Here is a 56,604-nt window from a genome sequence, read left to right as displayed (position 1 = left end):
ACCTGCAGTGGGTGCTGCACGATCATCGCCAACGATCGACTGGAAAGCGGGCAGCATGACCGAGCCGACATCACGTGGTTCGACTCCGATGTCGTTGCTCTGACGTCGACAAGCCGCGCCGCCGACGCGGGATTCCTGACACTGGCGGACCTGTCATCAATCGCCGTGCACCTGGAGTTGGACTACCGAATCGTCGGTGGCCACATGGTCACCCTGCTCACCGCAGCGCACGGCGTCGTCGGCCAGGTACCGATGCGGGAGACCCTCGATGCCGACTTCGCCGCACTGCCCGCTGTCATCGCTGATCCCCGGCTCCCGCAGGCCCTGGCCGAATGGGGCTACCGGCCCGTGGATGCGGCCAACCGGTTTGTCCGCCACCATCACGACAACCACGGTCCGCTGAAGCTCCTCGCCAGCTCCTCTCCGCCCGTATGGCGTACCAGGCAGACGACGGGGTGCCAGTTCTATAGCATCTTCGAGGCCGGTGGCACCGTGCCGACGCTCGTCGTTCTTGAGCGGCTGGCGCGTGCGCTGGACATGCGGCTCGACGTGCGCTTCTCGCCGCTCGCCGAGGCGGCCTGACGTGATGCGCCAGCGAACCGCTGGCGCGGGTGTCGCACCATGGCGTCGTGTTCAATCTCAAGCGGAAGCGGCACCACAAGAAGAAGCAAAAGGATTGGTGCGACTGCGACGGCTGTGACTGCGACGGCCCGGACTGCTGCGACTTCGGCCTCTTCTCGTTCCTGCTCACCCTCGGCTCGCTGGCCGCCGGCGCGGTGCGCGCACCCGGCCTGGACCGGGCCGGTCGGGCCGCCATCGTCGGCTACCGCCGCTGGCTGTCGCACCGCTGGCCCGGCCAGTGCCGCTACACCCCCACCTGCAGCGCGTACGGCCTGGCGGCCGTCGAGAAGTACGGCCTCGCCGTGGGCGGGCGGCTGGCCGCCGACCGGGTCCGCCGCTGCAAGCCCCACGTGCCGCGCGGCACCCATGACCCGCTCCGCTGAGCCGCCGGACGGGCGCAGCAAACCCGGCGGTCGGATTGTGACGACCATCACAGTGACCCCATGCGTGGCACCTCGTTGGGCCGGTAAGCGATCGGGCGATGGACGGCCCGGCGCGACGGGGGAGGCGAGTGCCGTGACTGAGCACACCGGATGTGGGGACCCGTGCGAGCGCCGTTCGGCGGAGCCGGACGCGGACGCGGTGTACGAGGCCGCGCGAATCGAGTTCGAGCTCAGGCAGACCATCCGGGAGTTGCGGCGGCGCTCCGGCCCGCTCGCGCGTCGCCGGCCAGCCCGCCGCTGACAGCGAGTCAACGTAGGGGGACCGGGGTGCCGAACACGACCGGGACGCCGGGGGAGTAGAGCACGCTCACCGGTGGCCCGGGCATCGGCGGCAGCCCGGCGGCGGTGACCAGTTCGTCGTCCAGGTGCAGCAGCTCGGCCCGGTGCAGGGGCCACTGTGGATGCCAGTTCGGCAGGTGCAGGGTGCGCCCGTACGCCCGGGTGTGCAGCCCCCAGCGGGCGGTGAGGAAGTGGTCCAGCGAGGTGGGGGCGCCGATTGGTTCGCCGACCCGCACCTCGATCCGGCTGGTCGCACCGGCCGGGCCGGGCCAGCGGCGCCGGCAGCGGTAGGTGAGGCGGTCGCCGTCCCGGTCCAGCCGCATCGCCGACCACTTGTACGGCAGCCGCAGGCTCAACTGCGCCACCAGCACCGGCACCAGCCGCGACGCGTCGAGCGAGCGGAACACGACCGCGCGCCGGCCGGTGTCGTCGATCGAGTAGAGCCGGACGTTGGTCTCCCAGAAGGTGCCGAAGTACGGCACCCCCGGCCCCCGCCTGAGGCCCAGCCCGACCATCCGGAACCCGATCAGGCCGACGTAGGTGACTCCATCGAGGGTGTCCGGGCGGGTGCCGGCGGGCAGCAGCGGTGCGACGAGTTCCGGGGTGACCGCCCAGTGCAGGAAGGTCAGGTCCTGCCAGCGTTGTCGCAGCGACGCCCACGAGAACGCCTGCGCGGGCGCGGCGTCGACCGGCTCGATGTCCACTCCTCCATCCTGCCCGGGACAGGCGGTGCTGACCCGAGCGGAAGCCGGCCTACTGCCACCAGTGCAGGCCGGCCGCCTGCGGTCACTCCGGCTTGTGGCAGACCGCCTCGACGTTGTTGCCGTCGGGGTCGCGGACGAACGCGCCATAGTAGGTCGGGTGGTATTCCGGCCAGACCCGGGGCTCGTGCAGCACCTCCGCCCCGACGGCGACCGCGGCGTCGCGGAACGCCCGCACCGCGGCCCGGTCGGGGGCGGTGAATACCGGCGCCGCCCGTGTCGGGTCGCTCGTCCGGTTCAACGACCGGAACGCCGCCTCGCCGCCACCGACCTGCTTGAGTACGTCCCACCCGGCTGCTCTGATGGGCGCATGGAGACCGAGGCGCGGCGCACCGTCGAGGCGGTGTGGCGGATGGAGGCCGGGCGGGTCGTCGCCGGCATCGCGGGGATCGTCCGCGACGTCGGCCAGGCCGAGGAACTTGCCCAGGACGCCCTCGTCGCCGCCCTCGAACAGTGGCCGCGCGACGGCGTACCGGCCAACCCCGGGGCGTGGTTGATGACCGTCGGCAAGCGCCGGGCCGTCGACCTGCTGCGCCGCAAGCAGACCCAGCAGCGTACGCTCGCCGAACTCGGCCGGGACCTCGACGAACAGCACACCCCCGACTTCGACGCCGCTGTCGAGGACCACATCGAGGACGACCTGCTGCGGCTGATCTTCACCGCCTGCCACCCGATCCTGTCGCCGATCTCCCGGGCCGCGCTCACCCTGCGGCTGCTCGGCGGTCTCACCACCGGCGAGATCGCCCGCGCGTTCCTCACCTCCGAGCCGACCGTCGGGCAGCGGATCACCCGCGCGAAACAGACCCTCGCCACCGCCAAGATCCCGTTCGAGGTGCCCGGCCCGGCCGAACGCGCCGAACGGCTCGACTCGGTCCTCGAAGTCGTCTACCTGATTTTCAACGAGGGCTACTCCGCCACCGCCGGCGACGACTGGATGCGCCCGGCCCTCAGCCAGGAGGCGCTGCGCCTGGCCCGGCTGCTGCAGGGGCTGATGCCCGACGAACCCGAGGTGCACGGCCTGGCCGGCCTGCTGGAGATCCAGGCGTCCCGCACCCGCGCCCGCACCGGCCCCGACGGCGAGCCCATCCTCCTCAACGACCAGGACCGCAGCCGCTGGGATCAGCTGCTCATCCGCCGCGGTCTGGCCGCGCTCGACCGGGCCCGCACCGACCACCCCGGCCCCTACACGCTCCAGGCCGAGATCGCCGCCTGCCACGCGCGGGCGCGTACCCCGGAGGAGACCGACTGGGCGCGGATCGCGACCCTCTACGCGGAGCTCGCGCGGCTCGTGCCCTCACCGGTGGTCGAGCTGAACCGGGCCGTCGCCGTCGCCCAGGCGCACGGGCCCGCCGCCGGCCTCGAACTCGCCAAGCAGTTGGAGTACGAGCCGGCGTTGGAGCACTACCACCTGCTGCCCAGCGTGCTCGGGGACCTGCTGTTCAAGCTCGGCCGGTACGACGAGGCGCGCGCCGAGTTCGAGCGGGCGGCGTCGCTCACCGGCAACGCCCGGGAGCGTGCTCTGCTGCTGGCCCGGGCTGCCGAATGCGGCGCTAAAAAATCTTGAGAACTCATGTCGGATCCGGGTCGGCCCGATCGACGCGTCAGCGAGAACAACGATGACGAGGAGATCGGGATGACCAGTACGACGCTCACCAGGGCCGGGACGACCCGGGGTGTCTCGACGTCCGCCCTGCTCACCGCGGGTGCGGCCGCCGGGCCGCTGTTTCTCGGGCTGGGCCTGGCCCAGGCGTTCACCCGGGACGGCTTCGACCTCAGCCGGCAGCCGCTCAGCCTGCTCACCCTCGGCGAGTACGGCTGGCTCCAGATCGGCAACTTCGTCCTCTCCGGGCTGCTGGCCCTCGCCGGCGCCGCCGGCCTGCGGCGGGCGCTGCGGGGCAGCCCGGCCGGGACGTGGGGGCCGGCGCTGGTGGCCGTCCTCGGCGTCGGCCTGATCATCGCCGGGGTGCTGCGCCCCGATCCGAGCATGGGTTGGCCGGCCGGTGCCCCGGAAGGCAACCCGGCCACGATGAGCTGGCACTCCTACGGGCACGGAGTCGGGGCGATGCTGTCCTTCGGGTCGCTCACCATCGCCTGCCTGGTGTTCGCCCGCCGCCAGCTACGCCTCGGCGCCCGCGGCTGGGCACTGTTCTCGGTGCTCAGCGCGCTGGCGATGGTCGTCGTCATGGCCTGGCCCGACCAGGACAGCATCAGCGTCCGGCTGGTCGTCGGCTCACTGTTCGTCTTCGCCTGGCTCACCGCTGTTTCCCTGTACACCATCAATGAGAGGAACCACTGAAATGCGCTACATGCTGATGCACAAGCTGGACGAGGCCGTGCCCGGCACCTTCGAGCCGTCGCCGGAGTTCATGAAGCGGATGGGCGCCTACTTCGAGGAGGTCGCCAAGGCCGGCATCCTGCTCGCCGCCGAAGGGCTGTGCAAGAGCAGCGAGGAGTCGGCCCGGATCACCGCCACCACGGGCAAGACCACCATCACCGACGGGCCGTTCACCGAGACCAAGGAGCTGATCGCCGGGTTCGGGCTGATCGAGGTGCGGTCGAAGGAGGAGGCGGTCGAATGGGCCAAGCGCTTCGTCGACGTCTTCACCCAGAGCGGCATCGACGTCGAGGTCGACGTGCGCCGGGTCAGTGAGGGCCCGCACGAGGGCTGAGCAGCCCGAAGCGACGGCGCCGGAAGGCGGAGCGGGTGGTACCGGTGGCCCACCGGGACCACCCGTCGTCGCGTCGCGTCGGTACGAGCACGCCCGGTCACCGCGCTCGCCGCTGGTCACATCGCCGGCCGCCGGCCCGTCCCACCAGCATGAGAGGACTCGTACGCGGCGCGGCCGCCCTGCTCGGCGTGGCGGCGCTGGTGGCCGGGGTGTGGGCGCTGACCCGGCCGGATTCGTTCAGTTCGATGGTGGCGTTCCCGCCGCATGAGCACTTCGTGCACGACGTGGGGGCGTTCCAGCTCGGCATCGGGGCGACCCTGCTGCTGGCGCTGATCTGGGCGGACGGCATGGCGGTCGCGCTGGCCGGATATTTCGTCGGCGGGGTCGCGCACACCGTCTCGCACCTGGTCGACGCCGACCTGGGCGGCAGCGCGGCCCAGACCTGGGTGGTCGGGGTGTCGGCCGGGCTGGCCCTGGTCGCGCTGGTGGCGCGGTTGCGGCAGCTCGGTTGGGTGGTCGGGTACGTCGATCCCGCCCCGGCGCCGGCATGGGCACCGCTGGTCCGGCAGAAGACGGTGGTGCTGACCACGTTCAGGCGGGACGGGACGGCCGTGCCGACGGCGGTGAGCGTCGCGGTGGCGGGGGAGCGGGCGTACGTGCGCAGCTTCGAGAAGGCCTGGAAGACCCGGCGGATCCGCAACAACTCGCAGGTGACCCTGGCCCCCTCGACGGGTCTCGGGAAGCCGACCGGGGCGGCGATCGAGGCGGTGGCCCGGCCGTTGAGCGGTGCCGAGTACCGGGCGGCCAGCCGCGCGCTGGTTCGTAAGCACCCGCTGCTGCACGGGGTGCTGGTGCCGTTGACGCACCGCCTCGGGCGCGCCAGGACCGGCCGTACCGTCCATTTCGAGCTGGCCCCGGCGGCGGCGACCGACCAGCGGACCGCCGCAGAAGGCGTCCGGAGCGGCAGCATGAGCTGACCTACGCGCGGGGTATATACGCGGAGTATACGCGCGGGGTATGGTGCCTCCATGAGTGTTCCCATGACCCTGCTTGGTCTGCTCGAACGCGAGCCCAGCCACGGCTACGACCTGAAGCGCGACTACGACTCCTTCTTCAGCCGGGGCAAGCCGCTGCCGTTCGGCCAGGTCTACGCGACCCTGGGCCGGCTCGTCCGCGACGGCAAGATCGTGATCGGCGAGGTCGCGCCGGGCGAGGGCCCCGAACGCAAGCGCTACGTCATCACCGACCGGGGCGCGACCGAGTTCGAGTCGTGGCTGACCGAGCCGGTGGAGGCCGAGCCCAACCTGCAGACGGTGCTGTTCACCAAGGTCGTGCTGGCGCTCATGCTCGACCGCCCCGCCGAGGAATACCTCGACACGCAGCGCGCCAAGCACCTGCGGCGGATGAAGGAACTCACCGACATCCGGCGCGGCGACAACCTGGTCGACACCATGCTGGCCGACCACGGCCTGTTCCACCTGGAAGCCGACCTGCACTGGATCGACACCACGATCGCCCGGCTGGACGCCCTGCGCAAGGTGGTGAAGGGATGAAGGCGATCGAGGCCCGCGAGGTCGTGCTGTCCTTCGGCGAGACCCCGGCGCTGCGCGGCGCCAGCGTCGCGGTGGCCCCGGGCGAGATCGTCGCCATCATGGGCCCGAGCGGCTCCGGGAAGTCCACCCTGCTGCACTGCCTGGCCGGGATCCTGGTGCCCGACGCCGGCGAGATCCACTTCGACGGCCGCCGCATCGACACCCTGAGCGAGACCGAGCGCAGCATCCTGCGCCGCGACCAGTTCGGGTTCGTGTTCCAGTTCGGGCAACTGGTGCCGGAGCTGACCGCCGAGGAGAACGTCGCCCTGCCGCTGCTGCTGAGCGGCGTGAAGCGGGCCGCCGCGCTCAAGCAGGCGCGGCCCTGGTTCGAGCGGCTCGGCCTGGCCGGGCTGGAACACCGACGATCCGGTGAGCTGTCCGGCGGGCAAGCGCAACGGGTCGCGCTGGCCCGCGGCCTGGTCGCCCGGCCCGGGGCACTGTTCGCCGACGAGCCCACCGGGGCGCTGGACACGCTGACCGGCGAGCAGGTCATGGACCTGCTGGTCTCCTCGGCCCGCGAGCAGGGCACCACGGTCGTGCTGGTCACCCACGAGGCCCGCGTCGCCGCGTACGCCGACCGGCAGGTCATCGTGCGCGACGGCAAGGTGAACGCGCTGGTGTCCGCATGATCCGGTTCGCGGCACGGCTGACCCTGGCCGGCGGCCGGGAAGCCGCCACCCGGCTCGTCATCATCGCCGCCGCCGTGGCGCTCGGCGTCGGCATGCTGCTGACCACACTCGCCGGCATGAACGCGGTGAACGCGCAGAACCAGCGGTACGCCTGGCTGAACACCACGGTCGCCCCGGCCGCCGCCGACCCGTCAGTCGACCCGCTGTGGTGGCTGATCCGGCAGGACTACTACCACGGCGAGTCGATCGGCCGGATCGAGGTCGCGGCGACCGGCCCGGACGCGCCCGTCCCACCGGGCATCCCGCGCCTGCCCGGCCCCGGCGAGTACTACGTCTCGCCCGCCCTCGGCGAACTGCTGCGGACCACCCCGCCCGCGCAACTCGCCGACCGGTTCCCCGGCCATCAGGTCGGCACCATCGGCCGGGCGGCGCTGCCGTCCCCCGACTCGCTGCTGATCGTCATCGGCCGGACCCCGACCGACCTGGAACCCCTCGGCGCCCGGCAGGTCACCCAGATCATGGCCACCTCCCCGAGCGACTGCAGCCGCGGCTGCTACGTCGGGATCAGGCACGACGGCATGACCCTCGTGCTGTCCGTCGTCGCGACCGCGCTGCTCTTCCCGGTGCTCATCTTCATCGGTACGGCCACCCGGCTGGCCGCGACCCGCAGGGAGCAACGCTTCGCCGCGATGCGGCTGGTCGGGGCCACGCCACGGCAGATCTCCGTCATCTCCGCCGTGGAGTCGGTCGTCGCGGCCGTCGCCGGCACCGTCGTCGGGTTCGGGCTGTTCCTCGCGTTCCGCCCCGGAGTCGCCGCCATCCCGTTCACCGGCGAGCCGTTCTTCACCGCCGACCTGTCGCTCACCCTCGTCGACGTCCTGGCGGTCGCGCTCGGCATCCCGCTCGGCGCCGTCGTGGCCTCCTGGCTGGCGCTGCGCCGGGTGCAGATCTCCCCGCTGGGCGTGACCCGGCGGGTCACTCCGAAACCGCCGCGCGCCTGGCGGCTCATCCCGCTGGTCGCCGGGCTCGCCGAGTTGACGTACTTCGTCGGCCGGCGTCCGCCCACCACCAACGGTCAGCTCACCGCGTACCTCTCGGGGTTCCTCCTGATCCTGGCCGGGCTGCTGCTGGCCGGGCCGTGGCTGACCATGCTCGGCGCCCGACTGCTGGCCGGGCGGGCCAGCCGGCCCGCCACCCTCATCGCCGGGCGACGCCTCGCGGACAACCCCAAGGCGGCCTTCCGGTCGGTCAGCGGCCTGATCGTGGCGCTCTTCGTGACCAGCGTCGCCACCGGCACCATCACCACCTACGTGGCCAACCGGGGCGAGCCGCGCACCGACTCGGTGGCCGCCACGTCACTGTCGAAGTGGTTCCCGCCCCAGGAGGGCCCCGCGCCGACCGCGGACCAGATTCCGGCCGGGCTCGCGGCGATCCCCGGGGTACGCAGCGTGGCCCTGGTCCGCGCCAATCCGGTCGACCAACCACCCCCGCTCGAGGTTCGGCAGAGTCCGACGGATTCCGCCCCCGATCGGTGGTGGTGGCCCGGCATCGTCACGTGCGCCGAGCTGGACCGCCTGGCGGTGTTCGGCACCTGCCCCGCCGGCGCGCAGGTCGCGGCCGTGGCCGACGACCTGATCGGCGAGCGTGCGTGGGACCTGACCCGTGACAGCTACGTCTGGCCCGCCGCCGACGCCTCCCCTGCGGAGGTCGACCGGCAGCCGATCCGGTCGGTGGTCGTCAACACCACCAGCCGCGCCGCCTTCGAGCAGGCCCGGACCATGCTGATCAACGCGTTCCCGACGGGGCGGTTCCCGAACAGCACCGCCGAGTGGGAGGCGGACTCCGCGCGGCTGCTGCGGCAGTTCCAGCAGTTGGCCAACGTGGTCATGCTGGCCAGCCTGCCGATCGCCGGCTGCAGCCTGGCGGTGAGCGTGGCCGGCGGGCTGAGCGACCGCAAGCGGCCGTTCAGCATGCTGCGGCTCACCGGCGTGCAACTGCGTACCCTGCGCCGGGTGGTGGCGCTGGAAACCGTCGTGCCGCTGCTGGTCGTCGCGGCGGTCGCGATCGGGATGGGATTCCTGGCCGCGCACCTGTTCCTGCGGTCGCAGCTGGACTACACCCTGCTCCCGCCGCACGGGTCGTTCTACCTCATGGTCGCCGGCGGGCTGGCGGTGTCGCTGGGCATCGTCGCCTCGACGCTGCCGTTGTTGCGACGGATCACCGGCCCGGAGACCGCCCGGAACGAGTGAGCAGGGGGAGGGCCGGGCGATGTCGCCCGGCCCTCCCGCCTGGTCAGCCGAGGGGGACCTGGACCGCGACGTCGTGCTTCGGGTAGTGCGCCGCGAACTGGTCGGCGCCGTACTTGGCCTTGAACATCTCCACGACGTGGTTGACCCGGTCGGCCTCGGTGATCGGGGTGGCGCTCGAACTCAGCGCCGTGCCGTTCGCCGACAGCTCGACCATCGGGGTCTGCCGGACGTTCTTGTACCACTGGCTGTCCGAGCCGGTCACCGGAACCAGGAACACGCTGTCGTCCTCCAGCACGAACCACACCGGGTGCGAGATCTGCCGCCCGGTCTTCCGGCCGGTCACGGTGAGTTCGACCTCGCCGACGCCATCCAGCGCCTCCCAGACCGCGTTCGCCACGATGCCCTCCGTTCCCGATGTGTCCCCACCCGCCAGGCTAAGCACCCGGTTGCCCGCTCGCCGTCCGTTCCGGCACACGTCACCGGCACAGGACCAAGGCCCCGGCACCGCGTGCGATCCTCCCCCTGCCCGCCGGCGGCCCGGCCGGAGCAGTCTGAAGACGAGCGGCGGCAGGACTTCGGGTCGGTGGTGGCGGCGACCGGTGATCGCCAGGGCGCCGAGGACCTGGTGGCGGAGGCCTTCACCAGGGCCTGGATGTCCTGGCGGAAGGTCAGCCGGCACCCGGCCCCGCAGGGATCCCCCCGGGCACCCGGCCGCGTTCTCGTTGGTCAGCAACCCCAACGGCACCCTGGCCCTGACGCTGTCGAGGAAGCAACTCGCCGACCCGGACGCGCTGCGCAAGGCGCTCGCCGACGCCGGGGTGCGGGCGAAGATCACGACCGATGGCACGATGTGCAATTCGATCCCGGCCCCAGGCAACATGGAAGCGGTCTTCCCCTCGACGAAGCACCAGCCCGACGGCACCGTCGTTGTGATCAACCCGGCGGCGATGAAGCCCGGATCGATGGTGGTCATCGAATTGGTCGAGTCCGATGGCGGGGTGGTCGTCTTCGGCCTCGCCTGGGAGGACAAGTTGATCTGCTCGAAGCCGCGACGGTGACGGGCGTCGCCGTCGTCCCGGGCCTGTCGCGAGCCGTCGGGCGCTGAGTTCCGTCGAGCGGGAGCCGACCCGACGGTTTGACCGTCGCTGCGTCCGGGTGCGTTTGTTGTCAGCCAAGTGGCAGCAAACGCACCCGAGCCGGCGCCGGGCCTCGATGTCGACGCGCGGCATCGCCGCTCGGCTGTGTTGCCTGCTCGTGCTCCTGGACAGGCGCAATTGCCAGCAAAAGGTCCCTGGCCCCCGCCTCCAGCGTGGTCGGAAACCAGATCAAAGCGGCTACCTGCCAAGACTTTGACGCTGTTAAGGTTGGCGGGCGGAACATGGTCCGACCTCGCCCGGGGGATGGCACAACATGGATCAGCAGGCCAGGGAGCAGATAAAGCTGCTGCGCAGACTCGAGAAAGTAATTTCGGAAACCGAGTTCTCCTGGTCGCTGTGCCTGGTGGGTGAAGACCAGTCCCGGAAGCTCAACGAACTGGCCGCCGAGTTGCAGCGTCCCTTCTCGTCAACCGGTGACGAGAAGCGGATCGTGTCCGGCTACTCGTACTGGGGAATCGAACCGGCGGTCAACTGGCAGCGAGCCTGCACCGATCCTAATTATCCGGTCATGAGGGACGGGATCGAGACCTTCAGCCGGCGCTGGCGGAATCTGCATTCCCGGCACAATGGCCAGGCCTATCACTACATCAGCCTGGGCCCCGGCACGGGCGAGAAGGACGCGGTGGTCCTGGCCGACCTGCAGCGGTCGAACCCCGAGATGTACTACGTGCCGGTCGACATGAGCGCGGAGATGCTGCGCCTCGGCCTGAAGCCGATCAAGTCCCTGCCGTTCTTCCGGCACTTCCGCAACCAACTGCTGCCGGTGCAACTCGACTTCTCCGTCGAAGAGAACGTAGCCGAGTTGAACGAGCTGCGTGACCGGCTCATCGGCGACGAGCCGGTGCTGTTCTCGCTGCTCGGCAACACGATGGCCAATTTCGACGAGGACGTCTACCTGGTCGAGCGGCTGAGCAAGCAACTGCTACGCCCACAGGACCGGCTGCTGGTGGAGGTCGCCACCGCGTCCCATCTCGACGAGCGGATGGCACAGCAGGCGGCCCGGGAATACGAGACCAGCTGGGTGTTCCGCGAATTCGTCATCAGCGCCCTGCGCCAGAACACCGACCTTTCGGTGAACATGAACTACGTCCGGTTTGAAGGGGTCGTCGAAGAGGGCCGGTCACTGGTCATCAAGATGATCTACTGCAACCAGTCGGCGGAAGACCTGAAGATCGTCCTGCCGAACCGCAGCGAGGTGCATTTCCCGGTCGGAGACACCATCCGTCTCTACATCTCCCGCAAATACCAGCTGAAGGCCCTGGCGGCGGCATTGGCCAAGGCGGGTCTCTTCGTGGAGAGTGAGGCCTTCACCCAGTTCCAGGCCTACGAGAGAGTCCGCCGGTTCGGCATGGACCTCATGCTCCTGTCGAACAGCGAGGCCGGCAACGGCTCCGACACCGCCGCCCGAGACGTGTTCCGCCGCGTCGGGAAATGATGACCAGGCCGGTGCGGCAGGCGCGACCGCGCCAGGTGCCTCTGCCGTCCTGGGTGACGGCGCCCCGTACCTGGATCATGGTGGTCACCGGCGGAAGCCTGGCGGTCTCGTTCGTCGTCAGCGCCGTCTGGTGGAGCCGGTCATCCGGCATGTCCAGCTTCGAACCGGCGGTGCAGGTCCTGGGCCTGCTCGCGGGCATCACCGGCATCGTCGCGGAGCGATGGGCGGCCAGCCGCGAGCGGCGCGCGGAGGCGCTGCAGGCCATCGGCGAGGAGTTGCAGGACAACCGCAGGATCCTGACCTCCCCGCCCTTTGCCGTCGGCACCACGCAGCCCACTCGCCGGCAGGTCTACCCCCGGATGAGCCTGTCCGCGGTGAACGCCGCGCTGTCGTCGGCCGTGCTGGCCCCAGGGCGCGACGAGACGCTCGCCGGCATGCTCCACGACTGGCGCAACGAGGCGGAGATCTTCAACCACCAACTCTCCCTCGCCGAGATCCTCGCCTTCACCAACGGATCCGACGACGTGCTCCGGGACCTCTACCAGGGGCTGCACAGCGCCGACGGGCCACTGGAACGCATGCAGGAGCAACTCGAAGCTCTGCTCGCCATGCCTGCGCTCGCCCCGGCCGGCGTCACCCGGCGTTAATGCCGCCGAAGGCGACAAGTATCTGCCGCCGCTCCGTACCACGTCCGAAAAGGATTGCCGGCGGCCGGTAGCATGCACAGCGGGTAGCGACGTCTGCCGCCACAGTGATCGGCGGATGTTCGAGGGCGCTTCCGGCCCCAGACGTCAACAAGGCCGAACACACGGGGGAAACCATGTTCGAGCGGCTGGGCAGATTCGTCGTCGGTAAAGCGTGGTGGGTGATCGGCGGCTGGGTGCTCGCGGCGATCGCCATCGTCGTCACCACACCATCGCTCGCCGACATCACCTCTGCCGACCAGGAGAGCTTCCTGCCCCACTCCTACGAGTCGGTGCAGGCCACCGAACTCGGCAAAAAGGCGTTCCCGCAGCAAGCCACCGCGACCGCGACCATCGTGGTCAAGCGCGCCGACGGGCAGAAGCTGACGCCGGCGGACGAGGCGAAGGTCGGCCAGCTCGCCCAGTCGCTCAAGGCCAGGAACATCGCGCACACCTCCGGCTACCTCACCGGCCCGCCGGCCGTGGCGCCGGACAAGTCGGTCCAGGTGGTCAACGTCGGGCTCGACGCGCCGGCCCCGGACGACCCGGCGCTGCTCGACGCCGTACGCGATCTGCGGGCGGCCATCGGCCCGGAACTGTCCGGCAGCGGGCTGAGCGCCGGCGTGGCCGGCGACGTGGCCAGCTTCGTCGACAACGAGGACACCTTCAACAAGGCCTTCTCCGTGGTCGGCATCGCGACGATCATCCTGATCATCGGGCTGATCCTGATCATCTTCCGCAGCCCCATCGCCGCGCTGCTGCCCGTCGTCGTCATCGGCGTCGTCATGACCGTCACCAGCGGGCTCGTCGCCGCCGCGGGCAAGGCGTTCGACCTCAACGTCAGCCAGGACCTGCAGACGGTGCTGCTGATCGTGCTGTTCGGCATCGGCACCGACTACATCCTGTTCCTGCTCTTCCGCTACCGCGAACGGCTGCGCGCCGGCGACGACAAGCGCACCGCCATGATCACCTCCGTCGAGCGGGTCGGCGAGGTCATCACCTCGGCCGCCGGGGCGGTCATCGTCGCGTTCCTCGTCCTGCTGCTGGCCTCCCTCGGATTCTTCGGCTCGCTCGGCCCGGCGCTCGCCATCGCCGTCGGCGTCATGCTGGTCACCTCGCTCACCCTCATCCCGGCGGTCGTCTCGCTGCTCGGCCGGTACGTCTTCTGGCCGTCCAAGGCCTGGCAGCGCGCCCCGAAGGCCACCATGTCCCACCGGCTCGGCACCGCCGTCGGCCGCCGCCCGGCGCTCGTCGCCGCGGCATCCGGCGCCCTGCTGGTCGCCCTCGCCGCCGGCGTGCTCGGCTACCAGGCCGACTACGACTTCAGCGCCGGCTTCCCCCAGGACACCGAATCGGCGAAGGCCGCCAAGGACCTGCAACGCGGATTCGCCGCCGGCGCGCTGGCCCCCACCGAGGTCTACCTGACCACCGGCAACGGGTCGCCGCTGACCGAGCAACAGGTCAGCGACTTCGCGGCGGCCGCGACGAAGGCCCCCGGAGTGGGCCGGGCGCAGCCCCCGGAGCGCAGCACCGACCCCAGCGTGGCCCGGGTCAACCTGCTGCTCAACGAGAACCCGGTCTCCAACGAGGCCATCACCCTCGTCCGCGAGGTCCTGCGCGACGCGCTGCACAAGGCCGCCCCGGCCGGCACCCGGGCACTGGTCGGCGGACCCACCGCGATCTTCGCCGACATCAACTCGGCGAACAACCGCGACCTGTCGGTGATCCTCCCGGTCGCGGCCGGCCTCATCGCGCTGATCCTCGCGCTGCTGCTGCGCAGCCTGGTCGCGCCGATCTACCTGGTGATCGCGGTGCTGCTCAACTTCGCCGCCACCCTGGGCGCCACCGTCTATCTCTTCCAGGGGCTGCAGGACAAGCCCGGCGTCACCTTCCAGCTGCCGATCATCCTCTACCTCTTCGTCGTGGCGATCGGCACCGACTACAACATCCTGATGATCGCCCGACTACGTGAGGAGGCACGCGAGGGCAACGAGCCGCACCAGGCCGCCGCCATCGGCGTCGAACACGCCGGCCCGACGGTCGCGGCGGCCGGGCTGATCCTGGCCGGCACGTTCGGGGTGCTGATGCTCGCGCCGATCTCGTTCCTGCAGCAGATGGGCTTCGCGGTGGCGATCGGCATCGTGCTGTCGGCGTTCGTCATGTCCATGTTCTTCGTACCGGCGCTGACCGCCCTGATCGGACACACAGCGTGGTGGCCGGGGCACGGCGACGTGCGGCCGGTCAGCGGGCCGCACGCGCCGCCGGAGCCGGCCACCGTGGCCCAGGGGTAGCGGGCGGCGCAGCCACCCGGGAATGACGAACCGCCTCCGTGGGTACGCGAACAGTGACCGATCCGATCCACTGAGGAGGTGACGGCATGCCCCGGCCGGGACCGGTCCGGGCTGGCGGGCCCGGTGGGCGAGACGACTCGTCCATGAGCCGGCCCCCGGCGTGTGCGGCTACTTCACCTGTGTGGACGGCTTCTGGGGCGGCAAGGGCTACCTGATCGTGTGCGACGACGGCCGGATCGGCATGGTGGGCGGCCCCACCGGCAGGTGCCCCGAGCGCGCCGGCCGGAAGAACCCGGTGTACGCGGACCAGCCGGCCCCTTGATCAACCGGTCACGTGCTCCGTTCCGCGCCCATCGATCTTGACTGACTGATGAGACGGCGATCACACTTTGCCCAGCTGCGGCAGCCGAGGTCCGTCCGCCTCGACTGCGCGGCCGTCAGGATCGCCTCGCGGAAGGACTCTCATGAGGAGTACAAGAAGATCCAGCGGACCGCGCCGGTTCTTGGCCCTGCTCGCGCTACCGCTGGCGCTCGCCGTCAGCGCACCCGGCCTTGCCAGCCCGGACAGCGCGGCGGTCCCCGACCGGTCGTCGACCGGACAACAGAACGGCGTCGGCCTGATGCGCATCGTCGTCGCCGACAAGTCGGGCATCGACCGCCTCAACGAACTCGGCGTCGACCTCGCCGAGTACGTCAAGCCGGTCGATAACGGCATCGAGGTGCACGCGATCCTCAGCCCCGAGGAGAGCCAGGCGCTGCGGGACAAGGGCTTCGACGTGCAGGACGCCATCTCCGACCAGAGCGACTACGCCGAGACCATGGCCGAACGGTCCGCCTCGATCCGGGCCGCGGCAGCCGCGACGGCCAGCACCGACACCCTGACCGTGCTGCGCGCCGAATGGTTCTCCAGCCTCGACAACCAGCTCTTTCTCAACATCGAGGTGAAGTCGAGCGCCGGCACCGACGCGACGACGGTGCTGACGACGAGCTGGGACAGCGGGCCCGGCACGGAGATCGGCTCCGGCGGCACCGCCACCATGTCCCGGTTCACCGACGCCGGCCAGTACATGTATCACCGGTTCAGCAACCCGGTCCCCATCACCGCCGCACCGGCCAGGGCCACCATCACCAGCAACAAGGGCGGCTCGGTCACCGTCGACGTCGCCAAGTGGCTGGGCAGCCCGCGCAAGGCCACCGGCGACCACCCGTACGTGTCGGACTTCGTCGACCACTACATGGATCCGACCGAGGTCACCGCGCGGTTCACCGGCCTGGCCGCGGAGTTCCCGAAGCTGACCCAGCTGATCGACCTGCCCTACAAGACGAACGGCTACCGGCGCAACGCGCAGGCGCAGTTCGGCACCGCCGCGGCGAGCACCATCTACGTCACCTCGAAGGCGTACGGCTCCGAGGGCGGCAACGACGTCACCATGTCGCTGGTCAACCCGGGGGCGGCGAACGCCCCGCTGACGGTGAGCGTGTCCGGCAAGGCCGTCACGGTGAACCTGGCCACCAACGGCTCCGGCGCGATCACCAGCACGGCGGCGCAGGTCGTCGCCGCGGTCAACGGCAACGCCGACGCGGCGAAGCTGCTCACGGCCAGCACCTACCGGGGTGACGCCGGCGCGGGCGTGGTGGCCGCCGCTCCGGTGACCCAGCTGACCGACAACCTGAAGGCACCGGCGAGCGTGTCCCGCGAGCCGTTCCAGATGAAGGTGCTGCGGATCGGCAAGCACCGCGACGGCTCGAAGGTCGGCGTCTTCCTCTACTGCCAGGAGCACGCCCGGGAGTGGGTGACCCCGCTGGTCTGCGTGGAGTCGGCCGAGCGGCTGCTGCGCAACTACGCGCAGGACCCGAACACCCGCAAGATCGTCGACGACCTGGACATCTTCATCCTGCCGGTCGTCAACCCGGACGGCGCGCACTACAGCATGTACGACTTCAACATGCAGCGGCGGAACATGACCAACTACTGCCCGGCGTCCAACGCGGACCCGGGCCGCCGCAACTCCTGGGGTGTGGACGTCAACCGGAACTTCTCGGTCGGTTCCGTCTTCGACGGCTACGTCGGCGCGTCGGCGACCAGCTGCACCAGCGACACGTTCGCCGGGCCGAGCGAGCTGTCCGAGCCGGAGGCGCGCAACGAGGTCTGGCTGGTCGACAACTTCCCGAACATCAAGCTCTCCATGAACACCCACTCCTACGGCGGGTACTTCATGTGGCCGCCGGGGGCGTACAAGTCCGCCGGGCGGGAGGTGCTGCCGCGGGTCGACCAGGGCACCGAGGCGTACTTCTGGACCTCCTCGGACTACATCCTCTCCCGGGTGCAGGAATACCGTGGCACGGCGATCTGGCCGGGCCGCACCGGACCGGTGACCGACGTGCTGTACTCGGCGGCCGGCAACAGCGCCGACGAACACTGGTACAACCGGGGCATCATCGGCTGGGACTTCGAGGTCGGCGCGGACGTCTACAACCCGACCACCAAGCGGTTCACCGCAGTCGGCTTCCAGCCGCCGTTCGCCGAGGGGCACGAGGAGGCGATGGAGTTCGCCAACGGCAACATCGCCATCCTCGAGGTGGCCCGGGCGTACGCGACGGACAAGATCCAGCCTCGGACGTCGCTGAAGGTCGTCGAGCAGGAGGCGGGGGCTACGGCGTTTACCTTCAGTACGAGTGAGCCGGCGAACGTGTACTACACGCTCGATGGCAGCCGGCCGACGTTCAACTCGCCCAAGCTGGCCCTGGCCGGCATGCGCGAGGGGGTCCAGAACATCACGGTGAACAGCAGCACCACCGTCAACTGGTTCTCGATCGACATCGCCGGCAACGTCGAGAGCAACTACAAGCCGGACGGCGAAGGCAGCAACTACAACAAGCAGCGGGTGGGCGTTCAGTAGCCGATTGACCGCTTGAACACTGGTGGCCGTCGACCACGGGTCGGCGGCCACCAGCCTGTGGAACGCCGGCCCTTAGGGCAGTGAGCGGCACCCCGCCGGGCCGGCGAGCCTGGCAGCGGCGTAGCCGGTTACCGCTCTACTGGCAGCAACCGAGCTTGCGCCCGCTGCGCGGCGCGCAGTGCGGAGAGCTGGCTGTGGAAGGAGGAATGGCGGTTCTGGTCGAGGTTGAGCGGCAGAACGCACGTCCGAATCAGTTCTTCCTCAAGCTTCCAGGGGTGATCCGCTGGGGTCCAGACGACCTGGGCGTGTTCGGCCATCCAGTCCGTGAGCCGCTTCTCGCCCTCTCGGCCGAATGTCAGTCGCATGCTGCTGCCGACGCGTCGTAGCCCAATCGCGAGCTCGTTGGCGAGGAGCGAGCCAAGGGTCAGACGGAGGGTCGACACGGAGGCGTTGCCTCGGTAGTGACTACGGATTCGGCTGCGGATCGTCTGTCGGCTCGGAGGTCGCCCGTTGCTCGGTGGTGCCTTCGGTGAGATGCCCACGTAGAGCAGCACTGCCCCGTGCTGCTTGTGGCATCCACTGACTGGCACGAGGGGCGGCGGCGAGGTGAAGTACCACGCGTAGACACCAGGAGCTGCAGGTATTGGGCAGTCCCGCCCGCGTATCTCCTCAGCCCGGTACAGCCGTGCGGGACTCAGCAACGCGTCCTCGGGGGCCACGAGTGCTCCTCCTCGCCTACCTGAAATGTCGTCCGTGGTGACCTTATGCGGCAATCGCTCGGGCAGCCGTATACATGTCGGCTGGTAGCGGATGCGCCAGCTCCCAGATGATCCGCATGGGCCGCTCCCCGCTGTGCTCCCGGTACGTCATCGGGCCGGCATACAGGTAGGCCGGCACGCCCATGTTCCCTTCGGCGACCTTGGTCTCCCGCACGAACAGGTGCACCGTCGACCCCTGCTTCTCGTGGTGGATGTATCGCTGCCCGGTCGCCGATGCCGAGGTCGTGGTGCTCTGCGACTCCCACTGGAACAGCGTTTCGGTGATGGCCCGGTCGGCGTACATGGTGGTGGGGGAGTAGTGCTGCTCGGACTTCACCAGCGTCACGAAGAAGATGTCGGCCTGCTCCTCGGCCAACCACTTCACGCCTTCCCGCAGCGACCCCGGGTTCGGCATCCCGAACGCCGCACACGCCTCGTTGCGGCTGTACCGGGCGTGCACCCGCAGCGGCACCCGGCCCAACCCAACCGGCTCGGTGACCCGGTGGATTCGCTCCCGCAGCACCTCCGCAACCTGGCGCAGCTCGGCACAACGCGCCGGCTCCGCCCAGAGCCGTGCCAACCGCTCGTCCCGCTGCGATAACGGCACGTTTGGTCCCCACAGGCTGAAGTGCAGCATGTCCAGCAGCCGCCCCTCGGGTACCGGCCCGCCAGCCGCCACCTGCTCCCACAAAGTCAGTCGGTCCAGGTCGTCCGTGTGCAGCATCCGCCCGATCGCCCGCGCCAGCTCCCGATCAGCCGGGCCTGGCGTGGAGGCCTCCACCCCGGCCAGCCGCCGCAGCCCGGCCCAGCCGCCCAACGTGGCCGACCGGTACACGTCCTCGATCTCCAGGCCGGTGTCTCGCAGGAACTCCGCCAAGGACACGTCCCCGAGCTGCCGCAGCTCTGCCACCATGCTGTTCTTCGATGACGGAACCGCACGCTCCAGGTTGCGGAGCACCACCGCCTTGGCGACCCGGTCCAGCTCGATGTGGCAGCCGCTGGGCAGCATCGGGAAGTCCTGCTCGACCGCGTCGTACACCTCTCGGCGGCTGACCCCGGTCAGCGCCCGCCAGCGCAGATCGAAACGGAAGTTGGCGTGCTGCCCGCCGATGAAGTCGAGCACTGTCAGACAGGGCTTGTCGTCGTCCAGGCGCAGCCCACGGCCAAGTTGCTGAAGGAAGATCGTGGCGCTCTCGGTCGGTCGCAGCAGGAAGATCGTGTCGACCATCGGCAGGTCGACGCCCTCGTTGAACAGGTCAACGGTGAAGAGCACACGCAGCTTGCCGGCCTTGAAGTCACGAAGCAGCCCGTGTTGCGCCGGCCGGTCGACATCCGAAGTCACCGCCGCCGAGGAGACACCGTGGCGGTTGAACCACTCCGCCATGAACTCGGCGTGCCCGATGCTCACGCAGAAGCCCAGCGCTCGCATGCGCCTCACGTCAACGAGATCCTGGGCGGCGCGCAGCACCAGCCGCGCCCGCGCCTCGTTGCCGGTGTAGACGTTCTCCAACTCGCCCTTGTCGTAGCCCTGCCCGCGCTTCCATGTGAGGTGCGACAGGTCCACGTCGTCGTGCAGCCCGAAGTAGTGGAAGGGCGCCAACAGCTGCCGGTCCAGGGCTTCCCGTAGATGCAGCTCCACGGCCGCATGCCCGTCGAACCACCGCCGCACGTCCCGCCCGTCGGCGCGGTCGGGGGTCGCTGTCAGCCCCAGGAGTACGCGCGGTCGCAGCCGCTCCAGAAGTTGCGCATACGTCTTCGCCTCGGCGTGGTGGAACTCGTCCACGATCACCATGTCGAAGGCTTCGGGGTCGATCTCCTGCCGATGCAGCGACTGGATAGAGGCGAACACGTGCCGCCATTCCGTTGGCCGTTCCCCGGCAACCAGCCTCTCGCCGAAGCTGCCGTCGCCCATTACCTGCCGGAACGTCGAGCGGCTCTGCCGCAGGATCTGCTCCTGGTGCGCGACGAACAGCAGCGAGTCGACCTTGCCGGCCTTGTGCAGCCGGCGGTAGTCCAGGGCCGCGACCACCGTCTTGCCGGTGCCAGTTGCCATCACCACCAGGTTCCGCCAGCGTCCGTGCACCTCCCGCTCGGCGGTCAGGTCGTCCAGGATCTCCCGCTGATACCCGTACGGCCGGACCTCAAGGTTCGCGATCTCCATGGGGCCGTCGTCGTCGGTGCGTTCGCCCCGCAACGCGTGCCCCAGTCGCTCGCCATCCTTCGCCGGGTCGTACGTCTCGAACGCCGGGTCGTTCCAGTAGTCCTCGAAGGTGGCGGTGAAGGTGTCGATGACGTGCGGCTGCTCGACATTCGAGATGCGGACGTTCCACTCCAAGCCGTCGACCAGTGCGGACTTCGACAGGTTGGAGGAGCCGACGTAGGCGGTGGTCATGCCGTTATTGCGACGGAAGAGCCACGCCTTGGCGTGGAGGCGGGTGGTTCTGGTCTCGTACGAGACCTTGATGTCGGCGCCCAGCTCGGCGAGCCGGTCCAGGGCGCGCTGGTCGGTGGCGCCCATGTAGGTGGTGGTGATGACGCGGAGGCGGCCACCACGGGCGGTTAGCTCGCGGATGGCGGACTCGATGAGGCGCAGGCCGTGCCACTTGATGAAGGCACACAGTAGGTCGACGGACTCCGCCGAGGCCATCTCGTAGGTGATCTCGTGGCCGATGCGCGGCTGATGGCGGCCATTAACCAGCAGTGCACTTGCAGAGATTGATGTGCTGGGGCGCTGAGGGAACGTTGGCGACGCAGGCGATCGCGGCTGAGCCGCGACGGCCTGCAGTATCCGTTGCTTGTCCGCAATCCGATCTTCGCCGTCAACCGCCTGTGGATCCGCCTCAGCAAGCGCTTCCGCAATCTGATTAGTTAGTTCGATTTGCCGGGCAATCCGGTATTTGCCTTCAGGAACGGATAGCAGCACCCGGCGGACGAGCGCGGCAACATGGCGAGCCAGCATGTACGGCGCATCGGCAGGGTCAAGTATGCCCTGCTGCACCACCGACGGATCGAGGTGCCTCAGCTCGTTATCCAGTCGTTGAGTGATGAGGTGCTCGTAGAGGCCCGGCCCAATACTTGTCACCTGTGTAAACTACCCCGCCCCTTGTTGGAACTTGGCCCCGCAGCGGCCACAGTGTCGGCTCTACGACACTTCCGCTCAGATGTCGGTGAAGTACGCAGTCCTTTCGTTTTGGCCACGGGTTCGGCCAGGGCCTAGGCGGCCCCAACATGTCGCCTGAGCTGCCTGAACGTCCCTCCTTCTACACTGGAGGCATATGCGGCTGAGTCGGCCGTCGACGCAGGCGAGCGGCTCGGCCATGCCACCCCGGCAGGCTCCCGGGGCTCCATCCCGGAGACACCGGCGGTAAGGTCTGAGAACACCCACCTCGTCCACCATGCGCTATCTGCAATGGAGTAACACTATGCTCTACAAGCTGGTCCCCCTTGAAATCGATGGGGCGACTGTATTAGTTGAGGCTGAAGAACTTCCTGGTTCAAAGCCTACAAGCGCAACTAGTCAAGGCGCCCGCATTCAAGGACTGCTCGACCAGGCGGAGTTGGTGATTGAGCACGTTGCGCGGGTGGCAATTCGGTCCAGTCAAGGACTAGCTCGGCAGGCTGCTCGTCCATCGCAGATTGAAGTGCAGTTCGGTGTCAAGTTCTCTGCGCAGGGAAACATCATTCTTGCGCGAGGCTCAGGCGAGGCCACTCTCGCAGTCAAGGTGGTGTACGGAAGTGCTGCAAGCGGTGGAGAAGATGATTCCTTTCCTGAAACGACGAGCGGAGAGTGATTATCGATGGCTGTTGATGGATTGCGAGAAGCTGCCTGGGTTGGCAAAGTTATCGCGAGCAATGGGGAGGCGGCGGGTACCTGCTTTCAGGTGGACGCGGGGTACATCGTCACGGCATACCATGTGGTTGCTCATGCGTTGAGCCGAACAGCAGACGAAAACGTTGGAACAGGCGAGCATGTTTGGTTTGCTGCGCTTGGCGCGCCACTGGAGGACCGTCACATTGCGACCGTCCTTGCCGTCGATGAAGTTCACGATCTTGCCGTTTTAAGGTCAGAACATACTCTTCCGGCATCGATCAGCCACCTTGCACTTTCAGATATCCAGGCACCGGGCACAGAGTTCCTCCTTACTGGCGTAGGCAATCTGGCTGAGGGTGTGACAACTGAGCTATATGGCCGGCTAAACGCCCGTGGCAACTGGGATGGAACAACTCAAGATCCAGCCGGAAGGGTCCGAGCGTCTGGCACCGCCACCGCAACTGAACACGGCATGAGTGGCTGCCCAGTTGTGCGGACTCATGATGGTGCAGTGATCGGGGTGCTTAGCGAGCGTTATGAAAGTGCGTCGGCGTGGTCGCGAGGGAGGGTATGGATAGCACGTATTGAAAACCTGTTGGCGCTTCTTCCCTCCGATGTGTCCCTACCGGTGCAGCGAGTCGACAGAAGCGTTAGGCAGGCGCGCTCTAACGCGCTCGTGCAGGAGCACGTGGACCGCATAGCCGTTTCGGAAAGCCCCTACTTCATGGAAGTTCCGGAATGGGGAGAGTTTTGGAGCAAGGGCGTCACTGCGCTTCGGCAAGGACATGTGCTCATCGTGTCGGGACCGCCGGGCTTCGGAGTTACGACGTTTGCGGAGAGACTCCTTTCTCTAGCGTGTGATAGAAGAATCGAGATAATCAGGCTTGAACCTGAAGAGTGGGAAGCGCCGTCGGTGGCAGCTATACCCGCTGAGCCTTGGCGTGCTTATGTGCTAAACCTAAGAGATCCTGAACATGATCAACCCAAGGAGGGCTTTGTTCAGGACCTGGCGGATTTAGGTGAAGAGCTGAAGGAGTTGCAGTCGAGGCTAGTCATCACGGTCACCGATGGTATTTGGAATTCCGTCGGTGCTCGAATGGCGCCTAACTTGTGTCGAGTTCGTCTCAATAGCCCTCCGAATCCGGTCGAGCTGGTGAAGCATTACTTCAAGATGACTTCTCCGGCTCTTGTGGATGTCGTTGGTGCGGGCTCAGTAGCTCGCCATCTGGAAGGCATGAACGCCGTTCAGGCCGTACAATCGGTAGCGAACATCAGGCACTGGATCGAGTTCGAAACTGCCGATGGTGCTAGTGTGCACGAATTGGTTGAGAAGATTTCCACGCGCCTTGACGACCATCTTGACACACTTAATGTGCTTTTTGGGGACGCTGTAACGGCCCCTGGCCGTCTTTCGACGTCTGCAACAGTCACCCCGGCTAGCTGGTGCCAACCTCTAGCCGTGCATGATCGCTGCCTAATCCTGACGCTTGCGTTCAAGGGATCAGCTAGGCTAGCTCAGGTTGAAGCTGACTCTCGGCGACTGCTATCACGCCTCGGAGGCATGGAGTCTTCTAGAAAGTCCGCAGCGCTGGGATCGCTGGATGAGATATTTGCAAGGCCCGGCCTTCGTGGACGGTTGGCGCACATTGGAGCTGAGGTCACAAGCGGCGAGATCGTCAGGTTCAGGCGCCCGACCATGGCTGGTGCGACTGTACGGTATGTGTGGGACAACTATTCTGACATGAGGCCAGCAATTGTAGATTGGCTGGTTGATCTCGCTGACTTGAGCGACGGCACTCATTCTGCCGAAGAGTGGCTCGCTGATCTGGTGGTACGCAACCAGGACGTTGATTTCATCAAAAATACTCTCAAAAGAACATTGGCCAACCAAGAGCGCGAAGGAATACTGGTCGAGGTTTTGCTCGCTGCCTTGGAGGATGAACACATGCGTAGGCAGTGCGAGCGACTTCTCTATTATTGGGCCGATCAGTCGGACCTTCAGCGGGTTGTAGTGAAGGTTGCCAAGGGCTATTTTCTGAGAACACAGCAAGAAATTGCCTTGCGGCGGATTCAGCGTGTGGCGGACTCGCCTAAGGCACCGACGCAAGTTCTTGAGCTTACGGCGTCCTCTTTTGCGGAATTTGTTCGTCGGGTCGAAAGTCGTGAGGCGTTCCGTGAAGTGGTTGGCGGATGGATCCGAAGTTCACCAACGAAGCGGTCATCGCTCATAGGCTTCGCCGCACTCCTAGGCTGTGAGGGTGGTCTGGAGTGGCTGCTGAGCCTGCGTAGTTCGGGGGTGCTGGTCTCTCCTCTCCTTGTTGAACTGTTCTCTAGTCCGCTTGGACAGCCCGCGTTGATTGCGCTATTGACTGCGGCTAGTAGGGAGATCGAGACCTATAACCAAGTACTGGATTGCTTGGCTGAGGCCATCCAGAAGGAGGGTAGGTTGGCCACCATTCTTGCGCTTCCGAAGGCGCTGGAAGGGGTGGCGATGGATGCGAACCCGATCGTTGATCTGTCTGCACGTCTTCACCTAAGCTTGGTCGATCGGGGTTAGCTGCAAATTATGGACCTCCATTTTCGCAAGCTCCGGAGCGTCGCCTTTCGCGATCCGTTTTTGCTGCGCTCCGGCACGCATGAGCATCATTTCCAAGTAAAAGTGAGCGCGAACTTCCGAGCGGGGGGCACTCCCCACAAAGATGTTGGCGCTCTGGTTCGCCGCGACATCTATCTGGCAGCATCGGCTGAGGCTATGCGATGGCAGGCTGACGAAGCTCATCATTTCGAGGATGCTTTGAACGCCGAGTTCGGTCTGGCCAGGAAGTGCAAGGCCGGATGTTATAGGAGGCTAACTGCCTGTTTCGCAGTGAAAGTAGCTGCTACTGGCCGCCAAGCGGCTATAGAGGCTCGCGAAGATAAGGCTCGCGTCGAGCGTCTTAGGGCCTTGAAGGTGGCCCTCTATTCGGACCCTGCGTTGTTCTTGATTTCACAGATCGAGAAAAATCCGAATCTGGCTATCGATCAAACTAAAGTAGATGAAGCGTGGCGAATCTCCGGCCTGCTTCGGTCCAGCGAAGACTGGTGGGCCCCCGTAATGCGGGCGTGGGGGGATCTCGCTCGGGGGTTTCAAACGCCCGAATCGGCATCGATCGCACTTAAGGTTTTGGTAGACTGTATAGAGCGCCTAGATCGGACTTTGATAGATCGGCATCGAATAGCTGCGGGTCTGGAAGAATCTTGACTATGTGCTGGTCGCAGGTGCCGGACATGAGGCGCAATCGGCTTCTGATATGGCTAACCGCTGCTTTTCAGCCGCATTGAAATCGACGTCCAGGAGGATTCAACAGACATTGGCGTCACGACGACGCCCGTCTCTCGAAGTATTGCCAAGTTTCCGCGGTAAGTCGGATGGGCGGCGAGCCGCGCTTTAAGGTTCGGGAAGGCGAATACCGGAACGCCTGCGCCGAGCGCCTCGTTCAGGATTCCGAGCGCGAGTGTGTCATTGATCCCCAGCGCCCACTTGTTAATGACGTTGAACGTCGCCGGCACCACGGCAACGACGTCGGCCGGCGGATGCGGCTCCGGCTCACCCGGCAGTCGCCACTCCACCCGCACCGGATACCCCGTCTGCCGCGCCAACGCCTCCCGATCGATCCAGGTCGCCGCCGTCGGCGTAGCGGTCAGACAGACGGTCCAGCCATCTTCCTGGAGCAGCCCGATCAGCTCACCGATCCGCAGCACTGGAGGGGCGGCGCAGGCCACCAGAGCCAGCACACCTCGTTGGGTCATGCCAACAGCCCAGCTCGCTCCGCCAAGGGCCGCAGCCCCGGCGTCGCCGCTCGCCGCTCCTTCGCCAGCAGGTCGAGCAACAGCGCCCGCGCCTGCACGTTGGCGTGGACCACTTCAGCGCCCACCCGCTCGGCTTCAAGCAGGTGCAGCACTGATACCGACCTGTCGCCAGACGACATCAGCGCCGCTGCCGCCAGGTCGACGTGCACCTGCGCGCGCCGGCCGACCAGCACCGCCGGCAACCGCGACGTGTCGAGCCGCGCCCCGATCTCCAGCGCTTGATCGGCGTTGCCGGCCCGAACCGCAGCGGAGACCGCGTGGATGACGACATTCGTCGGACCGAAGCCCGTCCAGAGCCGGTTGCGGTCCGAGCCGAGCACTGTCGCCAGCTCACCGGCCTGCGCCAAGAGCTGGCCCGCTTCCTTCGGGTTGCCTTGCCCGGCGGCCATCACGGCAGCCAGAAGTAACAACGCCCCTTGTGCGGAGAGCAGGTCCGGATCGCCAGCAGAGCCAGCACCAGCTAGGCGGCTAATGCTGGCGAGCACGATCTGTTCGGCCTCGGCCGCTCTCCCGGGCAGCCGCATGAGCCCGCATGCCGCCTGGTAGGCGGCCATGGCCGCCAGCGCCTGGTCGTCGGCGAGCCGGGCGGCGGTGGAGGCCCGATCGGCGGCCAGCAAGGCGCTGTCACCGTCACCCACCTTGGCAGCCAGCTTCGAAGCGGCAATGTAGGCGGCAGCGAGCAGCCGGAAGGCATTGCTGCGATGAAGTCCGGCGGCGTCGCCGGCCAGGGCCGTTGCCTGGCTGAGGACGTCCGGCAGTAGACGCGCCGTCGAGGTGTAGCTCGCCCGCTGGTAGAGGTTGTGCACCCGGCCTACTGCCCGTCGCACTTCGACAATCGACGGAGTCGGTCCGTTGGGAGCCGCCAGGTAGCTGGTGAGGAACGCCCGGAGGCCGGCCAGCAGTTCCGGTCGGGCAGCACCGGAGGCGGGACTACGCGCGTCATCTCCCATGGCCTGCCCTCGATGTGCTGCCACCGACACGTCGACGAGCATGTCGTCGAGCTGTTCGAGCGTAACCCCCAACGCGGAGGCGATCCGGGTTCGATGCCACGGCTGAGGGTCCGTCTCGGCGTTCTCCCAGCGCACCACGGTCGACCGTTCCACGCCGAGAAGTTCGGCCAGGCGCTCCTGGCTGTACCCGAGGGCCTTACGCCGCTGGCAGAGCCGGTGTCGCTTCAGGGCCACGCCTGATCTCCCTCCGTTCTGCCGCCACTGTAGTAACACTCCGTTGATTGCGCGGGTACGCAGACGCCACAGTTCTGCGTCACTGAGGCCCCTCCGGCGCTGTAGTTCCTGCTCAGTCCAGACACGACGCTGGTCGCATGGCCCGGGGCGGGTGCTGGGCTCCGGCCGAGTCGTTCCCCCGTACGGCGGCGGCCGTCCCCGCCCGCTCCGGTGCCACTCCACGCTTCACGACGCCGGAGGCGCCCACCGATGTCCGCCGTACTCGCCGACTTTCCCGTGCTCACCCCGGTCACTGACGAGGACCTGGCGCTCGCCGTACACGCGGTCCGCGTCCACGCCCCGGAGTCCTGGCCGCAGGGCCGGCTCTGCCGCAGCGAGCGCGTCCCGTACCCGTGCCGCCTGGCCCGCTGGGCCCACGCCACGATCCACGCCGCCGGCCTCACCGCCGAGCAGTTGACCGTGCCGGACCAGGGCAGCGGGGAGCGAAAGGCATGACCGAAGCCGGGATACCCGAGGCGGTCACCCGTTGGCTCAGCCTGGTCGCGGCGGACGCGGAGCTGTCCCCGTACCTGATCGGGGTGGACCGGGACCGGCTGGCGGCCCATGTGGCGCGGGCGCTGACCAGCGGGACCGAGGTCCCGAGCCTGGGTTGGTCCGAGGCCGAGCACCGCCGCGCGGAGAGCTACCTGAACAGGAGCACGTTCTGGGAGCAGATCGAGGACCGCTACCCCGGCCTGCTGACCGAACAGGAGGCCCCGCTGATCGAGGCCGCCCTGCGCCGGCTCGCCGGCGACGACAGCCGCCCCAACCGGCTGGCGCTGCTGAGCATCCTGGGCCGCGCCTACCGGCGCTTTGGCCTGCGCGCGGAGCACGGAAGGATCATCGACGAGGCGCTGAAGCGAACCGTCCCGTGGCGACTGGTCGAGTGGGCGGCCACCCGGGTAGGTGACGGCCCGGCCTGGTGGCCGGTCGAGGTGCTCGACCACGACCTGGCCTGCGACGGGGTCGCCGTCATCACGGTACGGCCGTGGCGGCGGCTGCCCTACCAGCCCGGGCAGGCGGTGCCGGTGTGCACGCCGCGTCGGCCCGGCCGGTGGCGCTGGTACTGCCCGGCGAACGCGCCGCGCCCGGACGGCACCGTCGAGCTGCACGTCCGCGCGGTCCGCGGCGGCGCCGTCTCCACCAGCCTGGTCCATCAGGTACGCCCCAAAGAGCTGCTCCACCTCGGCCCACCGGCCGACACCGGGCTGAGCCTGCACGACGGGGACCTGTTGCTGATCGCCGGCGGGACCGGGCTGGCGCCGCTGCGCGCGATCGTCGAGCAGGTCGCCGCCGCCCCGGACGGTCGGCGGGTGACGCTGGTCACGGGAAGCCGTGACGTGGCGAGCCTGTACGACGCGATCACCCTCGACAAGCTCCAGCAGGCCCACGACTGGCTGACCGTCGTGCCGGCGTTCTCCCACGACCTCCTCGCCGAGCCGGGGGAGCGGGGCGACGCGCTGACCGTCGCCCTCGACCATCTGCGCGGTGAGCAGCAGGTGTACGTGTGCGGGCCGCCGCTGATGCTGGCCGGCTCGCGGCTGCGACTGCTCGCCGCCGGGGTGCCGGCCGAGCGGATCCACCTGCCGGAACGGATCCCGTGGCGATGACCGTCTATCGCAGCCGGCACGCCCTGCGCGGCCCGCTCACCCCGGACCGGATCGCCGCGCTGCGGCTCCCGACGACCAGGCGCGGCTACCGCCCCGAGGACGTCGACGCGCTGCTGCACCGGCTCGCCTTCGAGCTGCATCGGCGCACCGAGGAGCGGGACGAGGCACGCGACGAGAACCGGCGCATCAAGCGGGCCCTGCGCAGCTGGCAGTCGGCCGAGGCGGCACGCCGACTCGCTCGCTGACCCTGCTCGCGTACCGCGGCGTCGGTGCGGTCGTAACCTCCCCGGCCACCATATCCGCTGGTCAGGAAGGTTGCCACCGCAGGTCTGCCTCTGGTTTGCTACGAAGCTTCGAGTTCAGCGTGACTCATGACGAGGCATCAGGACGACGTGCGGGTCGGCTGGTGCCCGGCTTTGATGCCGGAGTGTTGCATCGATGCACTTCTTTGTAATTCCATCTTGATCGGCAGGCCCCGCAATCCCACTCGCCCCGGGAGGACTCATGTCCCTACGCAGCGTCGTATCGTCGCTGGCTGCCTCCGTGTGCCTGCTGGCCGCGGGATTGTCCGCCGGTGCCGAGCCCGCGGTGGCGGTACCCACCACCACCGCGGTCTTCAACAATCCGCTCGGTACGGCCACGGAAAAGGCGGCGATCCAGACGCGCATCGTCGAACTGATCGACGGCGCGCCGGCCGGCTCCCGGATCCGGATGGCGATGTTCTACGCGAGCGACGCCACCGTGCCGAACGCCCTGATCGCGGCGAAGAACCGGGGGGTGAACGTCCAGGTCATCTTCAACGACCACGACCCCGCCACGGCGCCGTACGCCCCCCTGGTGGCGGCTCTCGGCACCGACCTCGGCGCGTCGTCGTGGATCATGTTCTGCCCGCCGGGTCGCGGTTGTATCGGCGACCGGGTGCTGAGCGGCGTGGGGTCGATCAACCACAACAAGTTCTTCCTGTTCTCCAGCACCCAGGGTGCCGCCAACGTGGTGGTCCAGTCGACGGCCAACCTGCACACCGGCCGGGACGGACTCGGCGGGTGGAACGCCGCGCTCGTGCTGGTGGGGAACACCGGCATCTACAACGCCTACAGCGGCTACTTCGACGACCTCCAGGCTCGCGTGGTCAACAACAACTACTACGACACCGGGCGGCCCGCGGTGACCTCCGGCAACGCGAAGGTCCACTTCTTTCCGCGGCAGGAGAGCAACGGACAGCCATACAGCGACCCGAGCGAAGACACGATCATGACGGCGCTCAACAACGTCGCCTGCTTCGGCAACTCCGTCGTGGGCACGCAGGACGGCACCCACCGCACCATCATCCGGGTCAACCAGGCCATCTTCAGCCGCACCTACGTCGCCTCGAAGCTGTGGGAGCTGGACGAGGCGGGCTGCTACGTCGAGGTGGTGCAGCGGTACGACCCGGGCAGCAACTCCGAAGTCACCGCGATGAAGAACCTCCTCGCCGCCACCAGCAGCGGCTACGGCGGGCCGGTCGTCAGGTACTACTGCATCGGCGACAGCGTCTGGACCCACAGCAAGTACCTCCAGGTCGAAGGCAACTACTACGGCGGCGCGGACCGGACGATCACCTGGGTCGGCAGTCACAACTTCAGCTACAACTCGCTGCGTCAGTCGGACGAGGCGCTGCTGCAGCTCGAGGACTCCACGGTGTTCAACGCCTTCCGGACCAACTTCCGCACGGTCCGCGACACCCCGGGGATCAGGTCCGCCGCCAACGGCGGCACCGCGACCTGCTGACGAAGCGGCGGTCCAGCCGGACCACGTTCCCTGTCGAGCAGGTGGTGCGAGATCACGCGGTTGGCGGTGGGCACCTGTCGGGCAGCGTGACCTGCCCTGGCTGGTGCCTGAACGTGCTCATCGTGAACCACTCGTCCAGCGCTGGATCGAGGAGGTTTTGAATGCCGAACTGCAGCACCTGCCACCACTGGCTCGGATCCCTCTGGTCGACGTAGACGTCACCGAGCGCGAGCGGGATGCGGGGATGTTCTCCCGGCTGGGTGGAGCCCGCAACCACACCAACCCGCCAATGATCGACGTGCCGGTCGTTGTTCCCTTGTAGAAACTCCGGGCCTACGAACCGCGCGGTCTTCAGGATGTCGTTCAGGATCTGGCGGTTGAAGAACCCCACCGCATGGCAAGGCTGCGGCGGATTCGGCGGGATGCCCGGCCACTTGTAGGTGAGTGTGTAGAGCGTGTTGTGGTAGATCAGGTTGGTGAACCAGATCGGGTATTCCGGGCCCCCGGCGATCATTTGGCTGTCGCCGTCCCTGCCCTGCCAGGTGAAGGGGACATCGATGCCGAGGTCGCGAACGATGTACCGGCCCGTTCCCTGAAAGTCTGCCGGGAGTAGCGGGGGGCGTGGCTCTTCCGGCGGTGCGGGTGTGGTGCTGTCAACCAGGGCCGTACCCAGATGCGATGGGGCGATCGCCATGGCCGGTACGGTCGCGGCGATGGCGATCAAGCCGCCGACAGCCGCCGAGACCACTGCCCGAAGTCCTCGAGTCCGTGCCATGTCCCCTCCATGGGTGTGAGACGGCGCGATCACGCTGACGCTCCGACAGCGCTCCGGCGATCGTAAAATCGGCGACTCCGCGCGATGACCGAATCGGAGAATAGGTCACCTTTCGGGGCAGACGGGACGATCGGCACCGCATCCGGTGGCGCTCCCGCAGATCGGCCCCGTCGTCCTTACCGCACAATTCGCCGACGTGTCACGTGGAGTCGGGCGCGTAGTTCGGTGGCGGCACCAAGATCACGGCATGACTGTTTCCACTCCTGACCTGTCCCGCTTCCGCCGGGCCGGGGCGTTCGCGGCGGCCGCGCTGGCCGCGGCGGCGCTCGGCGTCGTGCCCGGGGCCCGGGCCGAGGCCACCGCCGGCACCCTGCCGCTCGGCGACGCCGACCTGACGGAGGTACGCACCAGTCGTGCCCTGGCTGATGGCGTCACCCTGACCCGGATCGAGCGGGGCAGCGAGCCGGCGCCCGCCGACCAGATCAACACCACCACGCGGGGTCCGTGGATGGTCAACGTGCTCACCATCGACCCGAGCCAGGCCCGCGGGCACCTGAAGGCGACGTACGGCCCGGACCTCGCCAAGGTCGAGAAGACCACGGACCTGGTCCGCGCCTCCGGTGCCCTGGCCGGCGTCAACGCCTCCTTCTTCACCTTCACCGCCAGCCAGCTCTACCCGGGTGACCCGGTCGGGCTGGGGCTGTTCGGCGGCAAGCTGCTCAGCGAGCCCATCAGCGACCCGGCCGAGGTCAACTTCGTGGTCGACGCCAACAGCAACCGGGCCCTGACCGGGAAGCTGGGCTGGTCGGGCAGCGTACGGAACCGGCAGACCGACGCCACCCTGCCGCTGGAGTTCATCAACCACCCGCCGGTCGTGCCCGCCGGCTGCGCGGCCCTCGCCGACCAGACCCAGTGCACCCTCCCCGGCGACCTCGTCGAGTTCACCCCCGAGTTCGCCTCCGCCACCCCGTCCGGCGCCGGCGTGGAGGTCGTGCTCGACCGGCTCGGCTGCGTGGTGCACACCTCGACCACCCGGGGCACCGCCCTCGCCGTCGGCCAGACCTCGCTGCAGGCCACCGGGCGGGACACCGCGGCCCTGCTGGACCTGACCGCGCAGGGCTGCGTGAGCGCCACCTCGACCCTGACCGACCAGAACGGCGAGGAACTTCCCGTGCGGCCCGGCCTGTTCGGGGTGACCGGGCGGTACCCGCTGACCGCCGACGGCCAGATCGTCGTACCGGCCGGCTCCGGCAGCTTCTTCGACCGCAACCCGCGGACCATCGCCGGCACCACGCGGGACGGCAAGATCGTGCTCGCCACCATCGACGGCCGCCAGACCGGCAGCGTCGGCACCACCATGGACGAGACGGCCGCCGTCGCCCAGGCGCTCGGCCTGGACGACGCGGTCAACCTCGACGGCGGCGGTTCCACCGCGATGGCCGTCGAGGGCGCCCTGGTCAACCGGCCGAGCGGTTCGACCGAGCGGGCCGTCGGTGACGCGCTCGTCTACGTGGACGGCCCGTACCGCAGCGGGAGCTGACCGCTCCCAGCGGCGAGCGCCGCAGCAGCGGCCCACGCCCATAAGCAACACCGGGTGCGGCCGGCCCCGTACGGCTGGCCGCACTCTCGCCTGCCGGCATGGCCAGGGCTGCACGCGATCTCGCCGGCGGCACGGTGCAGCCCTGCGCCCCCTCGGCCGTGATCATCTTCACGCTCGCCTCTGCCGTGAGGGCCTTCACGCTCGCATGCCTCGGTCGCTCGCCGCGTTCTAACCTCGACGAGGGGTACACGTCCGGCTATTCGGGCGGAATATGCGAACCGCAGCAGAACGCTGATAGCACAAGAGCAAGTTGAGGGAAGCACAACGATGACGGGTCCTGCCACACGGCACTGGGGAGGCATCACCATCCCGGCTGCCGGCACCTATCTTCTCGATCAGGCACACAAGCGGATCGGCTTCCTGGCCCGGCACATGATGGTAAGTCCCGTACGCGGTGAGTTCGGCGCGGCGGCCGTGCGAATTGACGTGAATGAGGACCCGTTGGCTTCCTCGGTGACCGCAACCATCCAGGCGGCGACCATCGACACGGGGAACGCCGACCGGGACGCACACCTGAGCAGCCCTGACTTCCTCGACGTGGAGAGGTACCCCACGCTCGAGTACCGCAGCACCGGGATCACGTGGATGGAAGACAACGACCCGATCTTCTACTGGGCTCGCTTGCGGAACTACCGACTGGGTCGCAGGAGCGAAGCCAGCCACATCCCACCGCAGTCCACCCGATTCGTGCTCGCCGGGGAGTTGACCGTCAAGGGGATCACGCGACCGGTCGACCTCCAGGTGGAGTTCGGCGGCGCTCGCCGCGATCCCTATGGGCAGGACATCTTCGGGTTCAGCGCGACGGCCGAAATCGACCGTGAGGACTACGGCCTGGTCTGGAACGTCCTTCTCGAAAGCGGCGGTGTCCTCGTCGGGAAGAATGTGCGGATCGAACTCGCCGGCGAAGCGATTCGCCAGGCCTGACCCGACGGACCCTGGTGACGTCGGGCCAACCCGGGGTCCCAAATCGGATGGCAGGACACGGGCACCCGTCGGAAGCTCCGCGGGTATTGTCGGCCGTCATGCGGATGGTCTACACCTCGGCACCGGATGAGCTTTTCTTCCCCGCCCGCGAGCGGCTGGTGCGGCGGTTCGACCGCTGGGCCCGGAAGCACCAGCGGCCGGTCGACCTGTTCGTCATTGAGTCGCTGCTTGAGCACCGCTGGTCAGACGGTGACGGTCTGCTCGGACGTTGGCAGCCGGAGGACCTGGAAGAGGCGCTGCTCGACTGGTTTCCGCGCCAGGTGACGTTGTCGCCGAAGGAGTGGGCCGGCGCCACGCCGGCCGTGGGCGAGTTCATCGACTTCCTCTTTGACCAGGACCTCGCCGACCGGCGCTGCGCCGACCGGCAGCTGCTGCACGTTGCCCTGGACAAGCTCGCCGCCCCGTTCGTCGACGCGATGGCGGACCAGAGCCGCTACGGGCTCGCGAAGTTCTGGACCACCCGGATGCTGCATGAGGGCATCGACCTCACCGATCAGGCGGCCACCGAGCGGTTTATCACCGACCTGCATGCCGGTCGCATCGCCGTCGACGAAGACCTGCTCCACCAGGTGATGGCCAACCACCTGCGCGGCGAGGATCCCGACCGGCATCCGCCGCTGCCGCTGGTGGCCGTGCCCGACGACGACACCCTCCGCGGGCTGGCCGCCGAGTCCGTCGTCGTACGCCGGCTGCGGGAGCTGGTGCGGTGGCTCGGTGACGGGCGGACCCTCACCACCACCGGCAGGCTGCGGCTGGCCGACGCGCGGGAACTCGTCGCGCTGCTGGAAACCGGCGATGTCATCGATCCCGTGATCGGCGACCGGGTCTTCAAGACCCGAAGCAGCGACGAGCTGTACGAGCTCAGTGTGCTGGTCGCCTGGGCCCGGGCGGCCCGCGTCGTGCGGGTGGCGAAGGGGCGGCTGCTGCCGGTCAAGAGCGCGGCGAAGCTGCTGGCGGATCCGCTCGCGCTGTCCCGGCGGGCCTTCACCGCACTGTTCGAGCTCGGCGGGGCGGTGTGCGGTGCGGGGTGGGCCGAGTCGGTGCTGCGGTGGCGGTTCGACGACGCGGTGTTCGCCGTGACCATGGCCCTGTACATCGGGCCGGAACCGGTGGCGGTCGACGAGTTGCGGCAGCTCGCCTACCAGGCGGCATGCGACGGACTGGGGTTCGACCCCGGAAGCGAGGAGCAGGAACGGGGCTGGCGGCAGGCCGCTGACAACGACACCGATCGCCTGCTCGACCAGTTGGCCGAGCTCGGGGCGATCGACAAGGATGCCGGTGCTGTCGCACTGACCCCCCTGGGTGTCGGGCTGATCGCCGGGCACCTGCGTGAGCTGGGTGTGCCCGTGCCGACCCTCGACCAGATGCTCGAGGAGACCGCGGAGGTGGTGGTCGCCACCGCCAACGGGAGCACGCCGGAAACCGCCGCCGCCCTCATGCACGGGTGGTGCGCGCGCCACTCCGCCACCGCCTCGGCCGAGTTGCGCGCCCTGGCCAAACGCACCGACGACCCCGAACATCGCCGGCTCGCCCTGGCCTACGCCTGAACTGCCCACTGCCGCCGTGGCCACCGGCGGTCGGCCGGCGGTCCCCCGATTCGGCTAGTCGAGTCTGCGGCGGCCCATTGAGGGCGGTTCACGGCCGGCGAGCAGCCAGCCGGCGACCGCGGCGAGCAGCGGCAGCCCGACGACCGTCGCCGCCAGGTGCGCGACCGGTACGCCGCTCAGCGCGCCGAGGTCGCGGTGCAGGACGCTCACCAACCCGGCGTATGCGCCGGCCAGGCCGAGGAGGGCGCCGAGCAGCGCGAGCGCGCCGGCGGTGGTGGCGGTCAGGGTGCGCCGGACCCCCGGGGGTGCGCCGGTGGCGGCCAGAGTGCGCAGGTCGCCGGCCGCCTCGCCGCGGATGAGGCCGACGGTCATGGCCAGGATGCCGAGGGCGAGCAGCACGCCCGCGGCGACCGCCCCGGTCCGCAGCCCGGTGAGCGAGGCCCGCTCGTGGCGGGACTCGATGGTGAGGCCGGCGCTCACGGCGACGTTCTGCGCGGTGGTCCGTTCCTGCTCGGTGAGGGGGTGGTCCGCGTCGAGGAGCCAGCCGACCCGCGCGGGCTGCCAGCCGTGGCGGGCCATCATGCTCGCGGTGACCAGCGAGTTCGGCATCGAGGAGTACCGGGGGTTCGGGAGCGCCTGGGTCTTCGGGTAGACGCGGCGTTCGGGGATGTTCACCAGTTCAAGGGCGCCGGTGCGGACGGTGAGCACGTCGGTGTCGGCCGCGACGGCCGTGGCGTCGAGCCGGTAGAGCCGGAGCAGTTCCAGGGTGGCCACGTAGAGGGGGTACGTCGTCATCGCCTGGCCGTCGGCGACCGGGGTGCCGATCTCGACGGCCGGATGGCCGGGCTGGCTGCCGTTCTGGCCCGGCTCGGTGTCGGCCGCCACCACCGCCATGTCGAGCGGGGTCACGGTGGGCGCGTCGAGGTTGCCGGCGATCGCGTCGACCTGGGCCTGCAGGCTGGCCAGTTCCGCCGGGGTGCGTACCGGGATCACCGGGGTGGGTCGGCCGATGCGGACCAGGAGTTGGTTGTCGGCCAGGTTGCCCAGCCCGGCGGCCTGCTTGGCCTGGTGCTCGGCGGCGGCGGACCCGGCGACGACCGCCACGGAGATCCCCAGGGCGAGACTGATCGCGGCGAGTGCCGCGCCGGCCCGGGCCTGGTAGCGGACCAGGTCGGTCAACGCCAGCCGGACGGCCACCGGCATCCCGCCGCGCGCCGCGGCCAGCAACCGGATCGCCGCCGGGCCGACGAAGAGCACCCCGACGGCCGTGGCGACGGTGCCCGCGGAGATCAGGGCCGGGTTGTCTCCGCCGGACAGCACCAGGCAGGTGACGCCGGCGGCGAGCAGGACCACGGCGGCCACCGCGGTGCGTCGGGCGGGGCGGGGCCGCGGCGGCCGGGCCGACAGCGCGCTCATGATCGGCGTACGCGCGATGGCCCGCGCCGGCCACCACGCCGCGGCGGTGGCGGTGGCGACGGCCAGCAGCATCTCCGCGCCAATCGTCGGCCAGGGCAGGTCAAACCGGTCGATGTGGTGCCCGGCGGCCGTCTCCACCTGCCCGGCGACGGCCAGCCAGGCGGCGACGCCGATGGCGGTGCCGAGCAGCGCCGCGACCGCGCCGACGACGGTGCCGTTGGCCAGCAGCACCAGCCGCAGGTGCCGCCGGGTGGCACCCATCGCGGCGAGCATGCCGAGCTGCCGCAGCCGGCGTTGCGCCACCACGATGAACCCGGCCGCCGCGACCAGCGACACCAGCAGCAGGCCGACGGTGGCCAGCGCGAGGGTGACGGCGGCGACCACGGTACGGGTCGTGCCGGGCCGCGACTCGCGCACGAGGGGACCGTCGATGGTGTTGCGGAAGGCCTCCAGCGAGTCCTTGGTCCCGGTGACGAGGACGGTGACGGTTTGCGGCGGGTCGGCGTGCGCCGGGTCCACGAGGGCGAACTCGTCGGTCAGGTCTTTGGGGTTCTCCACCACCCCGACGACCAGCCGGTCGTGGCCGTCGAAGGGGAGCCGCCGGCCGAGCTCGGTCCGCAACGTACGGGCCACCCCGTCGGTGACCGCGATCTCGCCGGCGCCGGCCGGCAACCGGCCCTGCCGCACCGCCAGCATCGGCGCGCCGTACGCGCCGCGCGGGTCCTGCGCCCGCGCGTCGACCGGGTCGAACAGGCCCGGCACCTCCACGTAGCGGTGGCCGATCGCGTCGATCGTGCCGAACCACTGTCGTGCGGCGGCGAGCCGGGAGCCGAGCTCGGCCGGGTCGCCGCCCTCGAACTGCAGAAGGTGGTCGGCGCGTCCGAACCTCGCATCGCTCGTCGAGGCCATGTTGTAGGTCGCGGAGACGGCGAAGGTCGCGCCGATGACGGCGACGGTGAGCAGCGCGAGGGCCAGCACCTGCTGGCGCCATTCGCGGCGGAACAGCCGTACCGCCCAGCGGATCACGGCCCGGCGGGCCGGCAGGCCACCGCCCGGGGCGCGGCGGGGCACCGCCTTGGGCGCGGCCGACGGGGTGGCGGTCGCCGTCACGGGGCCACGTCCCCGGCGAGCAGGGTGGCCGGGCCGACCGACGGCGCGGTCTGGTCGACGACCCGGCCGTCGCGGAGGAACACCACCCGGTCGGCCCAGGAGGCGAGCTGCGCGTCGTGAGTCACCATCACCCCGGCGATCCCGCGTTTGCAGGCCGCGCGCAGCATCCGCATGACCGCTTCGCCGTTGGTCGAGTCCAGCGCGCCGGTGGGCTCGTCGGCGAGCAGCAGCCGCCGGTCGCCGACCACCGCGCGGGCGATCGCGACCCGCTGGCGTTCGCCGCCGGACAGGTCGTCGGGGAAGTGGGCGGCCCGCTCGGCCAGCCCCAGTTCCTCGAGTACGCGCAGGCCGGCGGCGCGGGCGGCCCGCGCGCCCATGCCGTCGAGTTCGAGCGGCAGCGCCACGTTCTCCACGGCGGACAGCCCGGCGAGCAGGTTCAGGTCCTGGAAGACGAAGCCGATGGACCGGCGGCGCATCCGGGCCTGCGCGTCGGCGGACATGGTCGACACGTCGTCACCGCAGACCAGCACCGTACCGTCGGTCGGTTCTTCCAGGCTGCCGGCGATCGTCAGCAGGGTGCTCTTGCCGGAGCCGCTCGGTCCCATGATCGCGACCAGCTCACCGGCGCCGACGGTGAGGTCCACCTGCCGCAGCGCGTGTACGGCGGCGTTGCCGGTGCCGTACACCTTGGACACCTGGCTCATGCTCAGCACGGCGCTCATCGGCGGGCCTCCTCGCGGGCTGGCGCGGATTCGGCCGGTTCGGCGGCGGGGCCGGCCGGTCGGGCCCGGTCGTTCGACGCCGCGTCGGTGGTGGGTGTGGCCGGTAGGCGGCGGAGCCGGGCGTCGGCCGCGTCGAGCCAGCGGACCACCGCCTCGAGCCGGAACAGTTCCGCGTCGACGACCAGGCCGAGCGCGATGTCGTCGGGGTCCGCCTCGGCCTTGAGGTGCGTGTAGCGCTGCATCTCCTCGACCAGGCGCCGGCGGTGGACCTGGAGGATCTCCCGTACGTCGACACCGGGCATGCGCACCGCCACCTGCACCTTGATGACGAGTTCGTCGCGCGGTGGGGGAGCGCCGTCGGGCGGGGTGCGCAACCACCGGTCCAGTTCGCGCTGGCCGCCGGCGGTGATCCGGAACCGTCGCTGCGCGCCGTCGCGCCCGGCCTCGTCGGACTCGACGTGCCCCTCGCGTTCGAGGCGCTGCAGCGTCGTGTAGACCTGCCCGACGTTGAGCGGCCAGACCTCGCCCGTTCGGGCTTCGAACTCCTGCCGCAGTTGCAGGCCGTACTTGGATCCTTCTGCCAGCAGTGCCAGCAGTGCATGTCGAATGCTCATGGTCCACCACCCAGCGTGAGTATACCGGGTATAATACTCAGTATTATCGCGGCGTCCAGCCACTTTGGTCATCAGGTCGCTCGCTAGAGCGCACCGAGAGGCAACGGTTTGAGAGCCGGCGGGTGGGGTATGGCCGGCCATGCGGACGGCACTGATGAACAAGCTGGAGCAGGCATCCGCGCTGGATCGGGTGGGCGACCGGCTGCAGCCCAAGGTGTGGTCGCTGCTGCGGCCGCAACGGCTCAAGGACACCCTGCATGGGGTATGGCTGGGCCATCCGCTGCACCCGGCGCTGGTGCAGATCCCGATGGGCGCGTGGATGAGCAGCGCCGTCCTCGACCTGATGCCCGGGCGGACCCGAGGGCAGGAGCAGGCCGCTACAACCCTGGTCGCCGTCGGCACGGCAAGCGCGCTGCCCGCCGCGCTGACCGGCATAAACGACTGGTCATGGCTCTGGCAGGAGGAACGGCGGGTCGGCCTGGTGCACGCCGCCACGAACACCCTGGCGGTAGCTCTCTACGCGGGCTCGCTCGCCGCCCGGTTGCGAGGGCGGCACGGGCTCGGCCGCATGCTGGGATTGTTCGGTGTGGCGACGGTAAGCGCAGGCGGTTATCTCGGCGGCCACCTCGTCTACAAGCAGACCGCGCAGGTCAACCAGGGCGCGCCGGACTTGCACCGGGTCGAGTACGGGTGGCGCCGGGTGGCCGAGGTCGACTCGCTGCCCGAGGCCCAGTTGCTGGTCAGGCGGGTCGACAACGTGCCGGTGCTGGTCTACCGCGACGGCACCGACATCACCGTCATGCTGGACCGCTGCGCCCACCAGAGCGGACCGCTCGGGCAGGGCAAGGTGATCCAGGTCGACGGGCAGCCCTGTGTCGTCTGCCCTTGGCACGGCAGCACCTTCCAATTGAAGGACGGAGAGGTCGTGCACGGCCCGGCCAGCACCGACCAGCAGGTGCTACCCACGCGGGTCACCAGCGGCGTCCTGGAGGCCAGATTGCCCTGATCGCCCGGGAGGGCGGCCAGCCGCCTCGCAACGACAAGAATCTCGCCGGGCAGCTCGCCGCGCTCGGCAGGGCGCGGTGAGCCGCCATCAGGCGTCAGCGCATCGCGCTCGCCATCAGCGGGATGCCCTCGCGGTAGGTCGGCACCACCGGAGCCCAGCCCAGCTCGCGCTTGGCCTTGGCGTTGGAGACGCGCATCGAGGTGGTCATCATCGCGTGGGCGTACGGGATGGGCCGCAGCATCCAGCTCGGAACCCGCCACGGCCGGCGCGCCCCGAACTCGGCCGCGAGCGTGTCCAGGTAGTCCCCCCAGCGCACCGGCTCGTCGTCGACGATGTTGTACGCCTGTCCGGCGCGCCCCTTCTCCATGGCGGCCACGGTCGCCGCGGCGGCGTCCTCCAGCGGTCAACTCGTGGATGACCGCGTCGGCCCGCACACCCCGTACGGCGGTGAGCAGGTTCTCGCGGTCCAGCACATCGGCCACCACAGCCTCGGCGCCGGCGGTGCGCAGCCGCTCGGCGTTGGTCCGGCTGCGGCTGATGCCGACCACCTCGTGGCCGGCCGCGATGAGTTGGCGGGTGAGCGGCGTACCGACGGCGCCCGAGGCGCCCGCGAGCAAAACTCTCATGGCTGCGGTCCCTTCCTGCAGGTCTCACCCGGTAGACGGGGTGCCGGTCGGGTATGTGATGACCTGAGGGTGTGTCGTCCCGCACAGCCGGCGGCGCCCCTTACGACTCCGGTTCCGGTTCGGCGGGCAGACTGTCCATGAACGAGCTGACCGAGAAGACCGCTCGGCCGGGGCCGGCCGGGCCGTACCCGGGCGGGCTGGACAGGCCGTTGGCCTTCATGGTCGCGGCGTAGGCCTCCAGCAGCCGGATGTGGTATTCGAGCGGCGCACCCTGTGGGTTGGTTCTGCCGAGCGGGGTGGTCGGCTCGGGGCACCAGGTGGTGAACCGCGGGGTGATGCCCCGGGACATGAAGTACTGCAGGCCCTCGGTGGTGGAGTCGATCGCCTCGTCCACGCTGGTGAAGCCGTACGGGGCGGCCATCTCGACGCCCGCGACGAAGTTCGGGATGACGTTACGGGGCCCGAAGACCTCGGCGGAGTCGAGGATCCGCCGGTGCCACTCCTCCCGGCCCACATACCGCTCCTTGCCGGGGCAGTAGAGCTCGAACAGCCGCTTGTCCCACACCTCGTAGTTGGGGTGGTAAATGCGGATGCCGTAGTCGTGGAACCGCTGCACGTCGGCCCGGGGCAACGCCTGGGCGACCACCTTGCCGATCCACCGGCCCGGGAACCGCTCCTCGATCGCCTGGGCGTACCGGCCGTAGAAGTCGGCCTCGGCCAGCCCGTCGACCTTGGACGTGATGCTGCCGCCGGTCAGGGTGTACGCCTGCGACGCGCCGGCGGTGTCGTGCCGGTCAATGATCGCCAGCGCCTCCAGCACCTCGTCGACGGGCTTGACCCCGGTGTACGGGCGGCCCGCCTGCTTGTGCTGACGCCAGTTGTGGTTGATGTCGCAGTACTGGCATTCCTCCTTGGCCCCAAAGTACTGGCAGACCCGGAACACGGTCAGGTAGATGAGGTAGCCCCACTGGATCGTCGGTGCCACCTCCATCACCGACTTTCCGTTGGCCAGCGTGTGCCGGTAGTAGTCCGGCATCGGGGGCAGCCCGACGTCCGCGATCGGCCGGCCGTCCAGGAACAACCGCAGGCGGCCGTCGCCGTCGTCCTTGACCCGGTACGGCGAGTCGGGATTGGTGCGGACCGAGACGACCGTGCGGCGCAGCCCGTACGGGCCGCCGGTGAGCACGATCTCCTCCGGCGGCCTGCGCAGCGCGGCGGTGCCCAGGTCCGGCAAGGTCCGGTGGTCGAAGGAGAAGATGAAGTACGACTTGGGCTTGACGGCCCCGCTCTCGTTGTCGGTCAACGCCGAGTCGTCGAAAGCCAGGCCGCCCCGCAGCAGGTCCTCCTTGATGACCGCCTCTCTCGGCACGTGGGGGAAGCGCCCCATCAGGTCCTCGATGAGATCGGTGCGCGACTGCATGCGCCCTCCCTGGCGGTTGTGCCCGAAGGCCCCGAGGCGGTGCGCGAGGCCTGAGGTGGGTCGAAGAGACTCCCTGCTGCCTCCAAGCTAGTCAGCCGGCGCGGGCCGGCAGGATCGGCCGGCCGAAGGTTGTTCGCTACATCACGTCCGCGAACGGGTCAGCCGGGGCGGCGGGCACCGCTGTACGGCATGTTCGACATCTGGGCCATCCGGACCACGTCCCCGGTGTGCGGGGCGTGGACGATCAGTCCGTTGCCGACGTAGATGCCCATGTGATGGTGATCGGCGTAGAAGAAGACGAGGTCACCCGTGCGAAGGTTCGCTTTGCTCACCGCCACACCTTCGGTCCATTGAGCACCTGTGTAGTGGTCCAGCTGCACCCCGGCGGATGCCCACGCGTACTGGGTCAGGCCGGAGCAGTCGAACGAGTCCGGGCCGTTGGCCGCCCACACGTACGGCTTGCCGATCTGCTTGCACGCGGTCTTCGCCGCGACGCCGCCGCTGCCCGTGATGGGGACGGCGGGGCACTTCCCACCGATGAACAGCGAACTGGTCGACGTGATGGGTGAGGTGCTGCTCGTGGTGGCCGCCGTCTGCGCGGCGGCTGCGGCTCTGGCCGCTGCGGCGTCCGCGGCCGCCTTGGCCGCTGCGGCCTTCTCCGTGGCGGCGATCTGTTTGTGCAGCGCATCCAGCCGCTTGATCTCGGCGTCGATGGCCGTCTTGCGAGCCGCCAACTGGGCCTGCTGGCGCTGCTGTACCGCGATGAGCGCGTCAATCTTCTGTTTGTCGGCGTCGTAGGTCGCCTGCTGGGTCGACAGCCGGTTGATCTGTCGCTGCTCCGAATGTGCCACCTGGTTCACGAGCGCGAGTTGATCCCCCAGCGCTGTCGGCGGCGTTCCGGGGGACAGCAGGACGTTGAATGCGGAAAGCGACCTCGATTGCTTGTAGTACCCCGCCAGAATCTCCTGGACGTGGGTCCTGCTGACCTCCACCGACTTGCCGAGTGGCTCGATCCGCCGGCTCAGTTCGGCCGATCTCCGCTGGTTCGCGGCCAGGTCCGTCCGGACCTTGTTGTACTGCTCGATGACGGGTTCGAGCTTTTGCCAGGCCGCGTCGATCTGCCGCTGCACATCGGCGGCCGACGGTGCCGCGTGGGCGTGGGCCGCTGGCCCGACGGCCACTAGGACCGCCGCCACGACGGCGAGGATTCTGGTGAACAGACGCGATCCGGCGGGCCCGGGGCGTACGGGTGGCAAGGGGTTCGGCTCCTTCCACTCGAGGCCAACGCACCCCACGGTGTGCCGACCTCGACCGCCTACCGGGTTAGCTGACGGGTTCGGGCGTGGAAGGCGCCCTACCGCTGATGCGGATTCACCCCGAAACCTGCGGTGGTTCCCCGGCTCGCCTGGCGACGCCAGTTGACGTCCAGCGACTCGACGGTGGCCGCCCCGGGGCACTCCTGATGGAGACCGACATCCGGAACGGACGCTGACCAAGATTAGTGAGGAAAGCCCGAGAAAATCAACGAGCCGGTGAAGTTGCTTCCCTGTGCTGTCAGGCCGGCACATTGGGTGCCGAAATTGTGCGTACGTAAGGTTCCGCTAATCGAATTCTTAGCTGTTCCTAATTGTCGAGGTTATTTGCCGTGCGGGTCGGCCGCGTTGAGCGTCGCGACGACCCGGTCGTAGTCGCCGCGCGCCTCGCCGTACCGGAGGAACTTCACCCGCTCGACCTGGATCTCCGTCGCGTCCGGCTGCGAATCGATCAGCGCGACCACCTCCGCCACGAACTCGTCGAGCGGCATGGCGAACTCGCTGCTCTCCTGCCCGGGCAGCAGCGAGGTACGGACGGCCGGCGGTTCCAGCTCCACGACCTTCACGGTCGTGTCGGCGAGTTGCAGCCGGATCGACTCGCTGAGCAGGTGGATCGCGGCCTTCGACGCGTTGTAGCTCGGCGTGACCTTGAGCGGCGCGAACGCGAGACCGGAGGAGACGGTCATGATCGTGGCGTCCGGCTGCGCCCGCAGGTGCTCGATGAACGCGGCGATCAGGCGGATCGGGCCGAGCACGTTCGTCGTGATGATCGACTCGGCCGAGGCGAGGAACGATTCGGGCTGGTGCCAGTCCTCGATCCGCATGATGCCGGCCATCGTGACCAGGACGTTGAGGTCGGGGTGCTTCGCCAGCACCTCCTTCGCGGCCGACGCGATGCTCCCGGCGTCCGCCGTGTCGATCTGCGCGGTGTCGAGGCCGGGGTGCTCGGCGGCGATGGTGTCGAGCAGCTCGGTACGCCGGCCGCCGATGATGACCGTGTTGCCCTTGGCCTGCAGTTCGAGCGCGAGGGCGAGGCCGATGCCGCTCGTGGAGCCGGGGATGAAGATCGTGTTTCCGGAGATGTTCATGCCGCGAGCCTGGCCGGTCGGCCGGGGCGGATGAAGAGAGCGGATATCGGGGGATCCGCAATCCCTGGTCCGCTCCCGCTCGGGGCGGATACTCGGATCATGGACCGTGCAGCTCTGGCCGATTTCCTGCGCCGCCGCCGCGAGGCGCTGCAGCCCGGGGACGTCGGGCTGGCCGCAGGCGCCCGCCGGCGTGCGCCGGGCCTGCGGCGGGAGGAGGTCGCCGCGCTCGCCGCCATGTCCACCGACTACTACACCCGTCTCGAACAGCAGCGCGGCCCGCAGCCCAGCTCACAGATGCTCGCGTCGCTCGCCCGGGCACTGCGGCTGACCAGCCAGGAGCGCGACTACCTGTTCCGGGTGGCGGGGCAGAACGCCCCGACCTCGGTGTCCACGGCCACGCACGTGGCCCCGGCGCTGCTGCGCGTGCTGGACCGGCTCGACGACACCCCGGCGCTGATCCTGTCCAACCTCGGCGAGGTGCTCGTGCAGAACCGGATGGCCGAAGCCCTGCTCGGCGACAAATCGGGCCACACGGGCCTGGCCCGCAGCGAGATCTACCGGTGGTTCACCGATCCCGCCGAGCGGCTGCGCTACCCGGAGGACGACCGGGACCGGCAGAGCCGCGCCCAGGTCGCCACCCTGCGCGCCGCGTACGGGTCGATGGGCCCGCAGTCGCGGGCCGGTGAGCTGGTCCGGGCGCTGCAGAAGGCGAGCCCCGAGTTCGCCGAGCTGTGGGAACGGCACGAGGTCGCCACCCGGTTCGCGGATCACAAGACGCTCATCCACCCCGAGCTCGGCCCGATCGAGCTGGACTGCCAGGCGCTGTTCACCGAGGACCAGTCCCAGGCCCTGCTGGTGCTCACCGCACCACCGCGCAGCGAGGGCGACGAGAAGCTGCGGCTGCTCGCCGTACTGGGCCACGAGCGCTTCGGCGCCGGGACGACACCGGGGTAGCCCGGACGGCGAGCGGTTGCCATCCACTGTCATCATTGGCCGCGTGGCGTGGAACGACGTGGTCGATCACCGAGGCGGAGTAGCCCATCCGGAACAGGTCGTGTCGGGTGATCGGGCGGACAACCGCAGCAACCTGCTCATTGCCGAGTACAACTCGATCCGAGCCGTCGTGGCGCAGAAGTCATCAGCGTCGCACGCCCTCGTCGGCGCGTACCTGACCATGGTGGCCGTGATTCTGGGCTTCGTGGTGGCGAACCGCGCCGACCCGCGCCTGCTGGTCACCGTTCCCATCCTGGCCGCCAGCTCCGGGATCACCATCCTGCGACGTCGGCAGGATCGGGATGCGGCGAACAGATACGTCGTCGAGGTCCTCCGGCCGATCGCCGTCGAGTGCTGCGGCGACGAGCGGATCCTCACCTGGGAGGAGTTCTACGCCAACCACCGGGCCGGGCGGTCCTTCCTGTATGAATTCGGGTTGCAGCTGGTCTTTCCGCTCTCCGGGTCCGCCGCCCTGATCGCCACGCTTCCGCTGCTGGACTCGTTCGGCGACTGGCTGGCCTGGCTCGCGGGGTTGATCTTCCTCGGTGTGCTGGTCTTCGTGTACGCCCAGCAGAACCGGCCCCAACTCGGCCGGGTCGTCCGCACTGCTCGCAGCTCCTCTCGCACCCTCGTGGCGAGGCTGCGCGGGCGTGGCACGGGTGACCGGGCCGGTTTCCCTGACTGAGCGAGATACCGGCGTGAATCAGCGCCCACCCCCACGGGAACGGGCGCTGATCGATCGCGGCGGGTTACCCGTTCTTGCGGAGACCGGCGAACTGCAGCACGGTGAAGCCGGCGACCGCGACCGCCTGCACGATCACCAGTGCGGTGCCGAGGCCGGTCAACGGGAACCAACCGGCGACGAGCAGTTCGACGCTCGCGGCCACCCAGGCGATGTTGACCGCCATCACGGCGCCCACCGCGGCCCTGCTCAGGGTCGCTCGCGAGGCGAGAAAGAGCAGCGCGGCGGCCCAGGCGACCAGGAAGACACCGATCGGGTAGAGGAAGGCGGCGGGCAGGCCGAACAGCTCACCGAAGATCGCCGCGACGACGACGTAGACGACCCCGTTGGCGCCGGAGCCGATCGCATCCTGCTTCAGAGCGAAGCGGAGCAGCTTGGCGTCGGCGGCGGGCTGGACGGTGCTGGCGACGGTGGCCATCGTGGCGGTCCCTTCGTAGTGCTGACGTGCGGTTCATCACGAAGCTACGGAGGTCCACGCGGAGCCGAATCAGTCATCGTGACGGTAGCTTCCTGACTGTGTTGCACGGACGAGCCGGGGAGCAGGCAGAGATCGAGCGGCTCCTGGCGGAGGCCGAGGCCGGCCGGAGCGGAACCCTGGTCATCCGAGGCCCCGCGGGGATCGGCAAGTCCGCGCTCCTGGACTACGCCGCCGAGCGGGCAGCGGGCATGCGCGTGTTGCGCGGCGTCGGTGTCGAGTCCGAGGCCATGCTGCCCTTCGCCGCGCTCCACCTGCTCCTGCGCGCCGGCCTCGACCGGATCCACACGCTGCCCGCGGCGCAGGCCACCGCGCTCAACGCCGCACTGGGGTTGGGCGACGTCGCTCCGGAGAGCCGGTTCCTGGTGGGGCTGGCGACGCTGAGCCTGCTCGCCGAACTTGCCGGGGACGGCGCGCTGCTGTGCCTCATCGACGACGCGCACTGGTTCGATCAGGCGTCCCTCGACGCGCTGGTGTTCGCCGCCCGCCGCCTCGAGGCGGAAGGCGTCGTCATGATCTTCGCCGCCCGCACGGGTTTCCCTGCCGTGGGGCTCCCCGAACGCCGGCTGGGCAGGCTGGACCGGGCAGCGGCCGCCGCCCTGCTCCCCGGCGACCTTCCACCGCAGGTGCGAGAGCGCCTCATCGACGAATCGGACGGCAACCCGCTGGCGCTCGTCGAACTGCCCGCCGCGCTCAGCGCCGAGCAGCGGGCGGGACGACTGTCACCGGTAGGCGCGATACCCGTCGCCGATCGGGTCCAGGAGGCGTTCCAGGCGCAGATCGCCGCCCTTCCCGAGCCCGCCCGAGCCGCGCTGCTGATCACGGCGGCGGACGGCCGTGGCGAGCTGGGAACGCTGACCGCCGCCGGTGCCTCCCTCGACGGACTGGGAGCGGCCGAGCGACACCGGCTGATCGAGATCAAGGGGAACGTTGTCGGCTTCCGTCATCCCCTGATCCGGGCTGCCGCCTACCAGAGCGCGCCGGCCACCCGGCGCCTCGCCGTACACCGGGCCCTTGCCGACGCCCTCACCCACTCGCCGGCCGCCGACGCGGCCGACCGGCGGGCGTGGCACCTGGCCGCCGCCGCGCTCGGCCCCGACGAGGACATCGCCGGAGAGCTGGAAAATGCGGCGGAACGGGCCCGCACCCGCGGCGGCCACGCCGCTGTCGCGGCCGGCTACGAGCGGGCCGCCGAACTCACCGCCGATCCGGTACGACGATCCGGACGACTGGCCGCCGCCGCGCTCGCGGCGAGTGACGCCGGACTGATGGTTCGGGCCGCCGCGCTCGCCGACAGCGCCACGCCCGACGTCGACGACCCGGACATGGTCGCCGCGCTGATCCAGGTACGCGCCCACCGCGAATTCGAGTTGGGCACGCCGCTCGCGGCGGGCCGGATCATCATGGACGGCGTCCCGAGCCTGGCGGCCCGGTCCGCCGAGCGGGCCACCTGGCTGCTGGTGGAAGCGATCCGCTGCGCCTGGTTCGCCGGGGACCCGGGGCTGGCGGAGGAGGCCGCCGCCCGTCTCCGCACGCTCCCCGAAGGCGATTCGCCGCTGGCGGTCGGGGCGCTCGGGCTGGCCCGCCTGATGGGCGGTGACCTCGACAGTGGGATCGACCTCATGGCCGAGGCGGTGGACGGGCACGAGCGCGCCGGGCTGGGGGTGCCCGGACTGACCTTCACGGCCTCGCTGTCTCTCATGCTGGGCCGAGCCGCCCTCGCCGAGGAGATCACCGGCGGCGTCGTGGCGGACTGCCAGCGGAGCGGGATGATCGGCTGGCTCGCCAACGCGCTCCAGGATCACGGTTTCGCGCAGGGGTGGCTCTGCCGGTACGGCGAGGCCACGGCAACGCTGAACGCCGGGTTGCGGCTGGCGACGGACCTGGGTCACGAACACCGCATCATCCACCTCAGTTGCTCTCTCGCCTGGGTGCTTGCCCACCTCGGGGATGTGCAGGGCTGCCGGGCGAAGGCTGAGGAAGGCGTGGCGAGAGCTGACCAGCAGGGGATGGTCCTTGCCGCGGCGACCGGGCGCTGGGCGCTTGGCCTGCTCGAACTCGGTCTGGGTCGGCCGGACGACGCCCTGCGACAGTTGCAGGCCGTCCCGCTGACCCGCATCGCCGTCCTGTCCGCCCCGGACCAGGTCGAAGCGGCCGTCCGCAGCGGTCGGCCGACGGAGGCGCGGGAGCCGCTCGCCCGCTACGTGGCGTGGGCGCGACACGTCCGCCAGCCGTCGTCGGACGCGATAGCCCTGCGCTGCCGTGCTCTCGTCGACGAGGACGAAGCGCATTTCACGCAGGCCGTGGACCTCCATGCGGACGGCGCCCAGCCGTACGAGCTGGCGAGGACGCGGCTCGTCTACGGCGAGTGGCTGCGGCGGGCGCGGCGACGGGCCGACGCCCGGCTGCAGCTGCGTGGCGCACTGGAGATCTTCGATCGGCTCGGTTCGCAGCTGTGGGCCGAACGTGCCCGCGCGGAGCTGCGGGCGACCGGCGACGTGCCGGCGGCGCCACGCCAGGGCGGCGATCCGCTCAGCGTGCTCACACCCCAGGAGCGCCAGGTCGTCCGGCTCGCGGCCGGCGGCGCGTCGAACCGTGACATCGCCGCGCAGCTCTTCCTCAGTCCGCGGACCGTCGGCTACCACCTCTACAAGGCGTTCCCCAAGCTGGGTGTCACCTCCCGCGCCCAACTCGCGGCGATCGCCCGCTCCTCATCGGAGCGCGGCTGACGACCCAGGCGATCCAGCCCGGCGGCGGCCCGCTAGGCGTGGCCGGTCCGCCGAATGGGCGACGGCACGACTTTGGCGGGTTGTGGCCACGGTCGACCACAACCCGCCAAGAGCCCTCCCCGGCGCCGCTCAGGGTGTGGCGAGCGCCTCGGTCGGCGCGAGTCGGGCCGCCCGGATCGCCGGGTAGAGCCCGGCCAGCGCCCCGATCAGCAGCGTCGCGCCGATCCCACCGGCGACCGCCCAGACCGGCACCACTGCCGGCCACGCCTGGGAGAACGCGTAGCCGCCGGTGACTCCGCTGCCCAGCAGCACGCCGCCGACGCCGCCGAGGGCGGACAGCAGCAGCGACTCGGCCAGGAACTGGGTACGTACCTGGCCGCGGGTCGCGCCGAGCGAACGGCGCAGGCCGATCTCCGCGCGCCGTTCCAGCACCGAGATGACCATCGTGTTCGCCACCCCGACGCCACCCACCAGCAGGGCGACCGCGCCGAGCCCGAGCAGCAGCCCGCTGAACGCCGCGTCGGTGGCCTGCTTCGCGGCGAGCGCGTCGGACGGCCGGGACACCTCCACCTCGTTCGGCGCCTCCGGGTTCGCCGTGGCGCCGAGCACCCCGCGTACCGCCTCGACCGCCGGGTCGAGCGTCCGGGCGTAGACCGTGGTCGGGTGCCCGTCGAAGTCGAGGTACGACGTGGCGGCTTCCCAGCCGATCAGCGCGGACAGGTCCAGCTCCGGGGCCAGCGGCGCGGGCGCCAGGATCCCGACCACCGAGAACCAGCGTCCACCGATCTGGATCCGCACGTCCGGGTCGGCCGTGCCGATCCCGAGCCGCTGCGCCGTGGTGGCGCCGAGCACCACCGCCGGGTAGCGCCCGGTGGCGGCGTTCAGCCAGCTGCCGCTGACCAGTTCCAGCCCGACGGTGTCCCGCAACTCCAGGTTGGCGGCCCGGGTGGCGATCCCTCCGCTCTCCCCACGGGGAATCAGATCCGACCGGTACACCTTCGCGTCGGCGAGCAGCGCGGTGGCCGCGACCCGCTCGACCGGGCCGATCCGCTTGATCATCGACACCGACTCGGTCGGCAGCTGGGCGTTGTCGCCGAAGAGCGTACGGCCCGGACCCACGGTCAGCAGGTTGGTGCCGAGCTTGGCGAGCGTGTTGTCCAGCTCCGCCCGGGACGACGCGGAGATCCCGACCACCGACACCATGGCGGCGATCCCGATCGCGATGCCGAGCGCGGACAGGAAGGCCCGCAACGGCCGGGTACGCAACCCGACGCTGCCGACCCGCACGATGTCGCGCGGGCGCAGCCGCGCCGGCGTCAGCCGCTCCGGCCGGCTCATCGCAGCACCCCCGCCGCCCGGTGATCGGCCACGACCCGGCCGTCGCGCATCTGGATCTGACGGGGCAGGCCGGCGGCGATCTCCAGGTCGTGGGTGATCACCACGACCGTGGTCCCGGCCCCATGCAGCTCGCGCAGCAGCTCCAGCACTCCGGCACCGGACGTGGAGTCCAGGTTGCCGGTCGGCTCGTCGGCGAGCAGCAGTGGCGGAGCACCCACCACCGCGCGGGCGATCGCCACCCGCTGCCGCTCACCGCCGGAGAGCTCGTGCGGCCGGTGGTCGAGCCGGTGCCCCAACCCGACCCGGATCAGCGCGGCCTCCGCGCGCCGGCGCCGCTGCCGCAGCGGTACGCCCGCGTAGAGCAGCCCGTCGGCCACGTTGTCCAGCGCCGGTACGCCCGGGGCGAGGTGGAACTGCTGGAAGACGAAGCCGATCCGGGACGAGCGGAGCGCGGAGAGCTGCCGGTCACCGAGGGTCGCCACGTCGTGTCCGGCGATGCGTACCCGGCCCGTCGACGGGCGGTCCAGGGTGCCGATCAGGTGCAGCATGGTGGACTTGCCCGACCCGGAGGGGCCGACGATGGCGGCGAGTTCGCCGTACCGGATGGTGAGCGAGACCCCGTCGACCGCCCGTACGCCCCCCGGGTAGACCCTGGTCACCTCGTCGAGTTCGATGACGGCGTCCGCCTCGCCGGTCACGTCGGCATCCCCACGACGGCCCCTTCGCTGAGCCCGGCACCGGAGATCTCCACCCGGCCGGCGGCGAACAGCCCCGTCTCGACCGCCACGATCCGCGTGCTGGAGCCCTCGACCAGTTCCACGCCGTAGCCGCCCTCGGCGAGCGCCAGGAGCGCGGCGACCGGCACGGTCAGCACGTCCTTGCGCGCGTCGGCGGTGAACGCCACCTTGACCGAGGCCTGCTCGAAGCCGGTCAGCGCCTTCGGGTCGGCGACCGTCACGGTGACGTCGATCTTGGTCACCGGGTCGGACCCGCCGTTCCCACCTCCGTTGTTGTTCTCGATCACCGTCTCGGTGTCGGCGATCTTCCCGGCGACGTCCTTGCCGTTGGGCAGGGTGACGCTCACCGTGGCGTTCGGCTTCGCCAGCCGCTCGTCGTCGACGTCGAGGGAGACGGACACCACCCGGGCGGTGCCGGTGTAGGTCAGCACCTCCTGGCCGGGCTGGGCCGGGTTGCCGACCTCCGCCTTGTGGGTGTCCACCCGGACCGCGCCGTCGGCGTAGACGACCTGGCCGAGCTCGACCCGGCCGGTCTCGGGCCGGCCGAGATCCTCCTGCCACCGCTTGACCGCGTCCGCGGTGGCCGAGGTGTAGTCCTCGTCGACGGTGAACCCGGAGTAGCCGAGCGCCTCGAGGTTCTTCTCGAACTGCTTCACGTCGCTGCCGGACACCCCGGCCGCCAGCGTCCGGTACGCCGGCAGCCCGCCGTACAGCAGCACCACCGGGGCGTTGTCGACCGCGAACAGCGGCTTGCCCCGGCTGACCTGGCTTCCGGTGCCGGCCAGCGAGGTGATCGTGCCGGGGGCGCGGAGCGTGGCGGTGTGGGTCTGGCCGTAGCCGAGTTCCCCGTCGAAGGTCTGCGAGTCGACCAGCGTCTGCCGGGTGATCTTGGCGGTCGCCGGCGGGAGCCCGCCGCTGGCTGCCGTACCCCCGTCGCGGCCGCCAAGACCGACGACGGCCGCGGCGCCCGCGGCGGCGGCGACCACCACCGCGGTGACGGCCACGACCGGGGTACGCGAGCGGCGTCGGCGGCCCCGGCCCGCGCCGGCCGGGGCCGGCGCGGTGGCGGTCGCCGCGGTGATCGGTGCCGTGGTGTCCGCGCTCACCCCGCCCCACCCCTGATCATGACCGGTACGCCCTCCGGCCGGCACTTCTCCATCGCCGCCTTGATCGTCGGGTCGTCCATCTTGAAGACGCCGTTGAGCTGGAGGCTGCCGTCCGCGCCCGGGTCCGGGAAGTCCGGCACACCGTTCTCCCGCATGCACCGGGCGAGCTCCCGCAGCTTCTCCACCTGCTCCGAGGTCAGCTTCGGCCGCTCGCCACCGTTCGGCAGCAGGGAACGGCACTTCTCCATCGCCGGCTGCACCTTCTCCTTGTCGATGCCGGCGCCGATCTGAATCTTCATCCCGCGCTGGCCCGGTTCCGGGTCCGGCAGGTCGACCCCGTTCTCCCGCATGCACTTGACGAACTCGCGCTGCCGGTCCTCGTCGCTCACGCTGGCGCTGGCACTGGGCGACGCACCGGCCGCGACGCCGCCAGCCGTGGCGACCTGGGGCGTATCCGGGTTCGCACCGCAGCCCGCGACCGCCAGACCGAACAGCAGCGGCGGTACGAACAGGGTGCCCGACCTGAGTCGGCGCATGGCGCAACTCCCTTCTCCGGGCCGGCAACCGAACGCCGGCCGACAGGGACGACTAGATCGCGGCGGACGTATCCGGGGCGTAACCGTCCGGGTTTATGCCGGTGTTATCCGTGGGCGCGGCACCATGGGTCCGTGCGAGTGCTTGTGGTCGAGGACGAGACGCTGCTGGCCGACTCCATCGCGGAGTGGTTGCGCCGGGAGGCGTTCGCGGTGGACGTCGCCTACGACGGGGACGCCGCCCTGGAGCGGCTCGGCGTCAACGACTACGACGTGGTGGTGCTCGACCGGGACCTGCCGGTGGTGCACGGCGACGACGTCTGCCGGGCGGTGGTGGACAGCGGCGCCGAGACGCGGGTGCTGATGCTGACCGCCGCCGCGGCCGTCCGGGAGCGGGTCGCCGGGCTGGCCCTCGGCGCCGACGACTACCTGGTCAAACCGTTCGCGCTGGTCGAACTCTCCGCCCGGGTGCACGCGCTGGCCCGGCGCGCCCGGCCGGCGGTCCCGCCGAAACTGACCCGGGCCGGCATCGTCGTCGACACCGCAAGGCGGGAGGTCTACCGCGACGGCCGATACGTCCCGCTGTCCCGCAAGGAGTTCGCGGTGCTGGCCGAGCTGGTACGGGCCGGCGGGGCGGTGGTCTCCGCGGAGGAACTGCTGGAACGAGCCTGGGACGAGCACATCGACCCGTTCACCAACGTGGTCCGGGTGACCGTGATGAAGCTGCGCCGCAAGCTCGGCGATCCACCGGTGGTCGAGACCGTGCCGGGAGTGGGGTATCAGATCCAGTGAAACGACTGACCATCCGGGCCCGCCTGACCCTGGTCCACGGCGGCCTCCTGCTGCTCGCCGGCGTGGTCCTGCTCGGCGTCACGTACGTGCTGGTCGACCAGCGGATGCGGCAGCCGCTGACCGGGGTGAAGGCCCAGATCGTCCAGACCCCGTTCGGCAAGCTGCCCGGCGTGGGCGCGGCCGAACAGCTGCGGGTCCTGGTCGAGGAGGCCCAGGACGAGGCGAAGCGCAACGCGCTGGAGTCCCTGCTCACCCAGGGCGGCCTCGCCCTGCTGCTGATCTCGGCGGTCGCCCTCGGCTTCGGCTGGTTGATCGCCGGGCGGGCGCTGCAACCGTTGCACCAGATCACCGGCACCGCCCAACGGATCGCCGCCGGCACGGCCGGGCGGGGACTGCACGAGCGGATCGCGTTGCAGGGACCCCGCGACGAGGTGAAGGAACTCGCCGACACGTTCGACCTGATGCTGGAGCGGCTCGACCGGTCCTTCGACGGCCAGCGGCGGTTCGTGGCGAACGCCTCGCACGAGCTGCGCACCCCGCTGGCGCTCAACCGGTCGCTGCTGGAGGTGGCGGTGTCCCGGCCGGGCGCCTCTGCCGAGCTGCGGCAACTCGGCGAGACCCTGCTGGCGATCAACGGACGCCACGAACGGCTCATCGACGGGCTGCTCACCCTCGCCGACTCGGAGCAGCAGGTCGTCGACCGCACCCCCGTCGACCTCGCCGAGATCGCCGGCCACGTCCTCGACCAGGCAGCCGGCACCCAGGAGCTGACCGTACGCCGGCACCTCACGCCCGCCGCCACGGCCGGCGACCCGGTGCTGCTGGAACGCCTTACGCAGAACCTGGTGGAGAACGCGGTCCGGCACAACCTGCCGGCCGGTGGCGACATCGAGGTCAGCACCGGCACCGCCGACGGCCGCGCCATCCTGGTGGTCGCCAACACCGGCCCCGTCGTGCCCAGCTACGACCTCGAAACGATCTTCCAACCGTTCCGGCGGTTGCGTCAGGACCGGGTGGCCGGGCCACCGTCCGGCCGTGGCCCCGACCGGGCCGGCGCCGGGCGCGGCTTCGGGCTCGGCCTGTCGATCGTGCGGGCGGTGGCCCAGGCGCACGGCGGCGCCGTGCACGCCCAGCCCCGCAACGGCGGCGGACTCGTCGTCACGGTGACCCTGCCGCCCCTGGGCGTGGCCGTTCCCGCACAGCCGGGGCGGGCCGTGCCCGCCGTGCCCCTCGGCTGACCAACGCCGGGTCAGCGGGGCCGACGCGACGCCGGCCGGTGCCCCCGCCGGCCGGGCTCGTATGGTGACGAGACCGCCGCCCACGACCGGGCGGCAGCGTCGGGAGGTGGTCCATGCGCGCCGGGTTGGCGGTCCCGCCCGCCGTCGAGGCGGAACGGGTCATCACCGCCGTGCTCGCCGACCTGCGCTCCGGCGACCACCGCGGCGTGGTCGTCGACTCCCCGCCCGGCGCCGGCAAGTCCACGCTCGTGGTCCGGGCCGCCACCGAACTGGCCGCCACCGGCGAACCGCTGATCATCGTCGCGCAGACCAACGAGCAGGTTGACGACCTCATCGACCGGCTCGTCCGCAAGGCCCCCGAGCTGCGCATCGGCCGGCTCTCCGCGGCCGACTACCGGCCGTCGGACCGGGTGAAGGACCACGCCACGGTCCGGGTCGCCGCGAAGGTCGCCGACCTCGGCGGACCGACCGTCACCATCGGTACGGCCGCCAAGTGGGCCACCATCGCCGAGGGCACCTGGCCGTGGGCGATCGTCGACGAGGCGTACCAGATGCGCTCGGACGCGTTGCTGCGCGTGGCCGGACGGTTCGAGCGGGCGCTGTTCGTGGGCGACCCCGGCCAGCTCGACCCGTTCTCCACCGTCGAGACGGCCCGCTGGACCGGCCTGACCTGGGACCCGATGCAGTCAGCGGTGGCCACCCTGCTGCGGCACAACCCGGACCTGCCCGTACACCGGCTACCGGTGTCGTGGCGGCTGCCCGCCACGGCGGCGCCGGTGGTGGCGGCGGCGTTCTACCCGTTCACCGGGTTCCGGGCCGGCACCGGGCTCGCCGACCGGGCGCTGGCGTTCACCGAGCCGGGGCCGGGGGACCAGGTCGACGCGACCGTCGAGGTCGCGGCCCGCACCGGCTGGGGACTCTACGAACTGCCGGCCCGGCACACCCTGCGTACCGACGGGGAGGCCGCCACGGC

Annotated in this window: 52 protein-coding genes, 2 pseudogenes and 1 riboswitch (1 of these 55 only partly in view); of the genes and pseudogenes, 33 read left to right on the top strand and 21 right to left on the bottom strand. The window is 69.8% G+C overall.

Features of this window, described 5'->3' with window-relative positions:
• The 3 genes from ONA70_RS03600 to ONA70_RS03590 all read left to right on the top strand — a co-directional run.
• A protein-coding gene (locus ONA70_RS03600) for a hypothetical protein (protein ID WP_265004876.1) crosses the window boundary here: on the top strand, positions 1-582 show its 3' portion. The gene continues 15 nt to the left of window position 1, outside the view; only the last 582 of its 597 coding nucleotides appear in the window; its start codon lies beyond the left edge, outside the window; its stop codon occupies positions 580-582.
• Positions 583-629: 47 nt separating this feature from the next.
• Positions 630-1,004 (top strand): membrane protein insertion efficiency factor YidD, encoded by a 375-nt coding sequence (gene yidD / locus ONA70_RS03595; RefSeq protein ID WP_265004875.1) that lies wholly within the window; start codon positions 630-632, stop codon positions 1,002-1,004.
• A gap of 133 nt (positions 1,005-1,137) precedes the next feature.
• Entirely contained in the window at positions 1,138-1,305 is a 168-nt protein-coding gene (locus ONA70_RS03590) for a hypothetical protein (RefSeq protein ID WP_265004874.1), read from the top strand.
• 7 nt (positions 1,306-1,312) lie between these two features.
• On the opposite strand, the gene ONA70_RS03585 is transcribed toward ONA70_RS03590, so the two are convergent.
• Both ONA70_RS03585 and ONA70_RS03580 read right to left on the bottom strand, forming a co-directional pair.
• The gene (locus ONA70_RS03585) at positions 1,313-2,047 is read right to left on the bottom strand and encodes a YqjF family protein (RefSeq protein ID WP_265004873.1); all 735 of its coding nucleotides are present in this window, start codon (positions 2,045-2,047) and stop codon (positions 1,313-1,315) included.
• An 82-nt stretch (positions 2,048-2,129) separates the two neighbouring features.
• Positions 2,130-2,309, bottom strand: a pseudogene (locus ONA70_RS03580) (VOC family protein); the annotation flags it as partial.
• A gap of 105 nt (positions 2,310-2,414) precedes the next feature.
• Between ONA70_RS03580 and ONA70_RS03575 the strand changes: the two are divergent.
• From ONA70_RS03575 to ONA70_RS03545, 7 genes are all read left to right on the top strand, one after another.
• Positions 2,415-3,668, top strand: coding sequence for an RNA polymerase sigma factor (locus tag ONA70_RS03575; RefSeq protein ID WP_265004872.1), 1,254 nt, complete (start codon positions 2,415-2,417; stop codon positions 3,666-3,668).
• Positions 3,669-3,737: 69 nt separating this feature from the next.
• On the top strand, positions 3,738-4,400 hold the full coding sequence (locus tag ONA70_RS03570) for a DUF998 domain-containing protein (protein WP_265004871.1): 663 nt from the start codon (positions 3,738-3,740) through the stop codon (positions 4,398-4,400).
• Between the two features lies 1 nt (position 4,401).
• Positions 4,402-4,773: a YciI family protein gene (locus tag ONA70_RS03565; protein WP_265004870.1), complete on the top strand. Its 372-nt coding sequence runs from the start codon at positions 4,402-4,404 to the stop codon at positions 4,771-4,773.
• Positions 4,774-4,922: 149 nt separating this feature from the next.
• On the top strand, positions 4,923-5,750 hold the full coding sequence (locus ONA70_RS03560) for a PPOX class F420-dependent oxidoreductase (protein WP_265004869.1): 828 nt from the start codon (positions 4,923-4,925) through the stop codon (positions 5,748-5,750).
• A gap of 51 nt (positions 5,751-5,801) precedes the next feature.
• A complete protein-coding gene (locus ONA70_RS03555) occupies positions 5,802-6,326 on the top strand; it encodes a PadR family transcriptional regulator (RefSeq protein WP_265004868.1) in 525 nt (174 codons plus the stop codon).
• Positions 6,323-6,994, top strand: coding sequence for an ABC transporter ATP-binding protein (locus tag ONA70_RS03550; protein WP_265004867.1), 672 nt, complete (start codon positions 6,323-6,325; stop codon positions 6,992-6,994). The genes ONA70_RS03555 and ONA70_RS03550 overlap by 4 nt, the downstream gene beginning before the upstream one ends.
• Positions 6,991-9,243, top strand: coding sequence for an FtsX-like permease family protein (locus tag ONA70_RS03545; protein WP_265004866.1), 2,253 nt, complete (start codon positions 6,991-6,993; stop codon positions 9,241-9,243). Before ONA70_RS03550 ends, ONA70_RS03545 begins: the two co-directional genes overlap by 4 nt.
• Positions 9,244-9,286: 43 nt before the next feature.
• Here ONA70_RS03545 and ONA70_RS03540 read toward each other — a convergent pair whose 3' ends face one another.
• Positions 9,287-9,640, bottom strand: a complete 354-nt coding sequence (locus tag ONA70_RS03540; protein WP_265004865.1) for a nitroreductase family deazaflavin-dependent oxidoreductase — start codon at positions 9,638-9,640, stop codon at positions 9,287-9,289.
• A 325-nt stretch (positions 9,641-9,965) separates the two neighbouring features.
• On the opposite strand from ONA70_RS03540, the gene ONA70_RS03535 reads away from it, so the two are divergent.
• The 6 genes from ONA70_RS03535 to ONA70_RS03510 all read left to right on the top strand — a co-directional run bounded on the left by ONA70_RS03535 (position 9,966) and on the right by ONA70_RS03510 (position 17,709).
• Positions 9,966-10,301, top strand: a complete 336-nt coding sequence (locus tag ONA70_RS03535) for a hypothetical protein (protein WP_265004864.1) — start codon at positions 9,966-9,968, stop codon at positions 10,299-10,301.
• Positions 10,302-10,653: 352 nt separating this feature from the next.
• Positions 10,654-11,835, top strand: a complete 1,182-nt coding sequence (locus ONA70_RS03530) for an L-histidine N(alpha)-methyltransferase (protein ID WP_265004863.1) — start codon at positions 10,654-10,656, stop codon at positions 11,833-11,835.
• A 53-nt stretch (positions 11,836-11,888) separates the two neighbouring features.
• Complete coding sequence (locus ONA70_RS03525; protein ID WP_265004862.1) at positions 11,889-12,482, top strand: hypothetical protein; 594 nt, start codon at positions 11,889-11,891, stop codon at positions 12,480-12,482.
• A gap of 173 nt (positions 12,483-12,655) precedes the next feature.
• The gene (locus tag ONA70_RS03520; RefSeq protein WP_265004861.1) at positions 12,656-14,809 is read left to right on the top strand and encodes an MMPL family transporter; all 2,154 of its coding nucleotides are present in this window, start codon (positions 12,656-12,658) and stop codon (positions 14,807-14,809) included.
• 160 nt (positions 14,810-14,969) lie between these two features.
• The gene (locus ONA70_RS03515; RefSeq protein ID WP_265004860.1) at positions 14,970-15,131 is read left to right on the top strand and encodes a hypothetical protein; all 162 of its coding nucleotides are present in this window, start codon (positions 14,970-14,972) and stop codon (positions 15,129-15,131) included.
• A gap of 142 nt (positions 15,132-15,273) precedes the next feature.
• Positions 15,274-17,709: a M14 family zinc carboxypeptidase gene (locus tag ONA70_RS03510; RefSeq protein WP_265004859.1), complete on the top strand. Its 2,436-nt coding sequence runs from the start codon at positions 15,274-15,276 to the stop codon at positions 17,707-17,709.
• Between the two features lie 128 nt (positions 17,710-17,837).
• Here ONA70_RS03510 and ONA70_RS36835 read toward each other — a convergent pair whose 3' ends face one another.
• Positions 17,838-18,428: a GIY-YIG nuclease family protein gene (locus tag ONA70_RS36835; RefSeq protein ID WP_406601137.1), complete on the bottom strand. Its 591-nt coding sequence runs from the start codon at positions 18,426-18,428 to the stop codon at positions 17,838-17,840.
• Between the two features lie 43 nt (positions 18,429-18,471).
• A complete protein-coding gene (locus ONA70_RS03500) occupies positions 18,472-21,549 on the bottom strand; it encodes a DUF3427 domain-containing protein (protein ID WP_265004857.1) in 3,078 nt (1,025 codons plus the stop codon).
• A gap of 340 nt (positions 21,550-21,889) precedes the next feature.
• On the opposite strand from ONA70_RS03500, the gene ONA70_RS03495 reads away from it, so the two are divergent.
• From ONA70_RS03495 to ONA70_RS03485, 3 genes are read left to right on the top strand one after another with little or no spacing between them, the layout of a single operon-like run.
• Positions 21,890-22,258, top strand: a complete 369-nt coding sequence (locus tag ONA70_RS03495; RefSeq protein WP_265004856.1) for a CU044_2847 family protein — start codon at positions 21,890-21,892, stop codon at positions 22,256-22,258.
• A 6-nt stretch (positions 22,259-22,264) separates the two neighbouring features.
• A complete protein-coding gene (locus ONA70_RS03490; protein WP_265004855.1) occupies positions 22,265-24,835 on the top strand; it encodes a S1 family peptidase in 2,571 nt (856 codons plus the stop codon).
• Between the two features lie 9 nt (positions 24,836-24,844).
• The gene (locus ONA70_RS03485) at positions 24,845-25,519 is read left to right on the top strand and encodes a hypothetical protein (RefSeq protein WP_265004854.1); all 675 of its coding nucleotides are present in this window, start codon (positions 24,845-24,847) and stop codon (positions 25,517-25,519) included.
• A gap of 53 nt (positions 25,520-25,572) precedes the next feature.
• On the opposite strand, the gene ONA70_RS03480 is transcribed toward ONA70_RS03485, so the two are convergent.
• Together ONA70_RS03480 and ONA70_RS03475 are read right to left on the bottom strand one after the other, a co-directional pair.
• The gene (locus ONA70_RS03480) at positions 25,573-26,067 is read right to left on the bottom strand and encodes a flavoprotein (RefSeq protein ID WP_265004853.1); all 495 of its coding nucleotides are present in this window, start codon (positions 26,065-26,067) and stop codon (positions 25,573-25,575) included.
• Positions 26,064-27,311, bottom strand: a complete 1,248-nt coding sequence (locus ONA70_RS03475) for a helix-turn-helix transcriptional regulator (protein ID WP_265004852.1) — start codon at positions 27,309-27,311, stop codon at positions 26,064-26,066. Before ONA70_RS03475 ends, ONA70_RS03480 begins: the two co-directional genes overlap by 4 nt.
• Before the next feature lie 249 nt (positions 27,312-27,560).
• Between ONA70_RS03475 and ONA70_RS03470 the strand changes: the two genes are divergently transcribed.
• The 4 genes from ONA70_RS03470 (at position 27,561) to ONA70_RS03455 (ending at position 30,727) form a co-directional block, all read left to right on the top strand.
• The gene (locus ONA70_RS03470) at positions 27,561-27,806 is read left to right on the top strand and encodes a hypothetical protein (RefSeq protein ID WP_265004851.1); all 246 of its coding nucleotides are present in this window, start codon (positions 27,561-27,563) and stop codon (positions 27,804-27,806) included.
• Positions 27,803-28,960 carry an FAD-binding oxidoreductase gene (locus ONA70_RS03465; RefSeq protein WP_265004850.1) on the top strand — a complete coding sequence of 386 codons (1,158 nt, stop codon included), beginning with the start codon at positions 27,803-27,805 and terminating at the stop codon, positions 28,958-28,960. Before ONA70_RS03470 ends, ONA70_RS03465 begins: the two co-directional genes overlap by 4 nt.
• A complete protein-coding gene (locus ONA70_RS03460) occupies positions 28,957-29,205 on the top strand; it encodes a DivIVA domain-containing protein (protein ID WP_265004849.1) in 249 nt (82 codons plus the stop codon). The genes ONA70_RS03465 and ONA70_RS03460 overlap by 4 nt, the downstream gene beginning before the upstream one ends.
• Positions 29,206-29,548: 343 nt before the next feature.
• Positions 29,549-30,727 carry a phospholipase D-like domain-containing protein gene (locus tag ONA70_RS03455; protein WP_265004848.1) on the top strand — a complete coding sequence of 393 codons (1,179 nt, stop codon included), beginning with the start codon at positions 29,549-29,551 and terminating at the stop codon, positions 30,725-30,727.
• Between the two features lie 52 nt (positions 30,728-30,779).
• Here the strand turns inward: ONA70_RS03455 and ONA70_RS03450 are convergent, their stop codons facing one another.
• Positions 30,780-31,502 carry a hypothetical protein gene (locus ONA70_RS03450; RefSeq protein ID WP_265004847.1) on the bottom strand — a complete coding sequence of 241 codons (723 nt, stop codon included), beginning with the start codon at positions 31,500-31,502 and terminating at the stop codon, positions 30,780-30,782.
• Between the two features lie 247 nt (positions 31,503-31,749).
• Between ONA70_RS03450 and ONA70_RS03445 the strand changes: the two genes are divergently transcribed.
• From ONA70_RS03445 to ONA70_RS03435, 3 genes are all read left to right on the top strand, one after another.
• Positions 31,750-33,042: a phosphodiester glycosidase family protein gene (locus ONA70_RS03445; protein ID WP_265004846.1), complete on the top strand. Its 1,293-nt coding sequence runs from the start codon at positions 31,750-31,752 to the stop codon at positions 33,040-33,042.
• Between the two features lie 327 nt (positions 33,043-33,369).
• On the top strand, positions 33,370-34,026 hold the full coding sequence (locus tag ONA70_RS03440) for a YceI family protein (RefSeq protein ID WP_265004845.1): 657 nt from the start codon (positions 33,370-33,372) through the stop codon (positions 34,024-34,026).
• A 98-nt stretch (positions 34,027-34,124) separates the two neighbouring features.
• Positions 34,125-35,633, top strand: coding sequence for a hypothetical protein (locus ONA70_RS03435; RefSeq protein WP_265004844.1), 1,509 nt, complete (start codon positions 34,125-34,127; stop codon positions 35,631-35,633).
• Positions 35,634-35,687: 54 nt separating this feature from the next.
• Here ONA70_RS03435 and ONA70_RS03430 read toward each other — a convergent pair whose 3' ends face one another.
• The 3 genes from ONA70_RS03430 to ONA70_RS03420 are packed head-to-tail and all read right to left on the bottom strand — an operon-like array spanning position 35,688 to position 39,495.
• A complete protein-coding gene (locus tag ONA70_RS03430) occupies positions 35,688-38,159 on the bottom strand; it encodes an ABC transporter permease (RefSeq protein ID WP_265004843.1) in 2,472 nt (823 codons plus the stop codon).
• Entirely contained in the window at positions 38,156-38,881 is a 726-nt protein-coding gene (locus ONA70_RS03425) for an ABC transporter ATP-binding protein (protein WP_265004842.1), read from the bottom strand. The genes ONA70_RS03430 and ONA70_RS03425 overlap by 4 nt, the downstream gene beginning before the upstream one ends.
• Positions 38,878-39,495, bottom strand: a complete 618-nt coding sequence (locus ONA70_RS03420) for a PadR family transcriptional regulator (protein ID WP_265004841.1) — start codon at positions 39,493-39,495, stop codon at positions 38,878-38,880. The genes ONA70_RS03425 and ONA70_RS03420 overlap by 4 nt, the downstream gene beginning before the upstream one ends.
• A 139-nt stretch (positions 39,496-39,634) precedes the next feature.
• Between ONA70_RS03420 and ONA70_RS03415 the strand changes: the two genes are divergently transcribed.
• Positions 39,635-40,501, top strand: coding sequence for a Rieske 2Fe-2S domain-containing protein (locus ONA70_RS03415; protein ID WP_265004840.1), 867 nt, complete (start codon positions 39,635-39,637; stop codon positions 40,499-40,501).
• Positions 40,502-40,595: 94 nt separating this feature from the next.
• On the opposite strand, the gene ONA70_RS03410 is transcribed toward ONA70_RS03415, so the two are convergent.
• The 5 genes and pseudogenes from ONA70_RS03410 to ONA70_RS03395 form a co-directional block, all read right to left on the bottom strand.
• Positions 40,596-40,868, bottom strand: a complete 273-nt coding sequence (locus ONA70_RS03410; RefSeq protein ID WP_265004839.1) for an NAD-dependent epimerase/dehydratase family protein — start codon at positions 40,866-40,868, stop codon at positions 40,596-40,598.
• A gap of 25 nt (positions 40,869-40,893) precedes the next feature.
• Positions 40,894-41,127: pseudogene (locus ONA70_RS36830) on the bottom strand (NAD-dependent epimerase/dehydratase family protein); the annotation flags it as partial.
• A gap of 100 nt (positions 41,128-41,227) precedes the next feature.
• Positions 41,228-42,547 (bottom strand): radical SAM protein, encoded by a 1,320-nt coding sequence (locus ONA70_RS03405; RefSeq protein WP_265004838.1) that lies wholly within the window; start codon positions 42,545-42,547, stop codon positions 41,228-41,230.
• A 158-nt stretch (positions 42,548-42,705) separates the two neighbouring features.
• Positions 42,706-43,743: a C40 family peptidase gene (locus tag ONA70_RS03400; protein ID WP_265004837.1), complete on the bottom strand. Its 1,038-nt coding sequence runs from the start codon at positions 43,741-43,743 to the stop codon at positions 42,706-42,708.
• A gap of 101 nt (positions 43,744-43,844) precedes the next feature.
• Positions 43,845-43,981: riboswitch (cyclic di-AMP (ydaO/yuaA leader) on the bottom strand.
• Between the two features lie 202 nt (positions 43,982-44,183).
• A complete protein-coding gene (locus ONA70_RS03395; protein WP_265004836.1) occupies positions 44,184-44,948 on the bottom strand; it encodes an SDR family oxidoreductase in 765 nt (254 codons plus the stop codon).
• 99 nt (positions 44,949-45,047) lie between these two features.
• Between ONA70_RS03395 and ONA70_RS03390 the strand changes: the two genes are divergently transcribed.
• Both ONA70_RS03390 and ONA70_RS03385 read left to right on the top strand, forming a co-directional pair.
• Positions 45,048-45,902, top strand: a complete 855-nt coding sequence (locus ONA70_RS03390) for a helix-turn-helix transcriptional regulator (protein ID WP_265004835.1) — start codon at positions 45,048-45,050, stop codon at positions 45,900-45,902.
• Between the two features lie 100 nt (positions 45,903-46,002).
• Entirely contained in the window at positions 46,003-46,626 is a 624-nt protein-coding gene (locus ONA70_RS03385; protein ID WP_265004834.1) for a hypothetical protein, read from the top strand.
• A 64-nt stretch (positions 46,627-46,690) separates the two neighbouring features.
• Here ONA70_RS03385 and ONA70_RS03380 read toward each other — a convergent pair whose 3' ends face one another.
• Positions 46,691-47,101, bottom strand: coding sequence for a hypothetical protein (locus ONA70_RS03380; protein ID WP_265004833.1), 411 nt, complete (start codon positions 47,099-47,101; stop codon positions 46,691-46,693).
• Positions 47,102-47,199: 98 nt separating this feature from the next.
• On the opposite strand from ONA70_RS03380, the gene ONA70_RS03375 reads away from it, so the two are divergent.
• Positions 47,200-49,887, top strand: coding sequence for an ATP-binding protein (locus tag ONA70_RS03375; protein ID WP_265004832.1), 2,688 nt, complete (start codon positions 47,200-47,202; stop codon positions 49,885-49,887).
• Between the two features lie 129 nt (positions 49,888-50,016).
• Here the strand turns inward: ONA70_RS03375 and ONA70_RS03370 are convergent, their stop codons facing one another.
• The 4 genes from ONA70_RS03370 to ONA70_RS03355 are packed head-to-tail and all read right to left on the bottom strand — an operon-like array spanning position 50,017 to position 53,604.
• Positions 50,017-51,225, bottom strand: a complete 1,209-nt coding sequence (locus ONA70_RS03370) for an ABC transporter permease (protein WP_265004831.1) — start codon at positions 51,223-51,225, stop codon at positions 50,017-50,019.
• A complete protein-coding gene (locus ONA70_RS03365; RefSeq protein WP_265004830.1) occupies positions 51,222-51,923 on the bottom strand; it encodes an ABC transporter ATP-binding protein in 702 nt (233 codons plus the stop codon). Before ONA70_RS03365 ends, ONA70_RS03370 begins: the two co-directional genes overlap by 4 nt.
• Positions 51,920-53,068, bottom strand: a complete 1,149-nt coding sequence (locus ONA70_RS03360; protein WP_265004829.1) for an efflux RND transporter periplasmic adaptor subunit — start codon at positions 53,066-53,068, stop codon at positions 51,920-51,922. The genes ONA70_RS03365 and ONA70_RS03360 overlap by 4 nt, the downstream gene beginning before the upstream one ends.
• Positions 53,065-53,604, bottom strand: a complete 540-nt coding sequence (locus ONA70_RS03355; protein WP_265004828.1) for a hypothetical protein — start codon at positions 53,602-53,604, stop codon at positions 53,065-53,067. The genes ONA70_RS03360 and ONA70_RS03355 overlap by 4 nt, the downstream gene beginning before the upstream one ends.
• 132 nt (positions 53,605-53,736) lie before the next feature.
• Between ONA70_RS03355 and ONA70_RS03350 the strand changes: the two genes are divergently transcribed.
• From ONA70_RS03350 to ONA70_RS03340, 3 genes are all read left to right on the top strand, one after another.
• Positions 53,737-54,393, top strand: a complete 657-nt coding sequence (locus tag ONA70_RS03350; protein WP_265004827.1) for a response regulator transcription factor — start codon at positions 53,737-53,739, stop codon at positions 54,391-54,393.
• A complete protein-coding gene (locus ONA70_RS03345; RefSeq protein WP_265004826.1) occupies positions 54,390-55,631 on the top strand; it encodes a sensor histidine kinase in 1,242 nt (413 codons plus the stop codon). The genes ONA70_RS03350 and ONA70_RS03345 overlap by 4 nt, the downstream gene beginning before the upstream one ends.
• Positions 55,632-55,744: 113 nt before the next feature.
• The coding region (locus tag ONA70_RS03340) for an AAA domain-containing protein (RefSeq protein WP_265004825.1) at positions 55,745-56,604 on the top strand (860 nt) is incomplete at its 3' end.

Source organism: Micromonospora yasonensis (assembly GCF_026013475.1).
GTDB classification, from domain to species: domain Bacteria; phylum Actinomycetota; class Actinomycetes; order Mycobacteriales; family Micromonosporaceae; genus Micromonospora; species Micromonospora yasonensis.
The sequence above is the reverse complement of the archived record's forward strand: the minus strand, read 5'-3'. Positions and strand labels throughout refer to the sequence as shown.

Coding starts and splice junctions, on each gene's coding strand:
- ONA70_RS03420 (WP_265004841.1), bottom strand. CDS start 39,495: ATGAGCATTCGACATGCACTGCTGGCACTGCTGGCAGAAGGATCCAAG.
- ONA70_RS03565 (WP_265004870.1), top strand. CDS start 4,402: ATGCGCTACATGCTGATGCACAAGCTGGACGAGGCCGTGCCCGGCACC.
- ONA70_RS03395 (WP_265004836.1), bottom strand. CDS start 44,948: ATGAACATCTCCGGAAACACGATCTTCATCCCCGGCTCCACGAGCGGC.
- ONA70_RS03575 (WP_265004872.1), top strand. CDS start 2,415: ATGGAGACCGAGGCGCGGCGCACCGTCGAGGCGGTGTGGCGGATGGAG.
- ONA70_RS03570 (WP_265004871.1), top strand. CDS start 3,738: ATGACCAGTACGACGCTCACCAGGGCCGGGACGACCCGGGGTGTCTCG.
- ONA70_RS03490 (WP_265004855.1), top strand. CDS start 22,265: ATGGCTGTTGATGGATTGCGAGAAGCTGCCTGGGTTGGCAAAGTTATC.
- ONA70_RS03550 (WP_265004867.1), top strand. CDS start 6,323: ATGAAGGCGATCGAGGCCCGCGAGGTCGTGCTGTCCTTCGGCGAGACC.
- ONA70_RS03545 (WP_265004866.1), top strand. CDS start 6,991: ATGATCCGGTTCGCGGCACGGCTGACCCTGGCCGGCGGCCGGGAAGCC.
- ONA70_RS03485 (WP_265004854.1), top strand. CDS start 24,845: ATGGACCTCCATTTTCGCAAGCTCCGGAGCGTCGCCTTTCGCGATCCG.
- ONA70_RS03440 (WP_265004845.1), top strand. CDS start 33,370: ATGACGGGTCCTGCCACACGGCACTGGGGAGGCATCACCATCCCGGCT.
- ONA70_RS03415 (WP_265004840.1), top strand. CDS start 39,635: ATGCGGACGGCACTGATGAACAAGCTGGAGCAGGCATCCGCGCTGGAT.
- ONA70_RS03510 (WP_265004859.1), top strand. CDS start 15,274: ATGAGGAGTACAAGAAGATCCAGCGGACCGCGCCGGTTCTTGGCCCTG.
- ONA70_RS03355 (WP_265004828.1), bottom strand. CDS start 53,604: ATGCGCCGACTCAGGTCGGGCACCCTGTTCGTACCGCCGCTGCTGTTC.
- ONA70_RS03450 (WP_265004847.1), bottom strand. CDS start 31,502: ATGGCACGGACTCGAGGACTTCGGGCAGTGGTCTCGGCGGCTGTCGGC.
- ONA70_RS03520 (WP_265004861.1), top strand. CDS start 12,656: ATGTTCGAGCGGCTGGGCAGATTCGTCGTCGGTAAAGCGTGGTGGGTG.
- ONA70_RS03470 (WP_265004851.1), top strand. CDS start 27,561: ATGTCCGCCGTACTCGCCGACTTTCCCGTGCTCACCCCGGTCACTGAC.
- ONA70_RS03425 (WP_265004842.1), bottom strand. CDS start 38,881: ATGAGCGCCGTGCTGAGCATGAGCCAGGTGTCCAAGGTGTACGGCACC.
- ONA70_RS03370 (WP_265004831.1), bottom strand. CDS start 51,225: ATGAGCCGGCCGGAGCGGCTGACGCCGGCGCGGCTGCGCCCGCGCGAC.
- ONA70_RS03465 (WP_265004850.1), top strand. CDS start 27,803: ATGACCGAAGCCGGGATACCCGAGGCGGTCACCCGTTGGCTCAGCCTG.
- ONA70_RS03495 (WP_265004856.1), top strand. CDS start 21,890: ATGCTCTACAAGCTGGTCCCCCTTGAAATCGATGGGGCGACTGTATTA.
- ONA70_RS03555 (WP_265004868.1), top strand. CDS start 5,802: ATGAGTGTTCCCATGACCCTGCTTGGTCTGCTCGAACGCGAGCCCAGC.
- ONA70_RS03405 (WP_265004838.1), bottom strand. CDS start 42,547: ATGCAGTCGCGCACCGATCTCATCGAGGACCTGATGGGGCGCTTCCCC.
- ONA70_RS03480 (WP_265004853.1), bottom strand. CDS start 26,067: ATGACCCAACGAGGTGTGCTGGCTCTGGTGGCCTGCGCCGCCCCTCCA.
- ONA70_RS03460 (WP_265004849.1), top strand. CDS start 28,957: ATGACCGTCTATCGCAGCCGGCACGCCCTGCGCGGCCCGCTCACCCCG.
- ONA70_RS03445 (WP_265004846.1), top strand. CDS start 31,750: ATGACTGTTTCCACTCCTGACCTGTCCCGCTTCCGCCGGGCCGGGGCG.
- ONA70_RS03530 (WP_265004863.1), top strand. CDS start 10,654: ATGGATCAGCAGGCCAGGGAGCAGATAAAGCTGCTGCGCAGACTCGAG.
- ONA70_RS03390 (WP_265004835.1), top strand. CDS start 45,048: ATGGACCGTGCAGCTCTGGCCGATTTCCTGCGCCGCCGCCGCGAGGCG.
- ONA70_RS03410 (WP_265004839.1), bottom strand. CDS start 40,868: ATGGAGAAGGGGCGCGCCGGACAGGCGTACAACATCGTCGACGACGAG.
- ONA70_RS03560 (WP_265004869.1), top strand. CDS start 4,923: ATGAGAGGACTCGTACGCGGCGCGGCCGCCCTGCTCGGCGTGGCGGCG.
- ONA70_RS03380 (WP_265004833.1), bottom strand. CDS start 47,101: ATGGCCACCGTCGCCAGCACCGTCCAGCCCGCCGCCGACGCCAAGCTG.
- ONA70_RS03435 (WP_265004844.1), top strand. CDS start 34,125: ATGCGGATGGTCTACACCTCGGCACCGGATGAGCTTTTCTTCCCCGCC.